General features: G+C 70.3%; 50 protein-coding genes (2 of these 50 cut by a window edge). 8 read left to right on the top strand and 42 right to left on the bottom strand.

Going from position 1 to position 57484, the window contains the following annotated elements:
- Positions 1 to 188 carry the beginning of a MarR family winged helix-turn-helix transcriptional regulator gene (locus tag ACIG5F_RS12435; protein WP_396517708.1) on the bottom strand. It extends 325 nt beyond the left edge of the window, so the window shows 188 of its 513 coding nt (coding positions 1-188); the start codon lies at positions 186 to 188; its stop codon lies beyond the left edge, outside the window.
- 41 nt (positions 189 to 229) lie between these two features.
- Between ACIG5F_RS12435 and ACIG5F_RS12430 the strand changes: the two genes are divergently transcribed.
- A complete protein-coding gene (locus ACIG5F_RS12430; RefSeq protein ID WP_396517707.1) occupies positions 230 to 1117 on the top strand; it encodes an EamA family transporter in 888 nt (295 codons plus the stop codon).
- Here ACIG5F_RS12430 and ACIG5F_RS12425 read toward each other — a convergent pair.
- The 10 genes from ACIG5F_RS12425 to ACIG5F_RS12380 all read right to left on the bottom strand — a co-directional run bounded on the left by ACIG5F_RS12425 (position 1080) and on the right by ACIG5F_RS12380 (position 14981).
- Positions 1080 to 1856, bottom strand: coding sequence for a class I SAM-dependent methyltransferase (locus ACIG5F_RS12425; protein ID WP_396517706.1), 777 nt, complete (start codon positions 1854 to 1856; stop codon positions 1080 to 1082). The genes ACIG5F_RS12430 and ACIG5F_RS12425 overlap by 38 nt on opposite strands.
- Positions 1849 to 2586, bottom strand: coding sequence for a trypsin-like serine peptidase (locus ACIG5F_RS12420; protein WP_396517705.1), 738 nt, complete (start codon positions 2584 to 2586; stop codon positions 1849 to 1851). The genes ACIG5F_RS12425 and ACIG5F_RS12420 overlap by 8 nt, the downstream gene beginning before the upstream one ends.
- A 111-nt stretch (positions 2587 to 2697) precedes the next feature.
- Positions 2698 to 4245 carry an ABC transporter substrate-binding protein gene (locus ACIG5F_RS12415; protein ID WP_396517704.1) on the bottom strand — a complete coding sequence of 516 codons (1548 nt, stop codon included), beginning with the start codon at positions 4243 to 4245 and terminating at the stop codon, positions 2698 to 2700.
- Complete coding sequence (locus ACIG5F_RS12410) at positions 4242 to 7472, bottom strand: EAL domain-containing protein (RefSeq protein WP_396517703.1); 3231 nt, start codon at positions 7470 to 7472, stop codon at positions 4242 to 4244. The genes ACIG5F_RS12415 and ACIG5F_RS12410 overlap by 4 nt, the downstream gene beginning before the upstream one ends.
- A gap of 380 nt (positions 7473 to 7852) precedes the next feature.
- On the bottom strand, positions 7853 to 8611 hold the full coding sequence (locus tag ACIG5F_RS12405; RefSeq protein WP_396517702.1) for an HU family DNA-binding protein: 759 nt from the start codon (positions 8609 to 8611) through the stop codon (positions 7853 to 7855).
- A gap of 135 nt (positions 8612 to 8746) precedes the next feature.
- A complete protein-coding gene (locus ACIG5F_RS12400) occupies positions 8747 to 10204 on the bottom strand; it encodes a purine-cytosine permease family protein (RefSeq protein ID WP_396517701.1) in 1458 nt (485 codons plus the stop codon).
- A 63-nt stretch (positions 10205 to 10267) separates the two neighbouring features.
- The gene (locus ACIG5F_RS12395; RefSeq protein ID WP_396517700.1) at positions 10268 to 10975 is read right to left on the bottom strand and encodes an enoyl-CoA hydratase/isomerase family protein; all 708 of its coding nucleotides are present in this window, start codon (positions 10973 to 10975) and stop codon (positions 10268 to 10270) included.
- Positions 10972 to 12141, bottom strand: a complete 1170-nt coding sequence (locus ACIG5F_RS12390) for an acyl-CoA dehydrogenase family protein (RefSeq protein ID WP_396517699.1) — start codon at positions 12139 to 12141, stop codon at positions 10972 to 10974. The genes ACIG5F_RS12395 and ACIG5F_RS12390 overlap by 4 nt, the downstream gene beginning before the upstream one ends.
- Before the next feature lie 12 nt (positions 12142 to 12153).
- The gene (locus tag ACIG5F_RS12385; RefSeq protein ID WP_396517698.1) at positions 12154 to 14187 is read right to left on the bottom strand and encodes an acetate--CoA ligase family protein; all 2034 of its coding nucleotides are present in this window, start codon (positions 14185 to 14187) and stop codon (positions 12154 to 12156) included.
- Positions 14184 to 14981 carry an SDR family oxidoreductase gene (locus ACIG5F_RS12380; RefSeq protein ID WP_396517697.1) on the bottom strand — a complete coding sequence of 266 codons (798 nt, stop codon included), beginning with the start codon at positions 14979 to 14981 and terminating at the stop codon, positions 14184 to 14186. The genes ACIG5F_RS12385 and ACIG5F_RS12380 overlap by 4 nt, the downstream gene beginning before the upstream one ends.
- Positions 14982 to 15106: 125 nt before the next feature.
- Here ACIG5F_RS12380 and ACIG5F_RS12375 point away from each other — a divergent pair, with 125 nt between their 5' ends.
- Positions 15107 to 15712 (top strand): TetR/AcrR family transcriptional regulator, encoded by a 606-nt coding sequence (locus ACIG5F_RS12375; protein WP_396517696.1) that lies wholly within the window; start codon positions 15107 to 15109, stop codon positions 15710 to 15712.
- Here the strand turns inward: ACIG5F_RS12375 and ACIG5F_RS12370 are convergent.
- Complete coding sequence (locus tag ACIG5F_RS12370) at positions 15690 to 16796, bottom strand: sensor histidine kinase (protein WP_396517695.1); 1107 nt, start codon at positions 16794 to 16796, stop codon at positions 15690 to 15692. The two genes, ACIG5F_RS12375 and ACIG5F_RS12370, sit on opposite strands and share 23 nt — an antisense overlap.
- 38 nt (positions 16797 to 16834) lie before the next feature.
- The gene (locus tag ACIG5F_RS12365; protein ID WP_396517694.1) at positions 16835 to 17488 is read right to left on the bottom strand and encodes a response regulator transcription factor; all 654 of its coding nucleotides are present in this window, start codon (positions 17486 to 17488) and stop codon (positions 16835 to 16837) included.
- Between the two features lie 118 nt (positions 17489 to 17606).
- Between ACIG5F_RS12365 and ACIG5F_RS12360 the strand changes: the two genes are divergently transcribed.
- On the top strand, positions 17607 to 18383 hold the full coding sequence (locus tag ACIG5F_RS12360) for a hypothetical protein (protein WP_396517692.1): 777 nt from the start codon (positions 17607 to 17609) through the stop codon (positions 18381 to 18383).
- Positions 18384 to 18679: 296 nt separating this feature from the next.
- On the opposite strand, the gene ACIG5F_RS12355 is transcribed toward ACIG5F_RS12360, so the two are convergent.
- The 21 genes from ACIG5F_RS12355 to ACIG5F_RS12255 all read right to left on the bottom strand — a co-directional run bounded on the left by ACIG5F_RS12355 (position 18680) and on the right by ACIG5F_RS12255 (position 47050).
- Positions 18680 to 20017, bottom strand: coding sequence for a DUF6519 domain-containing protein (locus tag ACIG5F_RS12355; RefSeq protein ID WP_396517691.1), 1338 nt, complete (start codon positions 20015 to 20017; stop codon positions 18680 to 18682).
- A 9-nt stretch (positions 20018 to 20026) separates the two neighbouring features.
- Complete coding sequence (locus tag ACIG5F_RS12350) at positions 20027 to 22177, bottom strand: hypothetical protein (RefSeq protein ID WP_396517690.1); 2151 nt, start codon at positions 22175 to 22177, stop codon at positions 20027 to 20029.
- Positions 22174 to 25935 carry a putative baseplate assembly protein gene (locus tag ACIG5F_RS12345; RefSeq protein ID WP_396517689.1) on the bottom strand — a complete coding sequence of 1254 codons (3762 nt, stop codon included), beginning with the start codon at positions 25933 to 25935 and terminating at the stop codon, positions 22174 to 22176. The genes ACIG5F_RS12350 and ACIG5F_RS12345 overlap by 4 nt, the downstream gene beginning before the upstream one ends.
- Positions 25932 to 28979 carry a putative baseplate assembly protein gene (locus ACIG5F_RS12340; protein WP_396517688.1) on the bottom strand — a complete coding sequence of 1016 codons (3048 nt, stop codon included), beginning with the start codon at positions 28977 to 28979 and terminating at the stop codon, positions 25932 to 25934. The genes ACIG5F_RS12345 and ACIG5F_RS12340 overlap by 4 nt, the downstream gene beginning before the upstream one ends.
- Positions 28976 to 29401 carry a GPW/gp25 family protein gene (locus ACIG5F_RS12335; RefSeq protein WP_396517687.1) on the bottom strand — a complete coding sequence of 142 codons (426 nt, stop codon included), beginning with the start codon at positions 29399 to 29401 and terminating at the stop codon, positions 28976 to 28978. The genes ACIG5F_RS12340 and ACIG5F_RS12335 overlap by 4 nt, the downstream gene beginning before the upstream one ends.
- On the bottom strand, positions 29398 to 29730 hold the full coding sequence (locus tag ACIG5F_RS12330; protein WP_396517685.1) for a hypothetical protein: 333 nt from the start codon (positions 29728 to 29730) through the stop codon (positions 29398 to 29400). The genes ACIG5F_RS12335 and ACIG5F_RS12330 overlap by 4 nt, the downstream gene beginning before the upstream one ends.
- Positions 29731 to 29739: 9 nt before the next feature.
- Positions 29740 to 30252 carry a phage baseplate assembly protein V gene (locus ACIG5F_RS12325; protein ID WP_396517684.1) on the bottom strand — a complete coding sequence of 171 codons (513 nt, stop codon included), beginning with the start codon at positions 30250 to 30252 and terminating at the stop codon, positions 29740 to 29742.
- Positions 30253 to 30260: 8 nt separating this feature from the next.
- Positions 30261 to 31391 carry a hypothetical protein gene (locus ACIG5F_RS12320; RefSeq protein WP_396517683.1) on the bottom strand — a complete coding sequence of 377 codons (1131 nt, stop codon included), beginning with the start codon at positions 31389 to 31391 and terminating at the stop codon, positions 30261 to 30263.
- On the bottom strand, positions 31391 to 31711 hold the full coding sequence (locus ACIG5F_RS12315) for a LysM domain-containing protein (protein WP_396517682.1): 321 nt from the start codon (positions 31709 to 31711) through the stop codon (positions 31391 to 31393). The genes ACIG5F_RS12320 and ACIG5F_RS12315 overlap by 1 nt, the downstream gene beginning before the upstream one ends.
- A 12-nt stretch (positions 31712 to 31723) precedes the next feature.
- Complete coding sequence (locus tag ACIG5F_RS12310; protein WP_396517681.1) at positions 31724 to 32314, bottom strand: hypothetical protein; 591 nt, start codon at positions 32312 to 32314, stop codon at positions 31724 to 31726.
- Positions 32315 to 32429: 115 nt separating this feature from the next.
- Positions 32430 to 33017 (bottom strand): hypothetical protein, encoded by a 588-nt coding sequence (locus ACIG5F_RS12305; RefSeq protein WP_396517680.1) that lies wholly within the window; start codon positions 33015 to 33017, stop codon positions 32430 to 32432.
- Positions 33018 to 33037: 20 nt separating this feature from the next.
- A complete protein-coding gene (locus ACIG5F_RS12300) occupies positions 33038 to 38881 on the bottom strand; it encodes a DUF4157 domain-containing protein (protein ID WP_396517679.1) in 5844 nt (1947 codons plus the stop codon).
- Positions 38878 to 39153, bottom strand: a complete 276-nt coding sequence (locus ACIG5F_RS12295) for a hypothetical protein (protein WP_396517678.1) — start codon at positions 39151 to 39153, stop codon at positions 38878 to 38880. The genes ACIG5F_RS12300 and ACIG5F_RS12295 overlap by 4 nt, the downstream gene beginning before the upstream one ends.
- Entirely contained in the window at positions 39144 to 40979 is a 1836-nt protein-coding gene (locus ACIG5F_RS12290; RefSeq protein WP_396517677.1) for an ATP-binding protein, read from the bottom strand. The genes ACIG5F_RS12295 and ACIG5F_RS12290 overlap by 10 nt, the downstream gene beginning before the upstream one ends.
- A complete protein-coding gene (locus tag ACIG5F_RS12285; RefSeq protein WP_396517676.1) occupies positions 40980 to 42206 on the bottom strand; it encodes a DUF4255 domain-containing protein in 1227 nt (408 codons plus the stop codon).
- Positions 42203 to 42415 (bottom strand): hypothetical protein, encoded by a 213-nt coding sequence (locus tag ACIG5F_RS12280; protein ID WP_396517675.1) that lies wholly within the window; start codon positions 42413 to 42415, stop codon positions 42203 to 42205. The genes ACIG5F_RS12285 and ACIG5F_RS12280 overlap by 4 nt, the downstream gene beginning before the upstream one ends.
- Before the next feature lie 418 nt (positions 42416 to 42833).
- Positions 42834 to 43538, bottom strand: a complete 705-nt coding sequence (locus ACIG5F_RS12275; protein WP_396517674.1) for a hypothetical protein — start codon at positions 43536 to 43538, stop codon at positions 42834 to 42836.
- A gap of 3 nt (positions 43539 to 43541) precedes the next feature.
- The gene (locus tag ACIG5F_RS12270) at positions 43542 to 44051 is read right to left on the bottom strand and encodes a phage tail protein (RefSeq protein ID WP_396517673.1); all 510 of its coding nucleotides are present in this window, start codon (positions 44049 to 44051) and stop codon (positions 43542 to 43544) included.
- A gap of 27 nt (positions 44052 to 44078) precedes the next feature.
- Positions 44079 to 45878 carry a phage tail sheath C-terminal domain-containing protein gene (locus ACIG5F_RS12265; protein WP_396517672.1) on the bottom strand — a complete coding sequence of 600 codons (1800 nt, stop codon included), beginning with the start codon at positions 45876 to 45878 and terminating at the stop codon, positions 44079 to 44081.
- A 96-nt stretch (positions 45879 to 45974) separates the two neighbouring features.
- A complete protein-coding gene (locus ACIG5F_RS12260; RefSeq protein WP_396517671.1) occupies positions 45975 to 46166 on the bottom strand; it encodes a hypothetical protein in 192 nt (63 codons plus the stop codon).
- Positions 46167 to 46270: 104 nt separating this feature from the next.
- Positions 46271 to 47050 (bottom strand): BTAD domain-containing putative transcriptional regulator, encoded by a 780-nt coding sequence (locus ACIG5F_RS12255; RefSeq protein ID WP_396517669.1) that lies wholly within the window; start codon positions 47048 to 47050, stop codon positions 46271 to 46273.
- A 570-nt stretch (positions 47051 to 47620) separates the two neighbouring features.
- On the opposite strand from ACIG5F_RS12255, the gene ACIG5F_RS12250 reads away from it, so the two are divergent.
- Positions 47621 to 48721: a DUF222 domain-containing protein gene (locus tag ACIG5F_RS12250; protein WP_396517668.1), complete on the top strand. Its 1101-nt coding sequence runs from the start codon at positions 47621 to 47623 to the stop codon at positions 48719 to 48721.
- Between the two features lie 383 nt (positions 48722 to 49104).
- On the opposite strand, the gene ACIG5F_RS12245 is transcribed toward ACIG5F_RS12250, so the two are convergent.
- The gene (locus ACIG5F_RS12245; RefSeq protein ID WP_396517667.1) at positions 49105 to 50082 is read right to left on the bottom strand and encodes a LacI family DNA-binding transcriptional regulator; all 978 of its coding nucleotides are present in this window, start codon (positions 50080 to 50082) and stop codon (positions 49105 to 49107) included.
- Between the two features lie 104 nt (positions 50083 to 50186).
- On the opposite strand from ACIG5F_RS12245, the gene ACIG5F_RS12240 reads away from it, so the two are divergent.
- Genes ACIG5F_RS12240 through ACIG5F_RS12230 form a run of 3 tightly spaced genes read left to right on the top strand, consistent with a single transcriptional unit; the run spans position 50187 to position 53349 of the window.
- Entirely contained in the window at positions 50187 to 51140 is a 954-nt protein-coding gene (locus ACIG5F_RS12240) for an alpha/beta hydrolase (RefSeq protein WP_396517666.1), read from the top strand.
- 13 nt (positions 51141 to 51153) lie between these two features.
- The gene (locus tag ACIG5F_RS12235; protein ID WP_396517665.1) at positions 51154 to 52104 is read left to right on the top strand and encodes an alpha/beta hydrolase; all 951 of its coding nucleotides are present in this window, start codon (positions 51154 to 51156) and stop codon (positions 52102 to 52104) included.
- Between the two features lie 9 nt (positions 52105 to 52113).
- The gene (locus tag ACIG5F_RS12230; RefSeq protein ID WP_396517663.1) at positions 52114 to 53349 is read left to right on the top strand and encodes an MFS transporter; all 1236 of its coding nucleotides are present in this window, start codon (positions 52114 to 52116) and stop codon (positions 53347 to 53349) included.
- 139 nt (positions 53350 to 53488) lie between these two features.
- Here ACIG5F_RS12230 and ACIG5F_RS12225 read toward each other — a convergent pair whose 3' ends face one another.
- The 7 genes from ACIG5F_RS12225 to ACIG5F_RS12195 are packed head-to-tail and all read right to left on the bottom strand — an operon-like array spanning position 53489 to position 57282.
- Positions 53489 to 53674 carry a hypothetical protein gene (locus tag ACIG5F_RS12225; protein WP_396517662.1) on the bottom strand — a complete coding sequence of 62 codons (186 nt, stop codon included), beginning with the start codon at positions 53672 to 53674 and terminating at the stop codon, positions 53489 to 53491.
- A gap of 13 nt (positions 53675 to 53687) precedes the next feature.
- On the bottom strand, positions 53688 to 54302 hold the full coding sequence (locus ACIG5F_RS12220; protein ID WP_396517661.1) for an NADPH-dependent FMN reductase: 615 nt from the start codon (positions 54300 to 54302) through the stop codon (positions 53688 to 53690).
- 13 nt (positions 54303 to 54315) lie between these two features.
- Entirely contained in the window at positions 54316 to 54717 is a 402-nt protein-coding gene (locus tag ACIG5F_RS12215) for a heme-binding protein (RefSeq protein ID WP_396517660.1), read from the bottom strand.
- A 10-nt stretch (positions 54718 to 54727) separates the two neighbouring features.
- Positions 54728 to 55147, bottom strand: coding sequence for a hypothetical protein (locus ACIG5F_RS12210; RefSeq protein WP_396517659.1), 420 nt, complete (start codon positions 55145 to 55147; stop codon positions 54728 to 54730).
- Positions 55144 to 55746 (bottom strand): cupin domain-containing protein, encoded by a 603-nt coding sequence (locus ACIG5F_RS12205; protein WP_396517658.1) that lies wholly within the window; start codon positions 55744 to 55746, stop codon positions 55144 to 55146. Before ACIG5F_RS12205 ends, ACIG5F_RS12210 begins: the two co-directional genes overlap by 4 nt.
- An 11-nt stretch (positions 55747 to 55757) precedes the next feature.
- The gene (locus ACIG5F_RS12200) at positions 55758 to 56519 is read right to left on the bottom strand and encodes an alpha/beta fold hydrolase (protein ID WP_396517657.1); all 762 of its coding nucleotides are present in this window, start codon (positions 56517 to 56519) and stop codon (positions 55758 to 55760) included.
- Positions 56520 to 56532: 13 nt separating this feature from the next.
- Positions 56533 to 57282 carry a GntR family transcriptional regulator gene (locus ACIG5F_RS12195; protein WP_396517656.1) on the bottom strand — a complete coding sequence of 250 codons (750 nt, stop codon included), beginning with the start codon at positions 57280 to 57282 and terminating at the stop codon, positions 56533 to 56535.
- A gap of 87 nt (positions 57283 to 57369) precedes the next feature.
- On the opposite strand from ACIG5F_RS12195, the gene ACIG5F_RS12190 reads away from it, so the two are divergent.
- Positions 57370 to 57484: the beginning of an SDR family NAD(P)-dependent oxidoreductase gene (locus tag ACIG5F_RS12190; RefSeq protein ID WP_396517655.1), read on the top strand. 659 nt of this gene lie beyond the right edge of the window; 115 of the gene's 774 nt are visible here — the first part of the coding sequence; its start codon is at positions 57370 to 57372; its stop codon lies off the right edge, out of view.

Genomic DNA, 57484 nt, shown 5'->3' with positions numbered 1-57484 from the left:
ACGTCGAACTCGCCCTCGGACAGCCCGAAGCGCTGGTAGACGGCATCCAGCTGGTCGGACAGCAGCACACCGACCCGGTGCAGGCGGCCGATCACGCCCTGCGGGGACACGTCCAGGTCGGGGCGCTCCCGCCGCCACTCGGCCTGGATGCGGGCGACGTGGTCCAACGGCTCCGTCGGTTCGGTCACACCGCCATAATAGCTTCCACGGAAGGTATAAAGTAGCTTCCGTGGAAGCTACTGTGAAGTGGAGCCTGGTGACGGCGATCGCCCCCGTGGCCTGGGGGACGAACTACTTCGTGACCCACGAGCAGCTGCCGGCCGGCTATCCCCTGTACGGGGCGGTGCTGCGGGCGCTGCCGGCGGGCCTGATCCTGCTCGCGGTGGCCCGCCGGACGCCGAAGGGCAGCTGGTGGTGGAAGTCGCTGGTGCTGGGCCTGCTGAACACCAGCGTCTTCTTCACCCTGGTCTACGTGGCGGCGCAGGCCCTGCCGACCAGCCTGGCGTCGATGATCATGGCGACCTCGCCGGTGGTGCTGATGCTGTTGGCCTGGCTGGTCAACGCCGAGCGGCCGGGCACGCCGGCGCTGGTCGGCGCGGTGATAGGCATCGGCGGGGCGGCCCTGATGCTGCTGACGGCGGCGGTGCGGGTGGACCTGATCGGCGTGCTGGCCTCGATCGCGGCGATGCTGCTGTCCTCGACGGGCTACATCCTGGCCAAGCGCTGGGCCGGCGAGGTCGATGTGCTGGCCTCGACGTCATGGCAGCTGACCTGGGGCGGCCTGCTGCTCCTGCCGGCCGCAGTGTTGGTCGAGGGCGCGCCGCCGGCGCTCACCTTCAACGCGGCCCTCGGCTTCGGCTACGTCACGGTCGTGGCGACGGCGCTCGCCTTCGCGGCCTGGTTCGCCGGCCTCAAGCACCTGCCGGCCGGCACCGTGGGGCTGATCGGGCTGCTCAACCCGGTGACCGGCGTGCTGCTCGGCACGCTGGTCGCGGGCGACGGCCTGACCGGGCAGCAGGTGGCGGGCATCGCGCTGGTGCTGATCGGTCTGCTGCTGGGGCAGCCGCTGCTGAGCAGGGTCAGGCTCGCCGGCCTACAAGATGGAAGACGCGGCTGAGCTGACGGTAGGGATCGCGCCGGGCGGCCTCGAGTTCGACGGCGGCGACCTGCTCGCGGTCACCAAGGTCCACCTCGACGCCGCCGAAGCCGAGCCAGTCGATGAACAGCCAGACTCCGTACCACTGCACGGGATCCACGCCCCGAGCGCGCAGGAGGGAGCCGATTTCCTCGACGGTGTCGGCTCTTCCCCGCACGCCGAGCACACCGATGCCGGTGCGGGAATCGAACGCCGCCAGGGCATCGGCCCAGCGCTGCTCCATGGCCGGTTGCACGGCCATCGCATGAGCGTTGGCGGTCATGATCGAGACGATGCCGCCGGTGTCGACACACCGGCACAGCTGGTCGACCAGCGGCGTCGGATCGTCGAGGTAGCCGAGAACTCCGTGACACAGCACGGCATCGAAGCGCCGACCGCCGACGGCGTCCGAAGCCCGCACACCGTCGGCCGGCATGAAGCTCACCCGCCGCTGGGCCGCCGGCGACAGCTTTTCCCACCGCTGCCGGGCTTTGGCCAGCATCGCCTCGGAGGGATCCAGCACCGTCACGTCATAACCGGCCTCGGCCAACGGAAACGACTGGTGCCCGGCTCCCCCACCGACGTCCAGCACGGTCCCCGACGGCGGCAGATGCTCCAGAAGCTGGTGGTGCAGCACATAAGTGCGCACATACCCCTTCACCGAGGCGTAGGCATCGTCGGCGAACTTGTCGGCCAGCTGGGCGAAGGGGTCGTCAGCCATGCTTCGCCTGGTCGTAGGCGGCGGTGAACTCGGCCCGGAACAGGGAGCTGTAGTCGACGTACGGCGTCGGGCCGCCCTCCTGGTAGCCGCCCATCACGCCGATCACGCGGTCGGTGCCGGTCGGGATGAACGGCCCGCCGCTGGTGCCGTCGCCCATGCTGACCGACGGGCAGTCGACCTTCAGGTACGTCTGGCCTTGATACGCCCAGCGGTTGGCGGTGCCACGACACGAGGAGAGGCTGCCGCCGACGGCGTTGTAGCCGGCGACGGTGGCCGGGGTGTCGTGAGCGTCGATCACCGGGGTCAGGGCGCCGGTGCGGCCCTGGACGTCGCCGTCGACGATCAGAAAGGCGTAATCGTACGGATTGGTGCGATCCTCCCCCGCCGGGGCGGGATGGGTGCTGCGCCACTGGATGTACTGCGGCGGCACGATGATCTTCACGACCCGCCAGCGGCCGTAGGTGTTGCTGGCGGCGCCGTTGTTGAAGGCCGGCAGGAACCACACCGCCGTCCGGGCAGGGTCGGTGTCCCACACGCAGTGCGCGGCGGTCAGCACCACGTTGTGCCGCGGGCTGGCGACCACGCTGGCCGAGCAGTAGTGCCCGATTCCCAACGGGTTGGGCGCGATCACGCCGATCGGCGTCGACCAACTGCGCGCCGCGCCGCTCGCCGTCGCCGAGCACACCGCCACCAGCGCCAACGCCGCCAGCACCGTCAACAACCGTCTCATGAAGCGCTTCCCCCTCAGATCCGAAGGGGATCTTATGACGAGAACCACCAACCTGCACGTGACCAATTCACCAAAGTCAGAACGCCGTCCGCCGCGCCTCGTCCACGGGCGTCAGACGAAGGAGATGGTGCGGAACTGGAAGGACGACAGCGGCAGGCCGCGGTCCGGCACGAAACCCGTGACCTTGCTGCTGTAGGCGTCGACCTGGTTCTTGAAGCCCCACACGATGTAGCCGCCGTGGTCGTACTCCAGCTGCTGCGCGTCCTGGAGCAGCCGGGTGCGGCGGGCGGTGTCCAGCTCGGCCCGGGCGCTGCAGATCAGGGAGTTGAAGGTGGGGTCGTTCCAGTGGCATTCGTTGTACGGCGCGTTGGGCAGCGAACCCTGCGCCGCCTGCGGCAGGTAGCCGCGGGTGAACCAGTAGTCCTGGGCGAAGGACCAGCCCAGGTACTGCTTGCCGTAGAAGGTGCCGCTGTCCACGGTCCGCACCCGCACGTCGACCCCGGCCCCCTTGGCCTGCTGGGCGAACAGCTGCGCGGCGGCCACCGCGCCGTCGCCGACGGCCCCGGAGGTGACGAGCTCGATCTGGAGGTCGGCCTGCCCGGCGCCGCGCAGCAGGGACCGGGCCTGGGCCAGATCCTGTTCCCGTTGCGGGAGCTGCTTGGCGTAGCTGACGTCGAAGGGCGCGTAGAGGTCGTTGCCGACGCGGCCCTGCCCGTTCCAGGCCTGGCTGATCATCTCCTCCCGGTCCACGACCAGCCGCAAGGCCTGGCGCACCCGGGGATCGGCCAGCGGCGCGGTGTCGACCCGCATGGTGAACGGCGTCCAGTTGCCGGTCTCGGACACCAGCACGTTGGCCCCGGCCGCCTTCACGGTGGCGACCCGCTCGGCCGGCAGGTTGTCGATGGCCTCGACCTCGCCGGCCAGCAGCGCCTCCAGCTGGGCCTCGGAGTCGGCGAAGTCGATGATCGTCAGCTCGTCCACGTACGGCTGGTCGCCGCGCCAGTAGCTGGTGAAGCGGGGGAAGGAGCTGCGGTCGCCGGGCGTGAACGTGCCGAACCGGAACGGCCCGGTGCCCACCGGGTTGGCCGGGTCGAAGCCGACCGGCACGATCGTGTTGTAGTACTCGGCCAGCTCGTCCTGGAACAGCGCGTACGGCGAGGTGAGCGGGATCCGCAGGGTCCGCGCGTCCAGCTTGCGCACACCGGCGAAGTCGATGATCCCCAGCGCCGGGGCCCCGTTGGCCTTGGTGTCGACGATGCGCCGGAACGAGAAGACCACGTCGTCCACGTCGAGGCGCTTGCCGTTGTGGAACTCCACGCCCTCGCGCAGCCGCAGCGTCCAGGTGCTGCCGTGGTCGGTCGCCTCGATCGACTCGGCCAGCACCGGCTGCACGGTGTAGGAGACGTCGTGTGCGAACAGCGGCTCGTACAGGTTGGACACCCGGGCCTGGTCCGGATAGGTCGGCGGGTGGTGCGGGTCCAGCCCGTCGGCCGTGCTGCCGCCGGCGATGCCCACCCGCAGCACGCCGCCGTGCTTGCTGGGCCCGAGCGCGGCGGCGCTGACCGCGCGGGTGTCCCGGTCGGTGGAGCAGCCGGCCGCGACCGCGCCGAGGCCCAGCAGCGCCCCGGCGCGCAGCAGGTCCCGCCGCGAGAGGGTCACGACACCGGCGCCGCGGTCAGCACGATGGCCGTCGACCCGGGCGGGCCGGCCTTGGGCCGCCCCAGCAGGTAGCCCTGGGCCTGGTCGCAGCCCAGGTCGCGGAGCAGCTCGAACTGGGCCAGCTCCTCCACGCCCTCGGCGATGGTGGTCAGCCCCAGCGCCTGCCCGAGCCGGATCACCGCGGTGACGATCTCCCGGTCGGACGGGTCGGTGACCAGGCCGGCGACGAAGGAGCGGTCGATCTTGACGAAGCTGACCGGGAACCGCTTGAGATAGGTCAGCGAGGAGTAGCCGGTGCCGAAGTCGTCGATGCCCATCTCCACGCCCAGCTCGCGGATCCGCTGCAACTGCCGCAGCGTCGAGGCGTCGGCCTCCATCAGCACGGTCTCGGTCAGCTCCAGGGTCAGGCCGGCCGGCTCCAGGTCGGCGTCGGCCAGCGCCCGCTCCACCGTGGCGGCCAGGTCGGGTCGGTTGACCTGCCGGGCCGACAGGTTCACCGCCGTCCGCAGCCCGGCCGGGGCCGCGCCGCTGTCCCGCCACCGGGTCAGCTCGCGGCAGGCCTGCTCCAGCACGGAGGTGCCGATCGGCACGATCAGACCGCTGTCCTCGGCGACCTGGATGAAGGTGTCCGGCGCGAGGAGCCCGCGGTCGGGATCGTCCAGGCGCACCAATGACTCCACCGCCACCGTGGCCCCGGTGCCGATGTCGATGACCGGCTGGAAGTGCAGCACGAAGCGGTCGTCGCGCAGGCCCTGGCGCAGCGCCGAGGCGATCGCCACCCGGTCCACGGCCCGGGCCTGCAGGCCGGCGTCGAAGATCTCGCACCGGTTCTTGCCGCGGGTCTTGGCCCCGTACATCGCGGCGTCGGCGTCGCGCAGCAGGTCCTCCGGCGTCGGCGCGCTGCCGTTGGCCAGGGCGATGCCGACGCTGGCCGTGACCACGACCTCGAAGGTGCCGATGGCCACCGGCTCGGACAGCACGCCGGCCAGCCGCTCGGAGATCTCCACGACGTTCTGCTCGCCGGCCAGGTCCTGGCACAGCACCACGAACTCGTCGCCGCCGAGCCGGGCCACCGTGTCCAGCGGACGGATGTTGGCCTGCAACCGGCGGCCGATCTCGCGCAGCACCTCGTCGCCGACGTCGTGCCCGAGGCTGTCGTTGACGTCCTTGAAGCCGTCCAGGTCGATGAACAGCACGGCGGTCAGCTCGGGATGCCGGTCGGCGCGGGCCAGCACCTGGCGCAGCCGGTCCATCAGCAGGGTCCGGTTGGGCAGCCCGGTCAGCGGGTCGTGCAGGGCCTGCCGGACCAGCCGGGCCTCGGCCTCCCGCCGCTCGGTCACGTCCTCGACCTGCGTGACGAAGTACGGCGACTGGCCGTCCTCCGAGTACACGGTGGAGACGGTCACCCAGGCCCACACCACCCGGCCGTCGGGCCGCAGGTAGCGCTTCTCCAGCCGGTGCGGCGCGCTGTAGCCGTCGGTCGCCTCGACCACCGCGGCCAGGCTGGCCGACAGGTCGTCGGGGTGGGTCACGTCGCAGACCCGCAGCGCCAGCAGCTCCTGCTCGGAACGGTCCAGCATCTCACACAGGGCCCGGTTGACCTGCGTGAACCGGGACTCGGCGTCGACAAGGCACATGCCGATGGAGGCGTGGTCGAAGGCCTTCTGGAACCGCTCCTTGGCCTCGCGCAGCGCGGCCTCGGCGTCCCGCTGGGCGGTCACGTCGAGGCCGGTGGCGATCACGTGCGTGACGTTGCCGTGCTCGTCCACCAGCGCGGTGTTGGACCAGGAGATCCGCCGCTGCTCGCCGGACTTGGTCAGCCACGGGCACTCGAAGTCGCTGGGGAAGTCCGAGGCGATCAGATTGTCGAACTGGGCCTGGATGCATGGCCGGTCCTCGGGCAGCAGGAACAGCTCCCAGCACAGCTGCCCGGCCACATCGGCGGCGGCGTATCCCGTGGTCAGCTCGCACGCCCGGTTGAACCGGACGATGCGTCCGGAACTGTCGGCGACCAGCACCAGGCTGCCGGCGGTGTCCAGCACCGCGTCCACGAAGTCGCGCTCGGAACGCAGCGTCCGCTCGGCCCGCTGTTGCACCTCCACCATGTGTTGCAGCCTCTCGGCCATCTCGTTGAAGGCCGTGGCCATCACGCCGATCTCGTCCCGGCTGCGCACCCGCGCCCGGCCGTTCAGGTCGCCGCCGGCCAGCGAGGCCGCGACCCGGGAGACCGTGCCGACATCGGTGGTGATGCGGCGCGACTGCCAGACGGTCAGCAGCACGGTCACCGCGAGCACGGCCAGCACCGCGGCCAGGGTCAGCTCGCGGTTCAGCGAGTCCATGTCGATGCGGGACTGGAGGATCACGGCTTCGCGCTGGGACAAGCCCGTGGACAGCGCCGACACCGCGCCCAGCGCCTGGTCGACGGCGGCGCGCAGGGTCGGCTGGGCCAGCGCGATCTGGTTGGCCTGCACGAAGTCCCGGGTGACCATCGTGCCGAGATTGGCCACGTTCAGGTAGGTCGTGGTCAGCAGCGGGCCCAGCGCGTTCTGCACGGCCCGGGCCTGCGGGCTGCCGCCGCCGTCCTGGAACGTGGTGAACAGGTCCTCCTGCAACCCGTCGGCGTCGGCGGTCATCGAGGCCACCGTGGCCGCGACGCCGGTCCGGTCGGCCAGCGTGATCCGGCTGTGGTCGTCGGCCAGCAGCCTGTCCACGGTGTCGCCGAGCGACCGGGTGTGGTCGACGATCGCCGGCGTGCGCACGGCCAGCGCGTCGGCGATGTGATACGGGCTCAGTTCCGGGTCGAGCACCAGGTTCGAGGTGACGCCCACGTAGGAGATCAGCGTCTTGATATTGCTGACCATCAGGGAATGGAAGGCGTCGTCGGTTCCCGGATCGTGCCGGCCGGCCTCCCAGGTGTGCCAGTTCCGGGTCAGCGTGGCCGGCAGGACGCTGGCGTTGAGGTGCGCGCCGGTGGTCTGCAACTCGACGCCGACGCGGCCGTCGACCTCGGTCAGCGCGGCGAAGTCGTTGTCCACGCGCATCTGGGCGGCGTGCACCTGCTCGGTGCTGGCCTGCCCGGCGGCCGACAGGTGGTCAAGCGTGCGGTCCGAGGTCACGTCAAGCAGCAGCGCCTCCAGCGGGCGCAGATAGTCCAGGCCGCGCAGCTCGTTCTGGCTGAACTCGATGCGCTGGCCGTTGTTGACCATCAGCAGGTACGTCGAGGTCACCAGGGGTAAAGAGAACGCCAGTCCGATGATCGCGAGTCTGTGCCAGACACGCCGACGCCACCAGGTCGGGCGGGGACGGCGCGTGCCGGGACCCATCGTCACAGGTTCAACACCCCATCGGCTTCCTGTCAGTGGCGCCGTTCACCTTAAGGTTCGACGGATTCGAGGCGGAAGCACTTGGCCTAACGCGTTCGCCGGGCGGTAGGAACATCCGAGGGATCATAACGCTGCGCAGCCGCCGGGAAACACCTCGCCACGGGCGGTCACAGTACACCGGGGCAAAACTGCAAGTTGACGTTCGCAAGTGGACGTCGGGAGCGTTCACGGAAATCGGCGGCGGGGCCGATCGGCCCTGGTCGACCGGCCCCGCCGCCGTCCGGTCACTTCTTGGCGCTCCTCTTGGCGGCGGGCTTCGCCTTCTTCGCGGTCGCCGCCTTCTTGACCGTTGCCACCTTCTTGGTGGCCGGCCGGGTCGCCTTAGCGGTTGCCTTAACCGCCGCCGGCCGGGTCGCCTTGGCCGTCTTTCCCGACGCCGGGCGAGTCGCCTTCGCGGTCTTTGCCGCGGTCGCCTTTGCCGCAGTCGCCTTTGCCGCCGGGCGAGTTGCCTTCGCGGTGGTCTTGGCGGCGGTCGTGCGAGTCGCCGCCGCGGCCTTGGCCGGGGCCTTCGCGGCAGTGCGCTTCGCGGCGGTGGCCTTCGCGGCCGGCCGAGTCGTCCTGGCCGGGGCCTTCGCCGCCGCCCGCGTGGTCGTTGTCCGCTTCCCCGCCGCCGCCCGGGTCGAGGCCGCGGCGCGCGTGGCCCTGGCCGCCGGTTTCGCGGCCGGCGTGGCCGCCGGCATCGCCGCCGGGGCACGGCCGAGCTTGCGGGAACCGTCGACCACTTCCTTGAACAGCGTGCCGGCCCGGAAGCTCGGCACGTTCGTGCGCTTGAGCCGCAACTGCTGCCCGGTCCGGGGATTGCGGGCCGTGCGCGCCGCCCTGGCCCGTTTCTCGAACACACCGAAGCCCGTGAGCATGACATTCTCGCCCTTGTCGACGTTGCGGACGATGATGTCGAACATGCCGTCGACGGCCTGGGCCGCCATCTTCTTGTCCATGCCCAGTCGCAGGCCGAGCATCTCGATCAGCTGTCCCTTGTTCATTTCCTGCCCTTCCGTGCGGGACTTCAATCCGCAAGCACGGTAAGCAGAAAAAACGCCGACTCGCACGCATGTGGCGGCCAAATGCGTTGCGAATCGGCGGATTTCACTCCTTCGAGGGACAGTCCGATGTGGATTTCAGGCGTCCGGATCCAGTCCCGCGTCGGCGATCGCGACCCGTTCCCGTTCCGCGGTGAGATCCAGCGAACGGCACAGCACCAGGTACAGACCGGCAGCCACGAGCAGCCCGATCGGCATGGAGATATCGGCCCCGCCGAGCATTCGCGCCACCGGCCCCTCCAGGTCCCCGACCACCGCGAACGGCATCATGACGGCGAAGCCGACACCGTAGGCGACCAGGCCGCGCCAGCTCCAGCGGCCGTAGATGCCGCGCGGGTTGAAGATCTCGCGGATCGAGTAGTGGCCGCGCCGCACCACGTAGAAGTCGACCAGGTTGATCGCCGTCCACGGCGTGAACAGGTAGCCGAGCACGGCCAGGAAGTGCTCGAAGTCCTCCAGGAAGGTGTCGTTGGAGGAGAAGGCGATCGCGGTGGAGAGCACCCCGACCACCACCAGCGCGTACACCCGCTTCGCCGTGGTGGGCCGGAACCGCTTGACCGAGTCCACACAGGACAGCAGGGTCAGGCTGCCGCCGTAGAAGTTGAGGGTGCCGATGGTGATCAGCGGCAGCACCGATCCCAGCAGCAGCGTCAGGCCGAAGCCCGGGAACACCTCGTCCCCGGCCGACAGCACCGCGTTCACGGTGTCGGCCTTGGGGAACAGGCCCGCGGCGGCGGTGCCGACCAGCATCATCCACGCCCCGCCGACACCGGCCCCGAGATAGGTCCACCAGAACGAGGCCCGCACGCCGACGTCGCGCGGCAGGTAGCGGGAGTAGTCGGAGACGTAGATCGACCACGACAGCTGGTAGACGGCGGCGGTGAAGAACTGCACCAGGAACGGGGCCAGCGCGAACTGTCCGAGGTCGAACTGCTCGGCGCTGAACGGGTGCACGACCGCCAGCCCGATGGTGAACACCACCAGCAGCACCACCATCAGGTACGTCAGCCAGCGCGAGGCCTTGTGGATGAAGTCGTAGCCCACCACGGCCAGCACCACGCCGATCACCGCGTAGCCGATGTAGCTGACCGGGGCCGGCAGGTTCACCAGGTGTTTCATGGTGCTGCCGACCAGGATCTGGTTGAAGCCGGTGTACCCGACGTAGGTCACCAGCGCGACCACCCACACCAACAACGCGCCCATGAAGCCGAACTGGGGCCGCGACTGCACCATCTGCGGCAGGCCCAGCTGCGGCCCCTGGGTGGAGTGGAAGGCCATGAAGAAGGTGCCGAAGGCGTTGCCAAGCACGACCGCGATCGCGGTCCAGACCAGGTTGCCGCCCAGGGTGACGCCGATGATGCCGGTGGCGATGGTGGCCAGGTGGGCGTCCCCGGCGAACCACACCGGGAACAGGTGCCACACCTTGCCGTGCCGCTCGGCTATGGGCACGTAGTCGATGGACCGCGACTCGATGCCCAGCGGCCGCCGGGGCTGGTGGGACTGGGACTCGGTCAGGGTGGGTGGATTGGCCGCCATGCCATCTCTCCTCGCCAAAGCCGCGGAAGGCGTGCGTCCCCCAGTTTTTCGCGGACGCCCCGCTCAGCCGATGCGGTTGAGGGTGGCGTACGCGAGTTGTTCGAGCAATAGCGCGGTTTCCCGGGACGCGTCGGTCGCCGCTGTGATCACCTGTTTTGCCACCGAGACGGCCAGCGGCGGCTGGGCCGCCAGCTCGCCGGCGATCTCCAGCGCCGTGGACAGATGACTGCCGGCCGGCGTGGTCTCGGTGACCAGTCCCCAGGAATGTGCCTCCGTCACGGACATCCGACGGCAACGCAGCACCAGGTCCCGGGTGCGGGCCGGGCCGACCGCGCGGACCAGCCTGGTCACGCCGCCCGAGCTGGGCAGGATGCCCATGCCCACCTCCGGCAGGCCGAACACCGCCGTCTCGTCGGCCACCCGCAGGTCGGCGGCCAGCGCGAGTTCGAAGCCGCCGCCCAGGCAGTAGCCGGCGATGGCGGCGATCGTGGGTTGCGGCAGCGCCGCCACCGCCTCGTACACCGCGCCGCTCTCCCGGTAGTACTCGGCGATGGCCTCCGGGGTCATCTCCGTCAGCTCGGACGTGTCAGCCCCGGCGGAGAACACCCTGTCGCCGCCGGTGATCACGACCGCCCGGCTGTCCCTGACCGAGCGCACGGCCTCCAACAGCCGCGACTCCAGGTGCGTGGACAGGGCGTTGAGCTTGGCCTCACGGCGCAGGGTCAGCACGGCGACGTCGCCGTGCCGGGAGACCTCGACGTCGCCGATCACCGGGCGTCGGCGAAGGACAGCAGGCTCGACAGCCCGCGCTTGGTCACCTCGTTGGCGATCACCAGCCGCTGGATCTCCGAGGTGCCCTCCCAGATCCGGTCCACCCGCAGCTCCCGCCACAGCCGCTCGACCGGGTAGTCGCGGATGTAGCCGCGGCCGCCGAAGATCTGCACCGCCCGGTCGGCGACCCGGTTGGAGGCCTCGGACGCGGCCAGCTTCACGGTGGCCGCCTTGGCGTGCAACAGCTTCCGGTTGCTGCCGGGCTGGTCGAACTCCCAGGCCACCTGGTGGGTCAGGGCCCGGTTGGTGGTGATGTCCACGACCGAGTCGGCGATCATGCCCTGGATCAGCTGCCGCTCGATCAGCGGCTGCCCGCCCTGGATCCGCTGCGCGGCCCACTCCACGGCCAGCGTCAGCGCCCGCTCGGCCGCGCCGATGGTGCGCGCGCCGATCATCAGCCGTTCCTCGGTGAACCAGTCGCGGGTCAGCTCGTAACCGTTGCCGATGCCGCCGAGCACCGCGTCCGCGCCGACCTTCACGTCCTCGAACAGGAATTCCGGGTGCTCGTAGACGAAGGTGTGGGTGTAGCGGGGGGTGCGCTTGACCGAAACCCCGGGCAGGTCCTTGTCCACCAGGAACAACGTCGGCTGCTGGTCGACCAGGGCCAGCACGATGAGGAAGTCGGCGGCGTCGCCGACGGTGACGAACCACTTCTCGCCGTTGATGCGGTAGCCGTCGCCGTCCGGGGTGGCGGTGGTCTCGATGCCGGCCGGGTCGGACCCCGCGCCCGGCTCGGTGATGGCCACCGCGTCCCGGCGCTGCCCCAGGATGTCCGGCGCCAGGTAGCGCTCCCGCTGCCGCGGTGTGCAGGCCCGCAGGCAGTTGGCTGGCCGCCACACCGTGTCCCACAAGGCGTTGGTGAGCTTGCCCAGCTCGTCCTGCACCACCACCTGCTCCAGGATGGACAGGCCCGCGCCGCCCCACTCCTCCGGCATGTTGATCGCCTGGAGGCCGCTGGCCAGCACGTCCTGCCGGATCGCGTCCAGGGCCGCCGGGGTCAGGCCGTTGGCGGCCTCGCACGCGTCCTCGTGCTGCATGATCTTGGCGGTCAGGTCGGCGGCGCGCTGCTTCAGCTCGGCCAGCCTCGGGGTGTAGGCGAACTCCACGGTCCTTCTCCTTCAGTTCTGGGCGAGCACGATCCTGGCGTCCAGGCCGAGGCAGCCGCCCGGCGTCGCCAGCAGCGGGTTGACTTCGAGTTCGGCGATCTCGGGATGGGCCGCGCCGATCTCGCCGATCGCCGCCACCGCTCGGGCCGCCGCGGCCAGGTCGACCGGTTCACGGCCGCGGGCTCCGTGCAGCAGCGGGGCCGCCTTCAGGCCTCGCAGCAGGGTTTCCGCCTCGGCCGGCGTGACCGGGGCCAGCGCGAACGCCACGTCCTTGAGGACCTCGGCGAACACGCCGCCCAGACCGACCATCAGCACCGGGCCGAACCGGGAATCCCGACGGGTCCCGACGATGAGCTCCACTCCCCCGCCGGCCATCTGCTCCACGCAGTACTCGGTGACTCCCAGCCGGTGGGTCATGTCGTTGTGCGCGACCCGCAGTTCGTCCGGAGTGGACAGTCCAATCGCGACACCACCGGCATCGGACTTGTGCAGCAGCCCCGTGGCCTTCAGCACCACCGGGTAGCCGATCTCCTCCGCCGCCGTGAGAACGTCGGTGGTGAGCCGGGCGTCCGGGAAGCCGATGCCACCGGCCTTGAGCAATTCCCTTGCCGCCCAATAGTCCGCGGCCTCGATGGGCGCCGCCGGCGGTGGGAGCTCCTTCGCCGCCGGCCGATGCTCGGCGTGGTCGGCCAGCATGCCCAGGGTGCGGGCGGCATCGTCGACCACGCGGAACACGCCGATGCCGTTGCGGCGCAACTCGTCGGCGGCCGCGCTGTCCGAGCACATCGTGTGCAGGGCCAGGGGTTTGCCGTGCCGGTGCACGTGTTCGGCCATCACGGTGGCGGTGGCGATCTCGCGGGCGGCCAGCTCAGGGCCGTAGTCGCCGTAGCCGCCGAAGTAGCCGGTGACCAGCACCGAGTCGATGTCGGGATCGGCCAGCGCCAGGTCGATCACCCGGCCGAACGAGGTGATGTCCTGCTCGCCGGCCCCGGCCAGGTCCACCGGGTTGGCCACGCCGGCCGACGGCGGCAGCTCCGCCTTCAGCGCCGCCACCAGCGACGGCCGGAACTCGTTGACGGCCAAGCCGTTCGCGTCGGCGATGTCGCTGGCCGTGGACGCGTGCCCGCCGCCGTCGGCGATCACCGCCACCCGGCGGGCCGGTTTCGAGCCGTGCCGATGCAGGGCGGCGACCAGGTCGGCCATCTCCCGGGGGCTGTGCACCCGGTCCACGCCCGCGGCCCGACAGGCGGCGTCGATCACGTCGTTGTCGCTGGTCAACGCGCCGGTGTGGGACATCGCGGCCCGGTTGGAGGCCGCGCTGCGGCCGACCGTCAGCAGCACAACGGGTTTGCCCGCGGCGACGGCCTCCCCCGCGGCGGCGACGAAGTCCCGGCCGTCCTGGAAGTCCTCGCAGTAGGCGGCGATCACCTCCGTGCCCGGGTGGTGGGCGTAGGCCCGGATCAGGTCGGCCGCGCCGAGGTCGGCCTGGTTGCCCAGGGAGGCGAAGCGGGAGAACCCCAGGCCGCGGTCGGCCAGGAACTTGCTCAGCTCCAACGCCATGTTGCCGCTCTGCGAGACCAGCCCGACCGGCCCGCACGGCAGCGGATTGGACACCAGGAACAGGTCGCTGGTGGTGTCCAGCACGCCCAGGCAGTTGGGGCCGAGCAGCACCGCCCCGGCGGCGCGGATCCGTTGCGCCACCGCGGTCTGCGTGGCCCGGCCCTCGGCCCCGAGCTCGGCGAAGCCCGAGGTGATGGCCACGATGGCGGTGGCCCCGGCGGCCAGCGCGTCGTCCACCGCCTCGTCGAAACCCCTGGCCGGCACGGTGATCACCACCAGGTCGACCGGCTCGGGCAGGTCGGCCAGCCGCTTGAAGGTGGGCCGGCCCAGCACCGGCTCGCCGCGCCGGTTGACCAGGTAGAGCGGCCGGCGCTCGCCCATCCGCAGCGCCTGCACGCTGATCCAGTTGCCGTACTTGGTCTCGTCGTTGCTGGCGCCGAGAATCGCCACCGAGCGCGGGGTGAACAGGGTGTCCAGGTTCCTCACGGGGACGCCACCTCCGGTGCGGGGTATCCGGCGCCCCAGGCGTCGGCGCCGCCGTCGACCACGATCGTGGTGCCCGTGACGTAGGCCCCGCCAGGGGAGACGAGGAACGAGATCAGACCGGAGACGTCCTCGGGTGTGCCGAGCCGGCCCAGCGGCACGGCCTGGGCCCATTTCCGCCGGTCGGCCTCGGTGTAGTTCTCGTCCAGCGCCTCGGTGGCGATGGTGCCGGGCGCGACGCACAGCGAGCGGATGCCGTACCGGCTCCACTCCAGCGCCAGGCCCGAGGCCAGGTTCTCCAGCGCGGCGCGGGCGGCGCTGGCGTGCACCATGCCCGGGATGCCGCGGCGGGGCGAGAAGGCGATGAAGACGATCACGCCTTCGCGGCGGGGGATCATCGACCGGACCGCGACCTCGCGGGTCATGGTCCAGGTGGCGTCGACCGCGAGCCGGTGCACCGCCCGCCAGCCGCCGGCGCTGATGTCCTCGGCCGGGGCGGCGAACTGGCCGCCGGCGTTGTTGACCAGCACGTCGATCCGGCCGTACGCCTCGATCGCGGCGTCGACCACCGGGGTGACGTCCTCGCGGATGTCGGCCACCTTGACCAGGCACTGCCCGCCGGCCCGCACGATCTCCTCGCGCACCGAGTCGAGCGGCTCGGGCCGCCGGCCGCAGATCACCACCCGCGCCCCGCCGGCGGCCAGGTCCAGCGCGGTCGCCCGGCCCAGGCCGGTGCCGCCGCCGCTGACCACCGCCACCTTGCCCGCGTGCACGTCCGGCCGGAGCACCCCGGTCACCCGCCACCTCCGCAACTAGGATCAGACTCGGCGAGGATCTGACTGACGCGTCAGTCAGATTCATTAAACGGGCCGTGTCAAGAGCTAGGGGTGTACCTGACTCGCGCGTCAGTTAAGCTGGGGTGATGACTCGTGCCGAGGAGGACCGCCGCGTCGCGATCCTCGACGCCACCTGGCGGCTGATCGCCGAGCGCGGCTACCACGCCGTCCGGATCGCCGACATCGCCAAGGTCTGCGGCACCAGCACCGGCACCGTGCACTACTACTTCCCCGGCAAGCACGATGTGCTGACCGAGGCCCTCAAGTACTGCGTGGAGCAGGCTTTCGAGCGGCAGAGCCGCGAGCTGCGGCCGATCGACGACGCCTACCAGCGGCTGCTGAAGCTGATCGACATGCAGCTGCCCAAGGTCGGCCCGGTCCGCGACGAGTGGTCGGTGTGGTTGCAGTACTGGGCCGAGTCGGCCATCCGCCCCGAACTTCGGCCCGTGCACAACGAGTTCTACGCCCGCTGGCGGGACGCCGTGGTGCGTATCGTGCGCCGTGGCCTGCGTCAGGGCGTGTTCCGCGATGTCGACGCCGACCAGGTCGCCCTGCGGCTGACCGCGTTGACCGACGGGCTGGCCATCCAGGTCCTCACCGGCGCCCCGGAAGTCACCGTCACGGTCATGCGCGAACTGCTGGTCGACTTCGCCCGCCGGGAACTCGTGGTCAGCGCGTCGGCTGAAGCGTGACGTCCACCCTCAGGCCGCCACCAGGAATCGGGCAGGCCGTCAGCCGGCCGCCGTGCGCCGCCGTTATCGCGGCCACAATGGACAGTCCGAGCCCGTGCCCGTCCCGCGTTCGGCGTCGGCCGTCGAGCCGGCGGAACGGCTGCACCAACTCGGCGATCTGATCCGGCCGGATCACCGGGCCGCTGTTGACCACGCACAACGTCGGCCAGCCGTCGGGTGTTCCCGTCCGGACGTCCACCCATCCGCCGGGAAGGTTGTGCCGCACCGCGTTGTCGACCAGGTTGGCCACCAACCTCTCCAGCAGCCTCGGATCCCCCGACACCGTGGCCGGCGCGAGATTCGCGTCCACCCGCACATCCCCTTGCGGCACAGTCACCTCCTTGGCCAACGCCGCCAGATCGACCGGCCGCCGCGCCTCGATCCCCCGCTGGCTCCTGGCCAGCATCAGCAACGCCTCGATCAGCCTCTCCTGGTGCTGGCTGTTGGCCAGCAGCCGCCGATGCGTGTCCTGCAACGACTCCACCGTGGGCTCCGGGTCGGCCAGCGACACCTCGATCAACGTGCGCTCGAACGTCAACGGCGTCCTCAGCTCGTGCGACGCGTTGGCCACGAACAGCCGCTGCGCCTTGAACGCCGTCTCCAGCCTCGCCAGCAACCCGTCGAACGTGTCCGCCAGATCCTTCAGCTCATCCGACGGCCCCGCCACCGCCAGCCGCTCGTGCAGATTGTCCTCCGACAGATGGCGGACCCGGTGGCTCATCGTCCTCAATGGACTGAGCACTCTCCCCGCCACCACCCACCCCAGCAGCAGCGACACCGCCGCCATGATCCCCAGCCCCACTCCCGACCACAACAACAGCCCGCCAAGCACATCCGCCCGCTGGTCCGCCAACTTCTCCGTCATCAGCATCGACCCCGCACCCGGTGTCCCGGCCATCACCGTCGGTCCCGCCGTCGAACTGGTGAGCGCATAGATCATCGCCAGCAGAAACGCCCCCGTGACCACAAACAGTCCACTGTAGAGCGCAGTGAGCCGGACCCGGACACTCCGCCGCCCCACCCGCCACCATTCGACCAGTCTCATCCCCGACACCACCACACCGTGCCATCGCTCGACCGGGCTCATATCCGGTATCCCCCGCGCGGCACCGTCTCGATCACCGGGGGATCGCCCAGCTTCTGCCGCAGGCGGCTGACCGTGACCTTCACCGTCTGCGTGAACGGGTCGGCCGCCTCATCCCAGCCGCGCTCCAGCAGCCGCTCCGGCGACACCACCGCGCCGCCGGCCGACAGCAGCAGCTCCAGCACAGTGAACTCCTTGGGGGACAACGACAATCGCCGGCCGGCTCGGGTCACGGTCCGCAGGGCCGGGTCGAGGCGTAGGTCGCCGTGGGTCAGCACCGGCGGCACCGGCGGCTGCGACCGCCGGGCCAGCGCGCGGATCCGGGCCACCAGCTCGGCGAAGGCGAAGGGCTTGGGCAGGTAGTCGTCCGCGCCCATGCTCAGGCCCTGCACCCGGTTCTCGATCGTGCCCGCCGCGGTCAGCATCAGGACCCGGCTGTGCGTGCCCTGCCCGATCAGCCGCCGGCACACCTCGTCGCCGTGCACCACCGGCAGGTCCCGGTCCAGCACCACCACGTCGTAGCCGTTGTCCCAGGTCCGCAGCAGCGCCTGCGCCCCGTCGAACACGACATCCACCGCCATGCCCTCGCGGCGCAGGCCGGCCGCCACGGTCTCGGCCAGCTCCTCGTGGTCGTCCACCACCAGCACGCGCATGCGCCCCAGTCTGGCCCGGGCCTTGTGGTGCCGCGGTAACAGCGCTTGTTCCCGTGCGGCAACCGTCTTCCCGCTTCACTGCTTCCGACCCGTTCACCAACCTGAAGGAGGACTCGCGATGAGGTCGACGCTTGGCCGCTTGGGCCGCCTGGCCGCGCTACCCGCCGCCGTGGTCTCCATGGCCCTGCTCGCCGCGCCGGCGTTCGCCGCCGCCTCGACGCCCACCCCGCCGCCGCCCCAGTGCACGATCACCACGCACCCCGACACTGACGCCACCACGCACCCCGCCCCGGGCAAGCCCGGCAAGTGTGTGATCTGCGTGATCACCGATCCCGGCGGCGGCACCGGCCCGGTCACCGGCGGCGGAGCCTCAGGCGGCGGCGCGTCGGGCGGGGGTAGCGCGTCGGGCGGGGGTAGCGCCCCCGGCGGCGGCGCGTCCGGCGGGGGTAGCGCGTCCGGCGGGGGTAGCGCCCCCGGCGGCGGCGCGTCCGGCGGGGGTAGCGCGTCCGGCGGGGGTAGCGCCCCCGGCGGCGGCGCGTCCGGCGGCGGCGCCACCGGCCCGACCGAGCAGGGCGGCACCACCCAGGGCGGCACCACGGGCGGCGGTCAGGGCGGCGTCATCACCGGCAAGCCCGGCGAGTGCCCCGTCTGCCCGCTGCCGCCGGGCGGGCCTGCGAACACCGGTCCCGGCCAGGGGGCGGGATCGGTGAGCACGCAGCCCGGCAAGGGCAAGGAGTGCGTCATCTGCATCATCATCAAGCCCGGCACTCCCGACGACCCCACCACCCAGTCCGGCCCCACCACCCAGTCCGGCCCCACCACCCAGTCCGGCCCGACCCCGGTGCCCGGCGACCCGGCCAAGTGCGAGGTCCACCCCGTGCCGGCCACGAAGTAACGTCAGATCCTGCGGGCCCCACCTCCCGCAGCACAACCCCGGTGATCCCCGGCCTCTCGCCGGGGATCACCGCTATCTCCACACCCACCGCCCCCAACGGCCACCCCACACCCACCGCCCGTTCCCACACCCACCAGTAATTCCCACACGCACCAGCCCACCCGCGCCCTCCACCCACCCCACCCATGCCGTCCCCTCCCCAAGATCAAGGGACCTTTCCTCTCGCCCAACGCCAGTAAGGGCCCCTTCATGACACCCAAACGCCAGAAACGGCCCGTTCACTGCGCCGCTGTGTGTCACGCGGTGGGCAGGTGCTGGAAGGTCCGGCGCAGCTGGGTGATGCCGGAGTCGCTGGTGATCCACGCCAGCGGCGCGTACCGCACGACCGGCCCGGCGGGCGGCAGCAGCAGGGGTCGGCCGGCGGTGTCGCGGGGCCATTCGACGTCGGCGGTGAGCGTACGGGCGGGGATGAGCCAGTAGTCGCCGGTACGGTAGCTGCCGCCGGCCTGGAACCAGACCTGGACACCGTCCTCCAGGTTGAGCCACGCCCCCTCGGTCACCGGCACGGCGCCATCACTAAGGCCCGGTCCCTGCTGATCCCACCGGCGCAGCAACGGATGCCGGGCGGCGATCCCGCCGATGAGCGGCTCCGAGTCCAGCAGCACCCGACCACCGGCCGGGTCGAGTTCGGTGACCCGCAACAACGGAGCGGCGACACCACGGGCGGTGGTGGCGTCGTCGACGGCCTCGACCCAGTCGCCGACCTCGATCGCCAGCTTGTCGTCCCGGCCCAGCGACGACAGGGAAACCCAGCGCCCGTCCACGGCGGTGATCGGGAAGACGATGGAGCCGTTGTCCCGCGACCACTTGAACGTCGCCGACTCGCCGGCGCCATGGATCTCCACCCGGTACAGCTGGTTCTCCGGCCCCCGGTACGCGGCGTCGGGCGCGAGCAGGCACGGGTCGTCGTCGGTGCCGGCCGGCTTCTCCACCTGCGCCGCAAGATGGCTCTTCACGGCGGTCTGGTCCTCGACCCACTGGTCGAACTGCTGCTCCGGATTGCTGCGCTGCGAGGAAACCTTGAGCGGCAACGGCAACGCCTGCCAGGTGACCTGGCTACGGGCCGCGGTGTCGGGCAGGGCCACGCCCAGCGCCGACTCCCGGATGAGCGGATCCTGCACCGCCGTCACGAGTTGCTCAACCACCCGCAGGTAGACCAGGAACGGGAAGCCCGGCAGCTTGTCGTCGGCGTTCTCCTGGTCCAGATAGGCGAACGGCTGGTTCCAGTAGCCGATGGCCTGGGTGTCCAAGGTGGACTGATCATCGCCGACGGCCTGGAATACGGGCGCGGGCGTGGAGTCGACCAGCACACCGTCCACATAGTACCGACCAGGGGTGATGGCCAGGTCGGCCGGCTGTTTGCCGTCCGGGCTGGGCACATAGGCGACGGTGAAGCCGTCGGCCGGGCCGCCGTGCGGGCCGATGACGTCGGCGGCGGTGGTGCGGGCCAGGTGCAGCTCGATCGCGGCCTGCTCGTTGGCGTCGGCGTCGAGCTGCACCCGGCCCTGCTGGGACAGCACGGCGGAGTAGTGGGCCGCCGGCCGGAAGGTCGCTCGCGAGAAGTCTGCCTTCATGGTGCGCTCCTAGGACACGGTGACAACGGCGGCTTCCGAGCCGGCCGGGGTGAATTCGGTGAGCCGGGCGGCCAGGTTGTCGGCCCGCTGCGGCTGGAACAGGTCGTGCCACACGCCCATCTCCGACCCATCCTCGGCGCCCCGGGCGATCTCCACTGGGCAGTGGGCCGACAGCTGCGCGTAGCCGGGCGTGCCGTAGCGGGTGCTGGTGAACCGGGGCCGCACCCGGGCCACCACCAGGTCCCGCTGGCCCGGCGCGGCTGCGACGGCCAGGTCGGGCTGGCAGTGGTAACGCCGAGGCGTGCGGGAGCCAGTTGGCACGTAACAGAAGCGCACGCAGCCTTCGCCCCGACGGGCCACGTTGAGACAGCCGTCGAAGATCGAGTTCTCGGCGGTGCCGACCGCGTGGGTGAACACCTCGCCGATCACCGTGGACCGGTGCACGTTCAGAATCGCGTTGGCGTGCCGGCAATCCGGCGCGGACAGCGCCTCCCGTCCGGGATCGGTGGCGTCCAGCACGCTGTCGACGAGGTGGATCGGCAGCGGGTCGGCGCAGACCTCGTTCGTGATCACGAGAATGGTGCCGATGATGCTGCGTTCCACCTGCACGCAGGCGGTGGTCCCCTCCAGCACCAGACTCGGCTCCTCGGGATGGCTGGGCTCGCAGTGCGGCTCCAGCGACCAGCCCGGCACCAGCGTGCAGTGCCGGATCGTCACCGCGCCGACCGGTCCGGTGACGCTGACGCCCCGGCCGGCGATCAGCAGCCCGTCCAGCACGATCCGGCCGGCCGGGCGACGGTCGCCGTCGGCCGGCGGATTTCCCCTGATCTGCAAGGAATCCGGCCGGTTGCTGTACCAGTCGAGCAGCCGCAGCACCGGCCGCACTCCGTCGGCCGCCCGCACCTCCAGCCGGTCGTCCGGCTCCAGCACGAACTCCAACTGCTCCTGGTACGCCCCGCTGTCGGTGATCTCGATGATCGCCTCGGAGCCGCCGTCGCTCTTCCACCGCTCGTACGCGGTGGTGATCCGCTCGAAGTCCTGCCCCGGCCCCACGCGGTAGACCGGCGGGCCGGCGGTCACGGTGCGCGGGTACTCGCCGCCGCCCATGTCGTCGGAGAAGGCGTAGTGGTAGGTCACCCACACGCCCCGGCGCGGCGCGTGCCGGGCCCCGAACACGATCCGGCCCAGCACCGGGTCCACCACGATCTGGTGCCGTTTCGGCCGGTACGCCCAGCCGGACAGATCGGCGACCACGAAGTCGGCGGCCGGGATCGGATCGCTGCCCGGGCCCCGCCAGACCGTGAAACTCTTGCCCGGCCCGTAGAAGTCGGCGAACCGGTCGGCCAGCGCGCGACGGCGGATGAACAGCGGCAGGTTCTCCTCGGTGGCCGGACGGCCGGCCGTCGGCACCGGTTTGGTCACCAGCGGAACATCGTTGCCGAGAATGGAGAACGTGTACTGGTTGCGGGCCCGGTCCACGCAGTAGGCCGGCGCGTGGGTCACCGAGTACGGCTTCAGCCGCCAGATGAACAGGCCGACATTCTGTAGTGCGTAACGACCTTGCCGCCGGCGGGAGCCGATGCCCGGCGCCTCGGGGCCGTGCGCCAACGGGTCGAACGCCGTGCCGGCGAGATCGAGCAGATCACCCCGGCGCAGATCCACCAACCGGCCTCCGGCGGCCAGGCCGCGTCGACGAACCGCCGCCGCGCCGCCGGCGTACAGTCGAACCGGTTGTGTGCTCGACAAAAGCGGCAGGAACTCCACCGCGCGGGCCGGCCACTCGGCCACCGACGCGGCCGCCTCCTCCAGCAACGGCAACGTTCCCTTGCGGCGGCGATTCCCGACGGTGTCGGCGACATCTCGCCGCGGCGCGAGGCGGGCGGCCAACCGGGCCACGGCCTCGGCGGTGGCGGTGCCGCGCGCGCTCAACGCCTCCTGGTAGCCGCCGAGCAGCCGGTAGCCGACCAGGTCGCCCAGGTACGGCACGGCCCAGTCCTGGCACGTCTCGATGAACCAGTTGTCGTACAGCTGCTCGATGTCGCCCTGCACCAGGTCGACCTGCTCGGTGATCACCGCGAGCAGCGCCCGCAGCGGCTCGCCGGCGTCGACGTCCCGGGCGCGGACGAACCGGGGCAGCAGCTCGTAGAGCCGTTCCGTCACGGCCGGACCTCCTTGAGTGTCAACGTGTCCGGCACGTCCGGCGACAGCAGCGCCAGCTGGGCCGGGCGAATGCCGCGGAACACCACCACACTCCGCCCCTGCGGCAAGGGATCGGCGCTGGTCAGGTCCGGATTGAGCCGGAACAGCTCGGCCACCGTGATCCCGTTGGATGCCGCGATCTGGGTCAGCGTCTCGGTGCCCGCCCGCACCGTGTACCGGGTCTCGTCGAACCGGGCCAGCCGGGAAGGGACAACGGCCTGCGGCGTGGTCAGCCTTTCGGCCAGCGCGTCCAGGTCAGCCGGCGTCAGACTTCCTTCCACACCGGCGAAAACGTCGATGTCGACATAGTCCACGCCGGCCACCGACTGCGCCGCCGCCATCGCCTCGGACAGGTACGCCGGCTGGCCCAGCTCCCGCCGGTCGAAGCCGAGCCGGTCCAGCAGCGCCGCCCGCACCGCCGGCTCCACCAGCCGCCAGGTGTAGGCCGGAGCCACCTTGATGTTGACCGCCAACACCAGCAGCACCAGTTCCCGCACCGCGACCCGCACCGGCAGCTGCGGATCGCCGAAGTCCCCGAGGGAGGACCTCAACGTGGTGACGATGTCGGACGTGTCGGTCAGCGGAATATCGTCCACTCCGGCCACGGTCACGTGCACGACCTGCCGCGACCCGTCGGTGAGCCGCCGCGCGCTGGCCCGCCCGATGCCGGCGCGGGCGCGGGCGAAGTCCTCGTAGTCCGGCACGGACACCAGCCGGTCCAATGCCGTGACCGACAACGGAATCGTCCGCCGGGCCTGCTCCGGGCCGTCCGCGTCGGCGCCGCCGGTGGCCGGCAACGGGTTGTTCACGCCCGACACCCACAGCGGCCGGGTGACCAGCTGGCTGATCTTGCCGGCGGGCACGTTGGCCGCCTTGCCCACGCCGACCCGGTAGGCGGCCCGCACGTTCTGCGTGCCGGTGGTCAGCCGGGCCCCGTGAACACCGTCGCCGAAGGTCACCGACACCGCGCCGGCCGCGTCCACCGCCGTGGTGTAGACCCGTTCGGCCGGTCCGCGTCCGGCCAGACTGTCCACTTCGGACCAGAGCACGCCGTCCACCCGGACCTCCAGCGTGCTGGCTGCGCCCAGCGGATTGTCCGCGGCCAGCCAGGTCACCGGGCTCTGGAACAGTTTGAACGTCTGGTTGGCCTTGCTGGCGTCACCGCTGCCGATCGGCTCGTCCCGGGAGGCCCCATTGGTCGCCGGGCCGACGTTGGCGTACAGGTGCACGGTGTCGCGCTTGTACCGGTAGGCGAGGTCGGCGGCCAACGTGATCCTCGTGTGCACGGTGTCGCCCGGCAGGCTCTTGTCCACGAACTGCTCGACCTCGGCGATCATCGTCAGCTCGGTGCCGATCACCCCTGGTGTGCCGGGGATGTCGGTCCGCTCACCGCTGACGATCAACCGCCGCCCCGCGGTCAACCCCTGGTACAGCTGCCCGAGCTCGATCTGCTTGCCCTGCACGTCCTCGGTGACCGGCTCGGTGGCCAGCGTCAGCGGCACACCCCGGGTGTAGACCGTGGTGTCCCGGATGTCGGTCAGCATGGTGTCGTGCTCGTCGAGCCACTCGGCGGCCAGCGAGAGCTCGGTGACCTTGCCGGTGATGCCGAAGTCCGACCGGGAGATCACCCGGCTGTCCTGCACGCGGGTGATCACCGGCTTTCTCGGCCGCTCGATCACGACCCAGCTGCCCGGGCCGATCCCGTCGTACACCGCGTCCAGGGCGAGCAGGTTGCGTGACAGTGTGGGCAGCGAGCTGCTCATGGACAGCTCGACGAACGCCGATGTGGTGCCCGACTCGGCGACCCGCCGCCCGCTGAGCTGGAGCTCCGCCTGCGACTTGTCCGAGGAATCGCCCTCGAACAGCCGGAACGAGACCGGGCCGACGCCATCCTTGGTGACCGCGACATCGACGGCATGCTTATCGTCCACAATGGACGCCGTCACCGTGCGCCCGAACAGGTTGGCGTCGAAGGCGAGCTTCACCCCGATGAGATCGCCGGGGGCGGGGGCCGCATCGTTCTCGGCCACCGGAATATCCGGCTCAACCTCCCGCGAGATGGTGACCCTGCCCGGGCCGACATCGGCATGGCCCGGGGTGGCGTCGCTCGGCACAGGTGCTCTTGCCACCGAGGACCGGCCGGTCTCGGTCCACGTGAACGTGACCAGCGTCGGCTTCCCGGCCTCGTCATAGGAGATCTGGAAGGTCAGCTGCTGGGTGCCCAGCAGCGGCCAGTCCTCGGTGCCGGTCGGCCGGCCGTTGGCGTCGAAAGTCGGTCGGAGCGGGGCGGTCGCCCCGAACGGCGTGGCCACCGTGCGCATCAGCTGGAGACTCTGAAGTTCAAGGGGGGCAGTGAGATCGACGTTGCGCCAGGCCGGGTAGAGGGTGTCGCGCAGGCGCGGGTCCAGCGCGGCCAGCAGCTGCACCGCCGCGTCCGAACCCTGTGTGAACACGTCCTTCGGATCCCGGCCGAGATCGATCGGGGACGGCGGCAGTTGCGCCGGCGGGGTCCGGAGGGCCCCAAGCAGCGCCCCCAGCCCAACCGCCGCCGAGCTGTCCGGGGCCAGGGCGGCGAACAGGGACGGTTCCTCCTCCTGCTGCGGGGGTTCCAGCTCCGCGACCGTCGCCCGCCACTTGACCAGCTGATCCTCCAACGTGTTCTGGAGGAAGTCGTGGACGTTGGCGTACTGCTCGGCCAGCGCCTCGGTCTCGTGCAGCCGCTCGATCGCCTCGTCCAGGCGTTGCCCGAACTCGGTCGGCGTCGTGACGGTCGGCTCGGACTCGGCCAGCGGCGCCTTCGACCGTGGCGGCAGGTCGCCGTCCAGCACCACCAGCACCTCGTCGACGTACCGCCGGACGATGCGGCTGCGGGCATAGGTGTTGTCCTGCAACCAATCGGCCAGCTTGTCGTGGTACGCGTCGACCAGGTCCTGGAAGTCCGGCTGAGCCGCGCCGGGCAGGCCGACCGTGGTGATGCCGGTGGCCTGGTCGATCTCCACGTGCGGCACGGTCTGGCTGAGCTGCCGCCCGGTCTCGGTGCCGAACACGAACAGCAGCCGGTCGCCGAGCTTGATGTCGTTGGCCGTGCCGGCGACGTGGATCTGCCCGCCCTGGCCGAGCCGGCCGAGCTCCACCGGATACGGCCGGCGCAGCCGCACCTGGAGGTCGTTCCACGACCAGCGGGCCGGCAGGTCCTCGCCGATCTCGAACGGCTGGGCCTGCTCGCCCTGCGCCGGAATGCTCTGCGCCCGCGTGCCTTTCGGCACCACCACCGCGGTGTCTGGCCCGGAGGCCGGGTCCTTGTCGATGGTGTAGGCCAGGAAGGTGCCGGCCGACACACCCGGTCGCGGCCGGTGGCCGACAAGGTTTCCCAGCAGCCGCAAGGATTCCTGCTGGGTGGCCGTGCGCAGGTAGCCCTCGTTGGCGATCCGCTCGGTGTAGAAGGTCAGCAGGTCGCCGACGACCGCCCAGCCGTCCAGCAGCGCGATGGAGGCGTCGTCGGTCGTGCGCACGGTGAGCCCGGCCAGCGCCGGGTAGGCCGGGCTGGACAGCCGGGCCAGCATCGACTCCAGGAACTCGCCGTGCGTGCCGACGCGGACGGCCAGTTCGGCCAGCCCCGGCGGGTTGTTGATCGTCAGCGGCGTCTCGACCTGCACGCCCTGGCAGGCGCCGCCGCATCCGCAGCCGCAGTCCCCCGTGGTCATCGGCGTTGTGCTCATCGGCCACCTCCCGCCACGATCGCCAACCGGCCGTTCTCCGGCCGGTCGCGGTCGTCGTCCAGTTGCGCGATCTCCAGCGGCCCGATCGCCAGCACGCCATCCCGGAGTTCGTCGGCGGCCGGCCGGAACAGCCGCTTGAGCCGGGTCACCTGCACGCTCTGCACACCGGCCACGGCCCCGGCAGCGGTGACGATCCGGCTGACCCGCACCGGGTCGCCGAAGGTCAGCGAGTCGGGGGCGAACATCCGCCGCAGGGTCAGGCGCACCGCCTGCGAGACGTGCGCCCGCTGGTAGCCGGCGGACACACACAACGTCACCTCGAGGTCCAACGGCACCAGAACTGCCGGCAGCACAACGAGTTCATGCCCGATCCGGCGGTACGCCGCCAGCCGCGCGGCCACGGTGTCGATCAACGCCGGGCTGACCTCGTCGGTGCCCAAGGCATCGATGGCGACGTGGGCTTCCTCGCCGGCGCCGGTCCAGCGGATCTCCGCCGCCGCGCGCTGCACGCCCGGCACCTGGCCGGCCAGGTCGGCGTAGTCGGTGGCGGTGACCGCCCGCAGCCGGGTTCGGTGCAGCGCCAGCGGGGCCAGCTGGCGGACCTGATCCAGCGGCTCGGGGTCGGTTCCTCCCCTGGCCGGCAAGGGGTTTCGCACCGCGATGACGCCGTCGCCATCGGGCGCGCCGCAGCACAGGACGAGGTGCCCGATCGCCTCCGCGCCCACATTGCCGGGCAGGCCGTTGCCGACGCGGTAGCGCAGGCTCAGGTCACCGCCGGCGGGCGGCGGCTGGCCGTGCTGGCCGTCGCCGAACCGGATCTCCAGCTCGCCGTTGTCGTTCAGCTCGCCGACGAAGTTCCGGTCCCGCGGGCCGCTGGCCAGCAAATCCCTGCTGGGCAGCCACATGTCACCGTAGTCGTCGGTGATCTCCAACACTGGCAGGGCTTCCCGCGACTCCTGGACCGTGGCCGCGCTGGCCGGGCCGGCCAGCTGCGGCGCGCTGCTGTCCAGCTCCGCCGCCGCTTTGGCGCCCCACATCTGGGAAATCTCCCACACGACATCGTCGCCAAGCACCTCCCCGGAGCGGGCCCGGTCGGCCAGCACGGTCAGCCGCGTCAGCTTGGCCGCCAGGAACTCGGTGAACCGGGCGATCAGGATCCGCAGCGCCGGGCCGGGATACTGCCGCAGGTTGTACTTGACCAGCGTGGCCGACCCGAACAGCCGGGTCAGCTCCTCGATCTCCGCCGCCGTGAGCTTGTGGCCGCCGGCCACCTCGCGCCACAGGTGATTCAGCCGGTCCAGGACGCGATCCGGCAACGTGGCCAGCACTCGGGACTGGCTCAGCGACACCCAGGCCGGGCTCGGGAACGGCGCCCGCTGGGTGATCGGCGCGTAGTGCGGCCGCGGCCGGAACCGCTGCTTCAGCTGGGGATACGTGATCTGGGCCAGCAACGCCTCCACTGCGGCGGCCTGTTCGGCCGCCGTCAGGTCGGCGCTGAGCTTCGAGCGGTCGACGGCGTCCTGGCCGAGCAGCGGCACGAGTCGTTCGATCTGCTCGGCGCTGGCCGGCGTGCCCGAGCGGGTTTGCACCAGCAAGCCCTGGATGAACAGGACGGTCGGGTCGTTGTCCGGCCGGTCCGGGCAGCCCAGCGCGGGCGGATCACAGGACGGCGGCTGCACCTGGGCCGGCGGCACCGTGATCACCTCGGGCGCACCGCCGCAGTAGGTGATGTCACGGCCGTGATCGGTGAGCACGACATTGCCGCGAGCCACACTGACATCGGTCAGCACCTCGCAGTCCGGGCCACCCCGGGCCGACAGGCACACCGGGAACGTCAACGCGTCCTCGTCGGCCCAGGTCACGTCGAGCAGCGGCTGCTCGAACAGCTTGTCCTCAATGGACTTGACCTTGGTGATGCGGACCGCCTGGCGGTGCGTCGGATCGGCGTCGGCGACGGCGCCCGTCTTCGGCCCTCGCACCTCCTCGATCAGCAGCACGTCGCCCGGGCACAGCTGCAACGGCGCGTCGTGATCGTCGGTCAACACCGCCGAGGTCGATCCCTTGGGCAGGAAGCACTCCTGCTCGCCCCAGGTCCAGAAGCTGATCGCGTTGTGCTGCGGCCACAGCCGCAGCGGCCGGTCGGGCAGCGGCTCGAACACCTGGATCCCGGCCGTGGGCGGCAGTTCCTCCAGCTGCTCGTCGTCGATCACGGTGGCGACATCCGGCCGCTGCGCCGGATCCAGCCGGCTCAGGTCGATCGCGGCGAACCGGTAGTCGCCGGGCTGAAGCTCGACCGCGCGTTCGGTGGACAGCGTGACCCAGGCCCGGGCGTTGCAGCCGTCGTGCATAGCGTAGTCGATCAGCCGTACGTGCCGGCGTACCGACTGCCGCCGCCGCGCAGTGTCCAAATAGGCCTCAGTGGCCACCGCATCCTGTTGGTAGCTCAGCTGATCGCCGATGTAGGCGAACAACTCCAGAACCGCCAGCCCCAGATCCGGCTCGTGCCGCTCAACCCACTGCGGGATGGTCAACGTCATCCGGTCCAGCAGCAGGCGGCGCAGCGTCCCGTAATCCCTTGCCAGGTAGTCGATCGGCGGGGCCGGGTGCCGCGGCGGCGCGAGCGGTTCCTCTTCGGCACAGTCGAAATCGGTCGGGCAGGCCAGCCGGAAGGAGAATTCCGCGCTGGTGTAGCGCGGGTCGAAGCCGTGGTAGGGCCGGGTTCCCGGGCGGCCGAAGGCATCCTGCTCGACCACGTTCAGCGTGTAGCGGGAGCTGTCCCCCGGCTCGTTGATCGTGACGTGCAGCTTGTCGTCCAGGTCCGGCTCCTCGGCCGCCTCCAGCTCCACCTGGGTCGCGTAGAGGCCGGTGATCCGCCGGCCGCCGTCGATGCGGATGTTGTGCGGCCGCAGGTTCTCCGGCGCGTGGCCGAGAAAGGTGACGGTCAGCAGCGTGCCGCTGTCGTCCACCTCGACCTCGTCGATGCCGTTGAGCCGCGCCGCCCTGACCTGGGGCCGACGCGTGTCGGTCCCGCACTTCACTGTCACGGTGTTCCCCCTTGGCCGAACACGTCCGTGCGCTGGCTGCCGGTGGGCAGCACCACGTAGGACAGGTGCACGCTGAGCTGGCCGTCCTGGCTGACGACATCCAGTCGCTGCACCGTGATCACGTCGCCCAGCCAGCGCTGGAGCGCGGCCTGCACGGACAACTGCAACGTGGACGCCAGCTCCGGGCTGTTCGGCTCGAACACCAGGTCCAGCAGACCGCAGCCGAAGTCCGGCAGCATCACCCGCTCCCCCGGGCTGGTGAACAGCAGCAGCTCGATCATCTGCCGGACGTGGTCGTCGTAGCCGGCGCCGGCGGTCCGGCCGTGACTGTCCACTTGGAATGGAAAGGCGATGTCGGTGCGGGCCGGCAGGCTCGACTGCGCCGGCAGCACCACGAGTTGGTCAGTCCGCTGGGCCCTCACTGCCCCACCGTCCTCTGCTGGATCACCGACACCACCGGCGCGCCCTGCGGGATGTGCTCGGCGCTCAGGCACAGTCCGGTGGAGCCCTGGGTGAGCACCTGCGAGCCGTTGACCCGGATGCGGGCGCTCGGCGTGATCCACTGCACGGTCACGCAGGGCTGGGGCTTGTTGCCGACGAAGAAGGGGCAGCCGGTGATGGTGGTCAGGTCGGCGACGGTCCAGATCACCTGGCCGGTGACCGTGCCGCGGGTCTGCGACGGCTGGAAGACGGCCCGGCCCCCGTGCGGGCACATGACGGTCGCGTTGAGATGCATCAGATTTCCCGGCATGGCGCTCCTTCAGGTCACCGCGAGGGCTTGCTTGTTGATCGACACGGTCGGGCCGGTCAGCTCGATGGACGCGCCCTTGCCGTTGTCGATGGTGATGCCGAGATCGCTGACCACGATCGACGCGCCGGTGAGTGTCTTGAGCGTGATCCCCGGCCCGCCCGGCAGGTCGGACATGACCAGGGTGTGGCCGCCCGGGGTCTGCACCACGATGTTGGGCTGGGCCGGGTTGCCCAGCAGCGCGTCCGTGGGCACCTCCGCCTGCGAGCCGTACCAGCAGCCGACCCAGATCGGGTAGCTCAGGTCGCCCTGCTCGAACTCCACCCACACGCCCGATCCGATCGGCGGCACCACGTACACGCCCATCTGCGCGCCGGCCACCGGGTAGCAGGGCATCGCCCAGCTCGACGGCGTGGAGCCGAGCACGTCCGGAACCCGGACCAGGATGCGGCCCTGGCGCATCGGGTCCACATTGGTCACCACGGTCCCCCGGTACTTGCCGAGGTAGCGGCCGGCTTCGGGCATCGGTCCCCCTAGGGAATCACGTTCGGTGTCAACGAGATCAGGCCCTCGCGGGCCAGCGTGAAGTTCTGCGTGTACGACCCGGGCTTGAGGTTGTGGGTCACGCTCTTGACGTAGTACAGGCCGTCGTAGGTGATGCCCGCGCCGCGCACGCCCACCAGTTCCCGGGGCCGCAGCACGTGTCCGTACCGCACCACGTCCAGCTGCCCCGATCCGCTCACCGCGTCCGAGGTCTCCACCGCCTTGGCGATGCTCTCGGCCAGCGCCGTCGGCGCGTCCTTCTTGGCTGTGTCGTCGATGACCGTCTTCTTCAGCGCCGGGGCCGGCCGCAGGGCCAGCGGCGGCCGCAGCACGCTCACCTCCGGCACCGGCAGCAGCACATCCGTCTTGGTGATCGGGATCTGGATGCGCACGCTGGGCTGTTCCCGTGCCGTGCCGTCGAAGCCGAAGGACATCTGCTCCACTGTGGACAGATGGTCCATGTTCACGTTGATCGCCGGCTGCGGCACGCCCAGCCGCACCTCCGGCCCCCAGTAGGCCTTGCTCATGCCCGGCGCCGGCCCCGGATCGAGGTAGAAGGTGTACCCGTTGTCCTTGGCCAGCTTGGTGATGTAGTCCAGGTCGCTGCCCTTCTGGGTCTCCATGCGCTCGGTCGGCGCCGGCGCCTGCGGGATCAGCTCCGGGATGACCAGCGGCACGATGCCCCACTGGGCGTACTGGGCGATGATCGCCAGGCAGCGGGCCGCCGGGCCCATCGCCGGGTAGAGGATGCCGGTGTGGTCCTCCAGGCTCATCAGCACCGTGAGGTCCTCGCCCGTGACCGTCAGCGTCGACTGGCCCGGCACGCCCGCGATCCCCACCTCCTGGCGGGTGATCACCCCGTCCATCAGCACGTTCGGCGTGCCCGCCACCGTCGCGACCAGCACCACCCTCGTCTGCGGGTCGAACGCCCCCGCCGGCAGCAGCGCCTGCTGGATGATGCCGTTCTTCGTCAGGTCGAAGGCCAGCTGGAAGCCGCTGCGCTGCCCCGCCGTCACCGTCACCTGCGCCGACAACAGCGCGTCGGTCACCGGCTGCGGGGTCGGGGCCACGATCTGGCGGCCCATCAGCAGCGTCAGGTGGATCGGTCCGATGTCCCCCATCAGCCCGGCACGCCTTCCGGCAGCGTGATGTTCAGCCGCCTACCCGGCGTGTCCGTCAGCTCTCGCGGGTCCACCACCGGGTTCGCGTCCGCCAGCCGCCACCACTGCTCCGCGTCCCCGAACTGCCGGAACGCCAGCACATCGGCCCGGTCCCCCGCCCGCACCTCGTATGTTCCGATCACCGCGAACGTCTCCGGATCCGGCAGCAGCCTTGGCCGCAGATACGGCACCCCTGCGTGCTCCAGCTGATCCGACGCGAAGTACCGGCTCGTGCGCGGATACTTCGACGGCGCCGCAATCGCGTCCAGCGGACTGCTCATCGCTTGCCTCCCCTAGATCCCCGTGATCCCCAACGCGTCCAGTCGCCCCGCCGCCGCCGTTCCCGCCAGCTGCTCCTTCTGCGCCAGATGCGCCAGATACAGGTCCGCCCCCCGATGCCCCGTGGGCAGGTCGCTGGAGGACAACACCCTCAGCCCGATCCCCACCGTCGCCATGATCGGATTCAGCTCCACGTCGAACGCCGTCTCCGTGATGGTCAGTTCGGTCAGCCGCACCGGCAGCACCCGCTTGCTGCCCCAGACGAACAACGTCAGCGGCGCCTCCACCGGCGTGATCTCCAACGTCCCCACGCTCGCCAGCGCCTGATTCCCCCTGATCCTCGCCGCCGGCGGATTGATCAGCATCTCCAACGCCGCCAACTGCGGATGAATCCCGTTCGGCGCCGACACCTCGAACTGGTCCGTGGCATCCACATCCGCCTCGAACTTGATCGTCTCCACCGCCGGCCCCGTCAGCCGCAGCGCCTCCGTCCGATCCCCCTGCTGCTCATCCCCCGCCGCCTTCGGCGCCAGACTCCGCTGCAACGTGTCCGGATTGAACTGCATCACGATCACCCGCTGCGGCGTCCCCCGCACCGGATCCACAATCACCAACCCCGACCTGATCGGCTTGGGAATGTCGGTGTAGCCAATCGCGCTGGTCACGCCTCACGCACCTCCCCGCGGTGCAGGCGAACCGGACCGAAGGTCTCCATGCCGCTCACTGCCTCTTTCTGATCTGGTCCGCCATGAATTGGGCCTGCGCACGGAGATCCTCGTCGGGATCCGACTCGGCCACCCCGTCCAGGAAGGGAATGAATTCCGGCCAGTACGGAAACAACGTCGCCCACAGGGCCGCCTCACGAAGGCGAACGTCCGAGCTTCGCCCCAACTCCTCGACCTTCGCGATAAATCCCGGATCGGGTTCGTTGGGGGCAGCGAGCCCAAGCCTCCGTAGCAGCAAGGCTTTGGCTTCCACACCGTCCTCTCGATCCAACTGATCCAGCACATCCTCGTAGGAGATCGGCTCGAAGTACCGAGTCACAAGATCGTCGAACCTCTGAACGTCGGCGAACTCATCGCCGGTCACCTGCACAATGGCTGTTTCGGCCGGCGGATACTCGAGATAGTGCAGATACAGCCGCGGAGCTATCCGCCACGTCACCTCGCGCGTCACTCCCTCCGACGGCGCGGCCGTGATCTCACGAACCTTCTCGAAGCCCGCCGATTCGGCGAGCTCGACGACCTCCTCCTCGGCCGCCGACTCCTGCAACACACGTCGTCGCCCTTGAATATCGCCCCAGCTCATCGCCGGCACCTGCCCTCTCGTCATAAGCCCGTCGTCCCCTTCTTCTGTGGTGTCCAGAGCCTGGGAACTCGGGTCACCAGGTCAGGGTCGGCGTTGAGGATCTCATCCACGAGAGCGCGCAGTCGAGCGAGCGCCTGCTCCCTGTTTGCTTCATCGACGAAAATGTCATCAAAGGCGACGGCACGCGATGCCCACAAGGTAAATCTGTCAAGGTAACCGGTCGGCGTCTCCACGCTCGGTCTGATCTCGTCCAGGGTCGGCGCACGGAGTCCCCGGCTCTCAGCCCACTTCTGCTCCACGCCGTGCACCTGGTTGTACACGCTGTTGGTCGGCGCACGGAGCAGCCTCGCGATCTCCGGTGACTCCAGCATGTCCGGCGTCGGGGCGTTCCCCTGCCCCCATAGCAGTCCGGACGCCTTGTTCACCCTCATGGCCGCGCCGACTGACCGGTTCGGCACCATGAGGCCTCGGGAGTGGATCTCCCGCACCCGCGCAACGGCCTCCTCATCCGAGCCGGCCTGCGTCGCCCACTGCAATTCGGCCTTGGAGAGCAGAGTCATGACGCTGGACCTTTTCGACTCGACCAGCTCACGCAGGATCCGCTCGAAGGCGACGTCGGACATGTCGGGGGTGATCCCGCCGCGCCCGCCGCTGAGCCTCAAGGCCTGGTCGAGTTGCTTGCGGACCTCGCTGGCATCCGCGCCCTTCAGCAACACGTCCTGGTAGCGTCCGCCCTGACCACCGGGCGGCACCAGGAATCCGCCCGGGTCGGCCCGCCAGCCAGGCTGGAATCGGAACGTCAGATCCGCGCCCGTCAAGTCGATCACGCCGTGCTTCTTGTCCGACTTCCGCTCATTGATGAAGCCATGGACGTCGGACGCCTGCTGTGCGAGGGGAACATCCTGGCGCAGCGGGAACACTGGTGGCGCAGGCCTGGTTGCCGGACCCGTTCCCTGAGGTCCGCCAGGCGGCTGTGGAGGCTTCTGTTCCGTTCCTTGCGGCGACGCTTTCCTGGCAAGCTTCTCGGCTTCCTTCTTCATCTCCTCGGCCAGCAGCATCTTGCGCAGCACCAACGCGTTCCCGGCCGGCTTGCTCGGGTTGATCGTGGCGGTGATCTGGACGTTGTCCCCGCCCGTCAGCTCGAGACTGGACAATCGGTACCAGACCCGCATCGCGGCCAGCGCGGCCCGCAGGATCACCCCGCGAACGCCGCGCGCCAACAACGCCTTGAGCTTCGGCTGGATGCGCGCTACCGCCTTGGCGAGGCGCTCCTCCGGCGAGACCGGCTTCGACTTGCCCTTGAGCTTGTCGACGATCTTCTGCTTGGCCTTCTGGTAGGTCTGCTTGATCTTCTTGCCGGCGTTGAGGAGGGTCTTGCCGAGTTTGGTCTTGGCGAGCTTGGAGCCGAGGGACTTGATGCCGCCCTTGACCTTGTTCCAGCCCTTTTTGGCTGCACCGAGGACCTTCGTGGCTCCGCGGCGGGCGAGGGAGCCGGCTTTGGAGGCGCCCTTCTTGGCGAAGGAGAGGGCGGCCTTGCCGGCGCGTTTGGCGCCGTTGAAGGCCTTGCCGGCGGCCTGGCGGACCTTGGTGGCGCCGCGGGCGAGGGCCTTCATGATCTTGTCGGCGATGCCTTTGAGCTTGCTGGCGACGCCCTTGGCGGCGGAGGCGAGCTTGGAGATGAGGAAGTTGGCGATGAAGTCGAGCAGGGCGACGGCGCCGGCGGCGACGGTTTGGGCGAACAGGCAGGCCGCGGCCACGCCGCCGGCGCGGACGGCCTTGAGGAACGACAGGAGCTTGGAGAGGGCGCCGAGGATCTTGGAGATGGCGCCCCACGCGGCCTGGATGGTCTGGATGATCGCGAGGATGGCGCCGGCGCCGGGGATGAGGGCGGCGACGACCTTCTCCAGCACCAGCTGGACGATCATCATGGGCAGGGCCTTGAGCACGGCGTTCCAGACCATGGAGGCGATCTGCCCGATCTTGAGGCAGCCCTTGATCAGGACGTTGAACACCAGCTTGCCGAGGCCGACGACCTCCTCGACCTTGTCGTTGAACCACTTCTTGACGGCGCTGATGATGGCCCCGAACAAGAAATCGCGAACGCCGTCGCGGATGGCGGCCCCGAGATTGCTGAGCCAGCGGCCGGGGTTGAGGGCGATGTCCTTGATGATCGCGGCCAGCTCGCCGAGGATGGCGATGGCCTGCTGCACGAAGGCGATCGCGGCGTTGACGGCGTCCCGCACGAACTTGACGGCGGCGAGCAGCCCGGCCTGGAGGACGTCGAGCAGCTTGGACAACACGGCGCCGAGGGCGTCGAGTAATTTGTTGACGGCGTTCTTGAGACCGTCGGCGATCTGGTTGACCTTGGCGATGGCGGCGTCGCGCAGGCCCTCGATGGCCTTGCGGAACTTGTCCCGCAGCCCGGGAAACGCGGCCAGCAGGGTGTCGCCGAGGGCGATCAGGGCGGTGGCCAGGGTGTTGATCAGGCCGACGACGGCCTTGCGGGCGAACTCGATGGCGTCGTTGACGAACTTCTTGAAGCCGTCGATGACCCCCTGGATCGCGGCGCGGGCGGCGTTGAAGATGTCGGTGATGGCCGAGACGATGGCGTCGAACGCCTGCTTGATCTTGGACGCGACCCAGCTGAAGAAGCCGCCGTCGTCGTTCTTCTTCTCGTCCTTCTTCTTGCGGGCGTCCTGCTCGGCCTTGGCCCGCTTGTCGTCGATGTCCTTGTTGTCGCTGTCCTTGCGGTCCTGGACGTCCTTGTTGGTGTCGGTGTGCTGCTGGTCGATCTGCTTGGCCGCCTCACCGTGCTTGTCGGCGGCCTGGGTGTTGGAGTCGGTGACGGCCTGGTCCTGCTCGGCCCGCCACTGGTCCCGCTGGGCCGAAGCCTGGGTGGCGACGTCGGCCCGCTGATCGGCCTGCTCCTGGCTGCTCTGCTTGATCGCGTCGTCGATCTGGGCCTGGTTCTGCTGGTGCTCCTGGACGGCCTGGTCGTCATGGCCCTTCTGCTCGGTGGCCATCTGCCCGGCGCCCTGCCCGAAGGCGGCCTGGATCTGCGGACCCCGTTCCTGCTGGGCCACGGCGGAAATCGCGGCCTTGTCGGCGCCGCCGGCCGCGGCCCCCGGACCAGGGCCGGGTCCGCCGGCCGCGGGGGCGCCGCCGCCACCGGCGGGCACCTTGCCGGTCAGGGTCTGGGGCGGCACGTTGGGGTAGACGTGGTCCTCGCCGAGCGGCTGGGCGGCGTCCTGCCGGCCGACCTCGGCGACCTTGCCGGTGGTGTCGTTGAGGTTCTTGGCCTGCTGGTCGGTCAGCGCCGGATCGGTGTCGCCCTTGAGCTCGAACTGGGGCGCGGGACCGACGGTGGCGTTGAGGGCCGGGTCGGTGGTCGGGATGTTGTCGACGGCGTGTTCGAGGTGGGCGCTCTCCTCGGGGCTGAGCTTGCCCTGCGCGTCCCCGGCGACGGTGGGCGCGGCCGCGCCGGCGGTCGCCGACGGTCCACTGTGGACGTCCTTGTTCTCGGCCTGCGGCTGCTTGCCCTGCTCGGGTGGCTTGGCTTCGTCGACCCGGGGGATCTCGGCGGCCACCGGCGGGGCCTCGGGCGGCTTGCCGCTCAGCGTCTCCGGCGCGCCCGAGGGACGGTCGGCGGCGGGCGGCGCGGACTGCAACTCGGTGCGGTCCTTGCCGACCGACGTGCTCACGGACGAGTCGACCTGGCCCAGCGAATCCACCATGTCGGCCGGCTGCTGGGTGCTGACCGAGGCGAGCGCGGCCCGCGGCTCCTGGGCCGACACGTCGGGGGCGGCCGCTTGCGGTGGCTCGGCGGCAGCCGCGCCACCGCCGCCACCTCCACCGCCGCAGCCGCCGCCACCCTGTTCAGGGGCGGCCGACTGCTCGGGCGCGCCGGCACAACCACCGCCACCGGCTTCCAGCGAGGCGTCTTCGGCCGGCGCGCCGCCGGGCGCCTGCTCCTGGTCAGGTCCTTGCGCACCCGGCCCCTCCGGAACAGGCCCGGCGCCGGCCGGTTCCGGCCCGGAGGCGGAGAGCTCGGTGGGTTCCTCGCCGACGGGTTCCTCGGCGGACGTCGTCCGCTGAGCCGGAACCCGGGCCGCGGTGGCCATGGTCCGGGCCGGTGCCACGGGTTCCGGCTGTGGCGGTGTGACGGGTTCACGCTCGATGGCGTCCTCGTCGACCTGCCCGGCCGCCGGCTGGATCTCCGCCGATTCCCGCTGCTCCTGGACCTGCTCGGCCCGATACTCCTCGGTGCGGGCCTTGGGGTCCACGGCCGGCTCGGGCGGCGTCGGGAACGACGGCGGCTCGGGCGGTGGCGGCGGCGAGCCGTCGGCGGGCAGCGTCAGCTTGTCGGCGGTCGGCACGGCGGAGACGTCCAGGTCCGACTTGGGCAGCCCATCGTCGGGCTGCTCCTCCGCAGCCGGAGCGGGCGCAGGCGCCGGGGGCTCCGGCTCCTCCGCGACCTCGGCGGTGGGGGCGGCCTCCAGCCCGATCGGATCCTCGCCGGGTTCGCTGTCCTCCTTGGGCTTCTCTCCCGGACGCTCCACCACACCGTGCTTGGCCAACGGACTTTCGGGTCCGGCCACGGCCGTGTCGATGGCGGCGTCGTCGGCCACGCCCGGCGCACCGCCGGCATCCGCCCCGGCGCCACCGGGTCCACCGACGGCCGCACCACCGACGCCGGCGGCCGGGGCCGCGGGCGCCTGCCCGGCCTGGAGGGCCTGCTGCTCCCCCTGCTGGGCGTCGGCGTCCTTCTTGTCCGCCTCCTGCTTGTCCTTGTCCCCCTTGGACTTGTCCTTCTCGTCCTTGTCCTGCTGCTTGTCCTGGTCCTTCTTGTCGTCGCCGTCCTTGGCGTCCTTGTCCTTGGCTTCCTCGTCCTTCTTCTTGCCGTCCGCGTCCTTCTTCCGGTCGGCGTCGGACTTGTCCTTGTCCTGCTTGTCCTTGTCCTCCTGGCGTTTGCGCTCGTCCTCGGACCGGGAGGCGTCGTCCTCGGCCGCCTTCTCCTTGTCCTGGTCGGACTTCTCGTCGGACTTGCGGTCGCCCTCGGCGGTCTGCTCGTCAGGATCGGGCTCGGTCTTCGGATCCTCGACGGTGGCCGGCTGGTCCACCGGGGCGACGTCCGGCGGGGCGTCGCTGTTCTCGTCCGAGCGGACGAGGTCGACGATCTGTTGGTACTGCGGCGAAGGCAGCCGCACCTTCAGCGTCTCGAAGACGGTCTGCTGGAGCTCCGGCGTGAGCCGGCCGATCTGCAACCGGACCCGACCGGACGTGTCGGCCGGGTCGCCGCGCAGGCTGCGCAGCACGCCGGCGACGATCCGGTCCACGATCGAAGCCGGGTCCAGCCGCTCGGCCCGCTGCTGGCCGGCGTTCACTCGGGTGTAGCGCAGGAGGGAGGCCTGTTGCTGGGCCCGCCTTTCGACGTCGTTTCGCCGACCCTGGGCGGTCTCCTCGGCCTCCACCTCGACCGGCTCGCCCGGCTGGCTGAGCACGCCGTCAGTGCGGCCGAGCCGGAGCGGGCCGGGCGCGGTCGGCACCTGCACGGTGTGCAGCAGCTCGTGGGCCAGCAGCAGACGGCCCTGGGCGGTTTCGGGATGGAACGCGTTCTCGGCGAAGAACACGTCCTGCCCGACGGTCACGGCATCGGCGCCGATGAGCTCGGTGAGCACGGCCGCGTCCCGATCGGTGTGGATGCGGACGCGGCTGAAGTCGTGCCCCAGCCGGGATTCCAGCTCCCGACGCAGCCCGGCGTCCAGCGGCTGCCCGGCCCCGGACACGATGTCCTTGACCTCCGGCCGCTTGCGCACCGGTGGCCGCTTGGCCGGCTTCTTGACCGCGGTCACCTTGGGGCTCATGGCGCGCCGTCCAAGGTCGCGTGCACGGTCCGGGCCAGCTGGACGCCGATCCGTCGGGACGACATGCCGGGCGTGGGCGCGGAACCGGCGACCGCGATGTCCACCGAGTCGTCCATAGTGGACTCGAAGAAGCCGCCGAGCGGACCGGCCAGCAGCCGGGTCAGCTCGCGCCGGAAGGACGCTGCGACCAGATCGCGGTCGGCAGCGGGGAAACCGTCGAGCACCAGCTCGCCGATCTCCACTACCACCCGACGCGGCCCGGTCACACCCATCCGTCCACCTCGCCCGAGGACAGCGACCGCTCCAACTTCAGGTACTCGGTCCGCGACGCCGCGAGCAGATGGCTCATCCGCAGCGGGGCCTGCTCATCGGCGGCCAGGAACGCGGCCGACAGGGCGATGTTGCGGATGCTGCCGCCGGCCACGGTCAGCTGGGCCAGGCGGTCGACGTCGATGCGCTCGACCGGGGTGGCCGACGGGATGACCCGCCGCCAGATCTGGGCGCGTTCGACGACCGTGGGGAACGGGAAGTCCACCACGAACCGGATCCGCCGCAGAAAGGCGCTGTCCAGGGCCTTTTTCATGTTGGTGGTGAGCACGGCCAGCCCGCGGTAGGACTCCATCCGCATCAGCAGGTAGCTGACTTCCAGGTTGGCGTAGCGGTCGTGGCTGTCCCGGACCTCGCTGCGCTTGCCGAACAGCGCGTCGGCCTCGTCGAACAGCAGGACCGACCCGCCGCGCTCGGCGGCGTCGAACACCCGGCGCAGGTTCTTCTCGGTCTCCCCGATGTACTTGCTGACCACCTGGGACAGGTCGATCACGAACAGGTCCAGCCCGAGCCGGCCGGCGATCACCTCGGCGGCCAGGGTCTTGCCGGTGCCGCTGCCGCCGGCGAACAGCGCCGTGACGCCGAGCCCGCGGCGCAGCACGGACTCGAATCCCCAGTCCTGGTAGACGGTTCCGCGTCGCCGCACGTGCGCGACGATCTCGTCCAAGGTCGAGAGTTGCGCGTCGGGCAGCACGAGATCCTCGGGTGTGGCCCGGGGTTCGATCCGCCGGCCCAGCTCCTCCAGCGCCGTCCGCGCCTCGGTCAACCCGGCCCGCCAGGCCAGATCGGCGGCGTCCTCGCCGGCGGCGCCGCTGCGGCGGACGGTCTCGCCGGCACGACGGATCACGTGGGCTGGCAAGGAGAACTGGGCGACCAGGCGCTTGAGCTCTCCGTCGGCCACGGTCGCGACGCCGTTCAGGGCCTTCGACCACAGCTCACGCTGCTCGTGCTGGGTCGGCGCGGCGACGGTGAACTGGGGGCGAAGCCCGGTCACCGCGTCGTCCGAGCTCACGACCACCGGCACGTTCAACCTGGCGACAAAGGAATCCAGCGCATGGCGGCGCTCGCCGTCGAACTCGATGGCCAGCGCGGCCGGCAGCAGCACGGCCTCGCGCTCCCACAGCCGGCACAGCGCGTCCCGCTCAGCCGGATCGGACGGCACATCATGGCCATCCATTGTGTACAGATCGAGGCCTTGGGCGGCGAGAGCCGCGGTCTCCCACCTGGTCTGCCGGTCACCACCGACCAGGTCCACATGTGGACTTCCGCCGCCGCGCCAGGCAGCGGCCACCTGGTCGGCGACGGCGACCTGGGAGGCCGGCAGGTCGTCGGGCCGCGGGGCCCGCTGCACGATTCCCCGCAGCCGCGGATCCAAACCCGGTGCGCCGGCGAGAAAGTGCAGGATTCGTTCGTCGATGCGCAGCCGGGCCGTGGTCAGTGATCCGGTGTCGGCAACGTCGATCAAACTCCAGCGGCGCAGGGGGCCGTCCGGGGTCAGCGCGCTCCAGTGCGGCTCCCGCAAAGTGGCCAGGGCCAAGGAAAATGTGGGAGACCCGAATCGGTCGGCGGCGGTGGGTTCGATCTCGACGGCAGCAGTGAGCACGAGCAGGTCCCGCTCGAACGGCGTGAGTCCGAAGCAGGCGCACACCGTCGTCAACGCCGAATCCCCGTCGTCAACGGCAGGCGGGTCCTGACCGTCGAGCCGGGCGAGCACGTCGGCCACGGCCGAGCTCAAGGCCCGGCCGTGCGGCGTCTCCTTGCCCAAGCTCACTCAGGCCCCCAACCGTGCCGACGGCGTCCGCAGGTCGTCCGCGGTACGGCTGCGCACGCCGTCAACCTGCACGCGCACCAGATAAACGGCAGGCCGGACACCGGCAACGGCCACCGTGACCGTGTGATCATCCGGTCGCAGCCCCAGCGGCACCGGGGCCGGGAACTGGTAGCTCGCCGCGTTCCGCCCAGCCGGCGGATCGAGTTCGTCCAGCAGCAGCACGACCCGTTGGTCGTCCAGCACCGGCAGGTCCAGGTGCACGGTGACGAGATTGCCGACCACCTGCACGGGCTCGATCACGCTCGGCTGCCGGGTCACCGCGACGGCGTTGGACTCGAACGCCTTGCGTACCGTTCCGTCCGGAAAGGACAGATCCTGCACCACCGACACCGGGTAGATGCCGGGCGGCAGCTCCGCCCCGGTCTCCGGGAACCGGAACACCACCTGGTCCTCACGGGTGCTCTGCGGCGCCACGTCCAGGTCGCCGATCCGCACGGTGTCGCCGTCGCCGCTGAGTTGCCGGCCCTGCAACAGAATCTCACTGCCCCGAGGAACCGGGCCCTCCACCGGGGTCTGGGTGCTGCCGGCCGGCCGGGACAACGCCCGGTCCAGCACCGGTCGGCCGCCGGCCACGGCCCGCACGTTCCGGCGCAGCACCGGCTTGCCGGCGGCGGGCACGCCCTCGCCGTCGAGCAGCACCAGAGTTCCCTGGTACATCACGGAAAGCGCGTACGGCACCTGGATCAGCATCGTCCACAGCTTGTACAGGTCGTCGACGTCCAGCTTGGTCGGCGTGAGCCGCACCTTCTGCGGTGAGCTGGCCAGGTCGGCCCCGACCAGCGGCGGCCGGACCGCCGCCGCGTCGAGGTCCTCCTCCAGCAGCACCGGGCTGGTGTGCAGGCTGCGCACCACCGAGCCCAGCAGCTTCTGGGGCTGCAACTCGGTTTCGTCGCCGTAGAAACTGATCAGGTAGTGCAGGTCGATGGCCGCCTGCGGCTTGGTCAGCAGGGTGCCGTCGGAGCTGCGGGTCGGCGCGTCGAAGTTGCGGACCGAGGGATTGGGCACCACCTCGTACATGAAGACGGTGATCGTCGGCTCGGCCGGCGGCTCGGTGAACGGCTTCTGCGCCAGCACCCGCACGGCGAAGCCGACATCGGCGGTGACGCGGCGGCTGACGAACTGCCGCAGCGCCTCGGTGGCCTGGGCGACGGCCAGATAGTTGCTCACGAGCCCTCCCCGGCCAGGTATTTCTCCAGCGGCACGGCCGGCGCCACCCGACCGCTCGACCGCGGCTGACGGGCCGCCGGCGCGGCGGCCCTCACCTCGACCCGCCCGATGCTGACGTGCACAACCCGCTCCGGCTCCGGCGCGGCGACCCGCCGGGCCGGCACGACCGCCGCCTTGGCCACCGCGGTCCACGCCCGAATCGGGTGCACGACCGCGGGTGCCGGCTGGGGCGCAACGGGGGTAGCCCCAGCCGGCTCGGGCGGTTGGATCGGGGCGGCCGCCGACGGGACCGGGGCTGGTGTCGTGACCGGAACCAGCAGCGGCGGCTGAGCCACTTCAAGTCGTTCCAGCACATGGTGAACCGACGAATCCACTGTGGTCAGATGGCGTTCAACCAACGTCAACTGGTGTGATTCCCGTTCATGGACAAGGGTTTCCGTGTGCCGTTCGACAACCCCAGGAGGTGTGATCGGTGGGGCCGATGCCGCCGGTCGTGCCGACGAAGCCGCAATGGGCTCGGCTTCCGGCACAGCGACTGCCCGCTCGAACGGATGCGCCAGCCGGGGCATGGCCCGAGGCGCCGACGAGGGCAGCCCGGCCGAGCGCGCCGCCAACCGGTGGAAGAAGTCAGGCATGGCCGCACAACTCCAGGTAGTAGCGACGGCGTGCGGGGCTCAGCGCCAGCACGTCGGGCTCGCGCCAGCCGTAGCTGGACGCCAGCAGATGCACGTCCAACAGCGTCGCCCGGGCCCAGGAATCCAGTTCCGCCCACAGGAAGCCGGCGATGTCGAGCTCGGCCCCGGTGGACTCGCCGCACTCCGGGCACACCACGTCCAGCTCGACATCGGCCCGCGGATCGGCCTCGGCCACCGCCTGCCCGGCGCCGGCCGCCACCGCCGCCGGCAGATCGTCCACAGTGGCCGGTCGGCCACCTCGGCTGATCTCCAGCGCGCATGCCGACAGCAGCGCACGGCCAGCGCCGCGTGCGCCCAGCAGGTCGCCGGAGGTCGGCATCCGCATCACCACCGTCCACTCCCCCTCGGTCACCGCAACCGTTTCCGTTGCCGGCAAAGCCATCCCGGACACGGCCGTGGCGTCGAACTCGAACTCCAGCTCCTCGCCGCAGCCCCGGCACGCCACCCGCACCGGCATCGCCGCCCCGAACAGCGCGGCCCGCAGCCCGAACAGGTCCGCGTCCCGCTGGCCGACCACGACGTCGAGCAGCTCCTCGGCCGTGGCAGCCGGGCGCGCGGCCGCGTGCAGCAGGACCGCGCGCCCGGCCGGGTCCACGGACAGCCCCGACTCCCAGAGCGCCAACAGCTCAGCCGTCACCGGCTACGCCGGGAAGGTGATCGACGGCTCTTCCGGCTCGGGCACGTCGGGGTCGACCTCCCAGCCCTCGCTCTCCAGCTTCAGGCTCTGGATGGCCACCGCGTTGGCGTTGGCGTCCAGCTCGCCGACGATCTGGTACTCGCTGGGCCAGGCCCGGTACACCTTGTAGGCCTTGGCCACCTGGCCGGCCTCGTTGAGCAGCTGGATCACGATGTCCTTGCGGAAGTCCCGCAGCGAGGACTCCGCACCCCGGCCGCCGTTGACCAGGAACACCTTGTTGGCCCACCGGTCGAACTCCGGGTCGTGGGTCACCCCGCGCTCCAGGGTGATCGCGTCGAACTCGGTGCGGCCCGCGGACTTGCGGACCGAGCTGGAGTCGCCGCCGTTGCGGTGCTTGACCACCTCGGTGGTGCGCTTCATCGGGCTGATCTTGCTGACCCCGGCCACCACCCTGCCGTCCCACAGCACCAGGAACTTGAAGTTCTTGTACGGGTCGAAACGCTGTGCGTTCACGGAGAACTGCGCCATCGCGGAAATCCCCTAGACGTCGATCTGGCCGGTGATCTGCTCGATCTGGATGACGACGAACTCCGCCGGCTTGAGCGGCGCGAACCCGACGACGATGTTGACCACGCCGCGGTTGATGTCGTCCTGGGTGGTGGTCGTCTTGTCCACCTTCACGAAGTACGCCTCGCGGGCCGAGGTCCCCTGGAACGCGCCCTGGAGGAACAGGGTGTGCAGGAACGCCCCGACGTTGAGCCGGATCTGGCCCCACAGCGGCTCGTCATTGGGCTCGAACACCACCCACTTGGTGCCCCGGTAGAGGCTCTCTTCCAGGAACAGCGCCAGCCGCCGGACCGGGATGTACTTCCACTGCGAGGTCAGCTGGTCGGCGCCGGCCAGCGTGCGCGCGCCCCACACCACCGGCCCGATCACCGGGAAGCTGCGCAGCGCGTTGAGCCCCAACGGGTTGATCAGACCGTTCTCCGGATCGGTCATCGGCACGGTCAGCGCCCGCGTCCCCGACAGCACCGCCTCGGTGCCGGCCGGGGCCTTCCACACGCCGCGGGCGGTGTCGGTGCCGGCGTAGATGCCGGCGATGGCCCCGGACGGCGGGAACGAGCGCAGTTGGCCGGTCAGCGGATCGGTCTGGACGATCTGCGGGAAGTACAGCGCGGCGTGGTCGCTGCGGACCGAGTCGAACCCGGCCAGCCCGGAACGGGCCTTGTCCAGGTCGGTCCAGGCCGAGGGCGCGTCCACGATGAAGAAGGCCCGCCGGTCCTCGCACAGCCGGATCGCCTGCGCGATCACGGGGATCGGATCGCCGCTCAGCGTGGCCAGTTCGGGGATGACCAGCAGGTTCAGGTCCGGCACGTCGGCCAGCGCGTACAGGCCGGTCTTGTCCACGGCGCTGCCGATCAGGTCCGAGGCCTGCGGCGGCGTGCCGTCCGCGCCGTCGGCCAGCGGGATCGACGCGGCCGCCGAGTTGACCTGGAGCTTGAGGGTGCTGGCGGCGTCACCGATCAGCGTAAGGGTGGAGTCCGGGTTGCCCGACACCGTGTGCAGGCGGTTGCCGACCACGGTCACCGTGGCGGCGGAGAAGCCGCGGTCGCCGGGGTCGGCGGAACGGAGTTTGCGTTCCAGCAGCACGGCGAGCTCGGCGATGCTCTGCGGCTTGGCCTCGCCGGCGGAATAGAGCGTGATCACCTTGCGGTTCGCGGAGCCGCCGGTGGGGGTCACCGTCGCCTCGAACGTCTTGTCGGTGACGTCCGCCGGCACGCCGGTGATCGCGTCGGAGATGGTGCCGGAGATGGTCGGCTCGGTCGGGTCGGCGGCGGCCTTCACGCTGACCACGGACGACGCCGCGTTGACCGTGTTCTCCAGTGTGTCCAGGGAAACCCCGCGGTAGGACTCGCGGACCCGTCCGCCCAGGTCGAACACCCGCAGGGTGAACTGGTTGGCGGTGGCGCCGGGATCGACCGCGACCCGCAGCGAATCGCCGGCCTCGCCCGGCTCGAGAGCGGTCACCGTGAACGAGTCGCCGTTGTCGACCTTGGCCGTGGCCGACTTCGCGCCCGGCGACAGCCGCACCACCACCGCGATCTGCCCGCCGTTGAGGAAGAACTGCTGCACGCTGTAGCTCAGCGGGCTGGCCTGCGACAGGCCGCCGAACCGGCGCTGGAAGTCGGCGAAGCTGGTGAGGGTCACCGGCGTGCTCACCGGACCCATCGTGGTGTAGCCGACGAATGCGGTCACGGAGGTCGAGACCCCCGTGATGGTGCGCACCGAGCTGCTCAGTTCCTCGATGTACACACCCGGATAGGTGGGCGTGACTGGCATGGCACCTCCGTTGCGAGGAGGTCGCCGGCGAACGCGCTCGACGGCGCGGCGGCTATCCCCCGTTTGCTGGTCCTTCAACACCTTTCGCGAACTGCTTCACGACGAGCCGCTCTCCAGCCAGCCCCGCAGCACGCGGATCATGGCCTCCCAGTCGCCGAACCGGCCCCGGACCCGCCCGCTCGTGTCGACCAGCTCGCCGTGTGACAGCCGGCCGCTGCCGTCCAGCACCAGGCGCAGGACCACCACACTGTGGCGGCGTTGCCCGAGGCTGTCACCGTCCGGCGTCACAGGGCCCTCGAACAGTTGTTGTCACCGCACAGTTGTAGCGGCGGCGGCTCAGCCGGCACTGAGCCCGCGGGGTGCGCCCCGATCAGATTTCGATGAGGTTGCGCTCAGATCGTGCCGGGGGCGGTGCGCACCTGGTCGTACAGTGCCTCGGTGAGCGGCTCCGGCCGCGCGTCGAACTCGGACTCCAGCATGCGTTCACACGTCCGATACTGCCGAAACGCCTGCGCCCGCTGGCCGAAGCGAACATAGCAGCGCATCACCAGGCGGTGCGCGTCCTCCCGGCACGGATCGTGGCGCAGCAGAAGGAGGGAGTAGCGCAGCGCGTTGCTGTAGTCCTTCTCCCGGAAGTAGTGGTCGGCGACCTGCCCCAGCAGCGACAGATACACGGCCCGCAGGCGTTCCCGCTCCACCAGCGCGCGCACGCCGTCCACCGCGCACAGATCCCCTTGGTACATGGAGATCGCGTGCAGCGCGCACTGCACCGCGGCGGGGACGTCGCCGTGCCGGAACCCCCGCTCCGCCCGGTCGACCAGCGTGTCGAACTCGCCGATGTCCACCGCCACACCGGCTTCGGTGTTCAGCTGGTATCCGCCATCCGTGTACACGACGGGCGCGGCGCCGGCGAGCGCGTCACCGAACGACTTGCGGGTCGCGTGCACGAGACTGTTCAATGCCTGCGTGGCGTGCGAGGTGTCCGACTCCGGCCACACCGCCTCCAGCAGCCATTCCCTTGGCGCGCGGTAGTGTTCCTGTAGTGCCAGGTGACACAGCAGCGCCTCCGTCTTGCCACCCGGGCGCACCGTCACCGGAGCCCCGGCCTTCACCACTCGAAACCTGCCCAGCAGGCAGATCGTCACGGGCGAGGAAGCCCCCGCGATCTTCACGCCTCCGCCCCCTCACGGATTGCACGTGCGCGTACCGCAGAAAAGCAGCGCGCGAATCCCGCAAGGTGTCGCAGCGCGCGGCCCCAGTTGCCAACGACGCTACCACTCGGGCGTGACCCGATTCGGCAAGTTCGGGCAGGATTGCCTCGAAGAGCGCAAACCCTTCGTCACGAACAGGTGAGTGCCGGTCGCCGCCGGTCGGAATGGTCGAGGCCGTCTCCCACGATCAAGTGGAGCGCCTGGGCGATCTTCTGCGCGGCGTGGGATACGAGACGCCGCGATGGTCATCGGCTTTCCGCCACCGATGGCGTTCGCCCCGGCGGGCGGGGTCTTGGGCGGCGATGACCTCCAGGGCGACAGTGTCCACTATGGACTGTTGGATGATCGGCCGGGCGGAGATGGCGGACCCGCCGCTGTCGATCTTGCCTGCTTCCGGTTGCCACCCCGATACCCTTCCTTCCGCTCGCCCACCTCAGCCGCTCTCCCCTTACCCGTTTTCCCTTGTCCAACAAGGGTTTTCACCCGTTCGTGGCGCGAGTTCGATCTTGCGGGGCGGGTAGAATCGCTGGTATGGAAGCAAAACTCGCTCGTCTGATCGAACTGGAACGGCTCATTCGTCGTCTCAAGGCCGAGTGGTTGCGGTTGGTCGACGAGCTCAACGTCGACGAGTGGGCCGCGCGGGATTTGGCCATGGCGTTGCAGTTGTCGCAGAGCAACAGCGAGTCTCAGGTGAGGTTCGCCTCCCGTCTGGCCACCGTGTTCCCGGAGGTGCTGGACGCGATGGAGGCTGGGGTGATCAGTGAGTGGTCCGCCCATGGTTTGGTTGATCCCACCGAGAACTACCCGGATGACATCGCGCGGACGGCTGTGCTGAAGACGTTGGAGACGGCGGAGGGGCGGTGTTGTCAGCAGCTTCGGCGGTCGGTGCAGGGGCGGTTGCAGCGGGCGGATCCGGCTGGGTTTGCCCGGCGGTGCGCGCAGCGGCGTCGAGGGCGGGATGTCGTCGTGTATGACACCGAGGACGGTATGGCGGTGTTGAAGTCGGAGCTGCCGGTGGAGGTCGCCAGGGCGATGTACGCCAAGATCGATCACTTGGCTCGTCAGGAGGCGAAGAACGGCCGGTCGATGGATGCGGTGCGGGCGGATGTGTTGGCGTCGTTGGTGTTGCAGGAGCCCCAGAGTGCTGGGTCGAAGACGTTGATCCAGGTGACGGTGCCGATCACGGCGTTGTTGGGGGTGGATGAGCGGCCGGGGCAGTTGGACACGGGGCAGGTGATTCCGGCGGAGGTGGTGCGGGATCTGATGGCGGAGCCGGGGACGGTGTTTCACCGGTTGTTGACTGATCCTGCTGGTCGGTTGGTGGAGTACAGCCCGGGGGTCTATCGGCCGACGGCGGAGGTGGATCGGTTCATCCGGGCCCGGCATCGGACGTGTGTGATGCCGTGTTGTTCGCATCCGTCGCGGTCGTGCGATATCGATCATGCGGTGGCGTGGCCGGAGGGGAAGAGCACGGGGACAAATCTGGGGCCGTTGGATCGGCGGCATCACCGCTATAAGCACGCCACTGACGCGAAGATCTCGATCACTGATGATGGGACGACGACGATTGATACTCGGTGGGGGCAGAGGTATGTGACGCGGCCGGAGCCGGTGGAGGAGCCGCCGTTCTGACGTGGGGTCGGGGTTGATTTGGGGGCGGCGGGGCGCAGACGTGTTGCTGCGAAGGCTGGTGGGTTGGGGACGCCGCTGCCGCGGCTACGACGGCCGGATCTGTGTCAGAGATTGCAGGGGCCGTCGCAGCCTTGCCACCCGAGACCGTGGTCACCCTAGGTGGGTGGCTGGGTTGGGTGGTGGCGTTTGATGGTCCGGTGGCGGTTTGGGCTGTGGCCGGGTGGGGTGTCAGTTGCGTTATTTGACGGGTTGGGTGGTGGCGTTTGGTGGTCGGGCGGCGGTTGGGGGGTGGTTGGGGAGGGGTGTCAGCTGCGTTGTTTGGTGGGTTGGGTGGTTGCGTTTGGTGGTTTGGGGGTGGTTGGGGAGGGGGTCAGCGCGTGTTTTTAGGTGGTGTTGCGGATGATGAGTTGGGGGGAGAGAAGGGTGCGGACTGATGCCTGGGTCGGGGACTCGATCAGTGCGCGGAGGGCCTGGGCGGCGTGACGGCCGGACTCGGCGAAAGGTTGGCGGACGGTGGTGAGGGCGAGGCCCTCGGCCAGGGGGCCGTCGTCGATGCCGGTGATGGCCACGTCGGTGGGGACAGTGGCGCCGGAAGCGCGGAGGCCGGCCAGGAAGCCGGCGGCCAGGAGGTCGTGGTGGCAGACGATGGCGGTGGGACGGGAAGCCAGGGCCAGGAACTCGGGGGCGAAGGCGCGGGCGGTGGCCAGGTCGCTGACGGGGAGGTCGAACTCCTCCAAGGGGATGTCGCCCAGGGCGCGGTGCATGCCGACACGGCGGAGCATGCCGGGCGAGACGTAGGCCTCGGAGCGCTGGATCTCGTGCAGGTAGCCGATGCGACGGTGGCCGCGCTCCAGGAGATGGGCGGCTAGGAGGTAGCCGGCCTGCTCGTCGTCGAAAGTGACGCTGGTGAAGGCGGGATGCGAGGAATCGACGAGCACGGTGGGAGGGCCCCAGCGATGAAGGCGGTCAGCGCCCTCGTCGGAGAGGGGGATGCCCATGATGATCAGGCCGTCGGCATCGCCGCGAATGGGCAGGGCGGACAGGAGAGGGGAGCCGGCGGCGGCGACGGAGGGGGCGTCATGGACGACCACCTCGACGTCGTCGGGGCCGAAGGTGTCGAGAATGCCGATGAGACGGGTGCGGTAGGACTCGTAGCTGCTGAACGGGGCGACGACGGCGATGCGGCCGGTGCGGCGCTTGGCCCGGGCGGACGGGGTCGCGCCGGGGCGGTAGCCGAGCTCGCCGGCCACCCTGATGATCCGCTCCCGGGTCCGCTCGCTCACCCGATCCGGATGGTTCAGCGCGAGCGACACGGTCGAGATGCTGACCCCGGCGGTCTCGGCCACCTGGTAGATCGTCACGTCCGAACTCCCCACACGATCACCTTATCCGCTCCGGGCGGGCGTTGACGGTCGCGCGGACGAAGTTTAAAGTACTTTTTCGAAGCACTTCGATCGGAGGCTCGATGACGACCTCGGCCGCGCGGACCCGGCTGGAGCCGGCAGTGCTGGAGTGGCTGGAGGCAGCCGAGGAGCTCATGGCGGGCCTGCCCGACCTGCGGTCGCCGGACTGGACACGCCGGCGCAAGGCGGCGGGAGAGCTGGCGGACGAGCTGGCCAGGAGGTTCACCCGGCCGGGGCCGGCGGAGTGCGAGGTCGAGGACTTCCAGGCCTACGGCGGCCTCACGATGCGGCGCTATCGAAGGCCCGGGGGCGAGATCCGGGCGGCGCATCTGTCGATCCACGGCGGCGGCTTCGCGCACGGCAGCGTGTACGAGGAAATCAACGATCGGCTGCTGCGGCAGCGGGCCATGGACAGCGGCGTGGACATCTTCACCGTCGACTATCGGCTGGCGCCGGAGCATCCGTACCCGGCCGCGCTCAACGACTGCGTCGACATGATGGTCTGGCTGATCGACCATTCCCACGAGCTGCGGATCGACATGGACCGCATCGGCGTGGGCGGCAGCTCGGCCGGCGGCAACCTGGCGGCGCTGGTCGCCGCCAGGGCTCGAAACACGGTCCACCACCAGGTGTTGGAGGTGCCGGCGGCCAGCCTCGACATCAGCCGGGACGCCTCGTACCGGGAATTCGGGGAACTGGAGCCGTTCGGGGACCTCAGCGAGCTCCGCGCGGCCTACCTGGCCGAGGGGATTCCGGCGGACGAGTGGACCGCGCCCGACCAGGTGGACCGGCTCGAAGGCCTGGCGCCGGCGCTGGTGATCACCGCCGAATGCGACCCGCTGCGTGACTGCGGACAGGCCTATGCCGCAAGGATGGCCGAGGCCGGCGTGGACGTGCAGACCTGGTGCGGACCAGGCCAGACGCACGGCTCCCCCGGCGTGACCCGAACCTCGGTGATCGCACGGGAGTGGCAGGACCGGGTCAGCGACTACCTCCGCACGATCACCGCCGCCTGAAGGAGAACGAACCGTGCCCGTCGATCCCATGCTGCTCGCGGCCGTCCTCGGCACCGGCGTTACGCCGCCGGCCGAGTCGAAAGACCCGGTAGAGCAGAGGAAACTGGCCTTCGAGTACGAGCAGGCGGTGTTTCCGACGCTCGGCGTCCCCGGGCCGGAGGCGCCGACGGAGGACCACATCGTCGCGGTCGATGGATATCCGGACGTGCTGGTGCGCCTGTACTACCCGAGCGAACCCGTTGCCGGGCAAGCGCTTCCGGTGTGCCTGTTCTTCTTCGGCGGCTCGTGGCGGCAAGGTGGCCTGCACCATCCGAGTGTGGGCTCCCTGTGCGCGCTGCGGGCGGTCCGGGCCAACGTGGTGATCGCGGCGGTTTCCTATGCGCTGGCGCCGGAACACCCGTACCCGACGGCGCTGGAACAGGGGTATGCGGCGCTGGGATGGCTGGTGCGCGAGGCGGAGTCCCTCGGCGTGGATCCGACGCGCATCGGGGTGTCGGGGCAGTCGGCGGGCGGCAACCTGGCGGCGGCGTTGACCCACCTCAACCGCGACCGCGCGAAGTACCCGCTGGCGTTGCAGATCCTTGAGGTTCCGGCCCTCGACCTGACGATGACACATGTCGACCGGGGCGCGGTGGAGTTCACCAAGGAGCAGTGGGCGGCCGTCCGGAAGACGGTCGAGGACTACGTGCCAAAGACCGAGGACATCTTCACACCAACGGTTTCACCGCTGATGGCCTTCGACTTCAGCGGACTGCCGCCGGCCTACATCTTCACCGCCGAGGCGGACGTGCTTCGGGGCGACGGCGAGGCGTACGCGACGGAGCTCGCCGCCGACGGCGTGCCGACATCCGTGCTGCGTCTGGGTGGCCTGCCACACGACGGCCTGGCCTACGAACGAGTCTCCAGCACCGCCCGAGTCGCGCAGGCCGCGATCGCGGACATCCTGCGCTCCCTACACACCTGAAGGACGACGATGTCCATCACCATGCCCCGGCAAAGACAGCAGGCGGCGTTCCTGCCGCTGTTCGTGCTCGCGTTCTTCGGCGGCTCGCTCGCCCTGTACTCGGCGGCGACCGTGAGCATCCCCTTGCGACTGTCCACACTGGACCCGGCTGACAAGACCCAGCTGCTCTCGCTGACGGTCGCGATCGGCGGGGTCGTGGTGATGCTGGTTACGGCCCCGCTGGGCCGGCTCAGCGACGCCAGCGCCTCCCGCTTCGGTATCCGCCGGCCGTTCATCCTGGGCGGCGCGATCGCCGGCACGGGTGGCATGCTGCTGCTGGCCCTGGCCACGAACGTGCCGACCGTCATCGTCGGCTGGGCCTTCACCCAGGCCGGCTTCGCCGCCGGCACGATGGCGCTCAACGCTCTGCTGGCCGACCAGGTCCCGACCCGGATCCGGGCCCGGGTGTCGGCGATGCTGGGCCTGGCCAACGCGATCGCGCCGTTCGTCGGCGGCAACCTGATCGGGGCGCTGCCGGTCGGTCCACTGTGGTGGTTCGGCGTGCCGGCGGTGATCGCGCTGGTCACCAGTGTCGCGCTGGTGTCGGTGCTCAAGGACATCGTGCGCACGGAACGGATCCGGGTGGACTGGCGCAGCCTGCTGCGCAGCTACTGGATCAACCCGGTGCGGCACCCCGACTTCGCCTGGGCCTGGCTGTGCCGCCTGCTGGTCACCATGTCGCTGGTGACGATCGTGATCTACCTGCTGTATTTCCTCACCGACCGGCTGGGGGTCGCGGCCGGCGACGCCGCCACCATGTCCGGCACGGTGCTGGGCGCCTACTTCGTCGGCAGCGTGCTGACCACGTTCGTGTTCGGGTGGCTGTCCGACCGGACCGGGCGGCGCAAGGCCATCGTGTGGTCCTCGGTGCTGCTGACCGCGGCCGGCCTGCTGATCAGCCTGTTCGCCCACGACATCAGCGTGTTCGTGGTCGGCATCGGCGTGGCCGGCATGGGGCAGGGCGCCTTCATCTCCGTGGACATGGCGATGATGACCGAGGTGCTGCCGGCCACCGCCGAGGCCGGGGCCGGGCTGGCAGTGGTCGCCCTGTCCTACCAGCTGCCCCAGCTGCTCGTCCCCGTGCTGGCCACTCCCCTGCTGGCCATCGGCAGCGCCGGCCCGAACTACTTCGCCCTGTTCCTCGGCGCGGTGGTGGCGGCGGTGCTCGGCGCGGTCGCGGTGCTGCCGATCAAGAGCGTGCGCTAGCCGGAAACGCGTGCCGACGGCCGGCGATCACGGCGGCGGCCGCGGCGATCAGCAACATCGGTGACGCCGTGAGCGCGAACAGAATTCCTACCACTGGCAGGGTCACGGTGTTTATCCGATCCGGTACCGGCTGACGGCCTCAGCATCCCAGACCAGGCCATTGCCGGGCCGGTCGGGCGGGGTCGCATGGCCGTCGACGATCGCTGGTCCGCAGGTCGATCAGCAGCAGCGGCGCGTTGGCCACGCTGGCGACGCTGGTGCCGAGCGTCCGGCGCATCGGCACCAGCACCAGCGTGGCTTCCACGGATTCGACAACGGTCTGCATGCACCCCAGTCTGTCAGTCCCGGATGTGCGCGAAGCGCGTCTCCCAATGCTTGGCGATCGACCGCGACAGCAGGCCGGCCATGTCGTGCGCGAGGACGTCGCCGAGGACCTTGAGCTGCACGCCGATGAGGTGCTCGGTCATCGGATCGTTGATGGCCCCGTCGGCGCCGAGCACGGCGTGCGCGGTGTTGACGACGATCTCCGGCTGCGGCACGACGATGTTGCCGAGGCCGTGCAGGATCTGGCTGGTCTCGGCCAACCCGCGAAAGCCCAGCGCCCGGCCGACGGTGGCGACCAGCAGGACCACGCCCTTGCCGGTCAGCGGCGGGTCCTTCATCGGCCGGGAGGCCCAGTCGATGGCGTTCTTGAGCACGCCGGAAATGGAGTGGTTGTACTCGGGCGCGGCGATGACCAGCCCGTCGGCGGCGCGGATCGCCGCGCGCAGGCGGGCGACCGCCGGCGGCGGCTCGTGGTTGTCGCGATCCTGGTCGTACAGCGGCAGTTCGCCCAGGCTGTCGCACCAGTCCCAGGTCATGTCCTCCGGCGCCAGCGCGGGCACGGCGCGCAGCAGGCGGGTGTTGAAGGAGTCCTGGCGGGAGGACCCGGAAATCGCCAGCAGACGAGGCATTGTCCAGTCTCCCTTACAGTGCCGCGATGCCGGCGCGGGCGATCTGCGCGTCCTGGCCCGGCAGCACTCCGCTGACCCCGACCGCGCCGAGGCAGTGGCCGTCCTTGATGATCGGCACGCCGCCCTCCAGCACGCCCTGCAGCGTCGGCGCGCTGAGGAACGCGACCCGGCCGCCGTTGATCTGGTCCTCGAAGGACTTGCTCTCCTGACGGACGAGCGCGGCGGTGTTGGCCTTGGCCGGGGCGATGTGCGCGGTGGCCGGCGCGGCCCCGTCGAGGCGGTTGAGGGCCAGCAGGTGGCCGCCGCCGTCGACGATCGCGATCGTCACGGCCCAGCCGTTACTGACCGCTTCGGCCTCGGCGGCCGCGGCCACCCGCAGCACATCGGAGCGTTCCAGGTAGGAACCGGTTTTCATGACACTGTCCTCACTGTGGGGTGAGCGCGAACGTCAGCGCGGGGGTCACGCCCTGCCGGCCGAGCCGGCACGTGCCGTCCGCGTCGACCAGCACCTCGTCGTCGTGGTCGACCACCACCAGCTCGCCGGCGGCATCGGGCCGGGTGTCGACCGACATCACCAGGATCAGGAACCGCACCCGCAGCTTGCCGCCGCCCTGATCCTCGATGGACACGTTGGACACGATGTGCCTTGACACGCGCCCGTTGTCACGGCGCTTCTGCGCCAGCGAGAGCAGCAGTTCGGTGACGGCCTCGCGGCCCTGCTGTCCGCGGAACTCCGCCTGCTCGGCCAGCAGGTCGCGGACCGGCTCGCCCCGGTCGACCCGGCCGAAGAACTCGTCGAGCAGCTCGGTCACCCGCACCCGGGTCTCGGTGTCCACAGTGGTCACGACGTCTCCTCTTCCGTGAAGCTCCGACGCCAGCCCAGTCGCTCCAGGTCCGGCATGTCCGACAACGTCTCGTGCACGACCCGGTTGATCTCGGCCAGGTCCGGGATGCCCACGTCCTCGACGGCCGGCGGCAGGGTCAGCGCCTCGGCCGGGCGGCCCATGAACCGGAACAGCGCGACATTGTCGTTCAGGCGCGGGAAATCCCCGCGGGCGGTGAGGGTGAACGACAGCATGCGGGTCAGCGGCGCGGTCGTCACGAACCAGTGGATGCGCCCGGCCGGCATGAACATCAGCGAGTTCTCGGTGGCCTCGAACGGCTCGCCCTCGACCCAGGCGGTGATGCCGCCTTCGATGATGAAGAACAGCTCGTGCTCGTAGTGGTGGATGTGCGGCGGCGGCCCGACGCCCTCGGGCAGATTGCCCTCCCACACACAGCACGAGTTCTCGACCGGCTCGCGATTGGCGTACACGGTGATCAGCTGGCCCTCGTACCACAGGGAGCTCTCCACCGAACGCCGCGAGACGAACGGCTTGAGCGGCTCGTAGTCGGCCAGGCCCCGTTTCTCACGTAAAGCGGTGGACTCCGCTGTCCAGTCCATCACAGGCTCCTTCAGGAGAGAAAGGCGTCGAGCGAGGCGGCCAGCAGCACCGGGGTCTCGTCGACCGCGTAGTGGCCGGCGTCGGCGATGGTCGCCAGCTCGCAGTTCGGGTACCAGGCCAGGAAGGTCGCCCGCATGAAGTCGGCGGTCACGTCCGGGTCGTTGGCGCCGACAATGGTCTTGACCGGGGTCGTCAGCCCCACGATCTCGTCGTGGAAGTCGTTGCCGCTCCAGGAGTCCAGGTAGCCGGCGAAGGCCTCGGGCGTGGACCGGCGCACCGAGTGCTCGACCATCCGGTCCAGCCACACGTCGTGGTAGCGCCGGCCGGTGCCGACGTCGATGATCGTCCGCCGGACCGCGGGATTGCCGATGGCGTCATGGAAGAAGGCCGCGGTGGCCTCGTCGAACGGGACGCCTGACGCCGGCACCGGCGAGATGCCGACCAGCTTGCGCACCCGGTCCGGGGCGTCGGCCAGAATCCGTTGCGACGCCTTGCCGCCCATCGAGTGGCCGACCAGCGAGAACGAGTCCCAGCCGAGCTCGTCGGCCAGCCACAGCACGTCCCGGGCCACCTCGTCCAGCGAATACTCGCCGGGCACGTCGATCGCCTCGCCGTAGCCGCGGACGTCCGGGAACACATACGTGAACCGGGATTCGTCGATCAGCGGCAGCAGGGAGTCGAAGGCGTGCCGGTCGCTCAGCCAGCCGTGCAGCGCCACCACACGCACCGGCCCGTGTCCGTGACTGCCGTGGGGCAGGATGGCTTTGTCCATCACACAACGCCCTTCATTGGGTGTCGAAGGTGACCGCGAACGTGAACCGGTCGCCCCGATAGTGGATCGACGCGACATCGACGACGCGACCCCGCACGCACCGGGTCACGCCGACGCAGTACAGCACCGGGCTGGTCAGCGGAATGTCCAACAGCAGAGCCACATCGGGCGAGGGCAGCCGCGCCTCGGCGGTGTCCTCGATCTGTCCGATCTGGACGCCGACCCGGTCGCGCAGCACCGCGGTCATCGGCATCCACCGCAGGTCGACGACGTCGATGCGCTCGGCGAGGTCGGCCACCACGTAGTTCTCGGCGTAGCTGGTCACCTCGCCCGCGTCCTTGCGCAGCCGACGGAACCGCACCACCTCGCCGTCGAAGTGCTCCTTGAACTCCGGCGGCGCCTCGGCCGGCTCGGCGCCGAGCACCACGACGTCGTCGCTCTTCTGCTGGGACACCACCGCGTCGACCGAGCCCAGCAGCCGCATGGGCCGGCTGCTGGTCCTCGGGTTGACGAAGGTGCCGGACCGGCGGCGACGGGTGATCAGCCCCTCGCTCTCCAGCTCGCGCAGGGCCTGCCGCATGGTCATCACGCTGACCCCGTAGTGCGCGGCCAGGTCCTCCTCGACCGGCAGCCGCGCCGGCCGGTCCATCGCGCCGGCCAGGATGCTGGCCCGCAGGTGCTGGGACACCTGGTACCACAGCGGCAGCTTGCGATTGACCGTGAACGGCGCCAGCCGCAGCGCCCCGGTCAGACCCTCCGCCATGTGCCCCGCCACCCTCTTCTCTAATCCTATGGAGGAACGTAGTATTCAACTCGTTCGGATGTCAACGGTCGGCCGAGAGGCGCGCTGATGGACACGGTGCGACAGGGCGGTTTGGGCACCTACGACCTGGCCGGCAAGGTGGCCGTGGTCGCGGGCGGCAGCGGGGCGATCGGCGGCGCCACGGCCCGCCGGCTCGCGGCCG

Source organism: Kutzneria sp. NPDC052558 (genome assembly GCF_044547355.1).
Lineage (GTDB): Bacteria > Actinomycetota > Actinomycetes > Mycobacteriales > Pseudonocardiaceae > Kutzneria.
Note: the sequence above shows the minus strand (reverse complement) of the source record. Positions and strands in the feature narration are given on the sequence as shown.

Excerpts from the sequence above, each read along its gene's own strand:
- ACIG5F_RS12250 (WP_396517668.1), top strand. The coding sequence starts at position 47,621 with ATGGAAGCAAAACTCGCTCGTCTGATCGAACTGGAACGGCTCATTCGT.
- ACIG5F_RS12215 (WP_396517660.1), bottom strand. The coding sequence starts at position 54,717 with ATGAAAACCGGTTCCTACCTGGAACGCTCCGATGTGCTGCGGGTGGCC.
- ACIG5F_RS12375 (WP_396517696.1), top strand. The coding sequence starts at position 15,107 with ATGACTCGTGCCGAGGAGGACCGCCGCGTCGCGATCCTCGACGCCACC.
- ACIG5F_RS12400 (WP_396517701.1), bottom strand. The coding sequence starts at position 10,204 with ATGGCGGCCAATCCACCCACCCTGACCGAGTCCCAGTCCCACCAGCCC.
- ACIG5F_RS12420 (WP_396517705.1), bottom strand. The coding sequence starts at position 2,586 with ATGAGACGGTTGTTGACGGTGCTGGCGGCGTTGGCGCTGGTGGCGGTG.
- ACIG5F_RS12305 (WP_396517680.1), bottom strand. The coding sequence starts at position 33,017 with ATGAGCTGGGGCGATATTCAAGGGCGACGACGTGTGTTGCAGGAGTCG.
- ACIG5F_RS12345 (WP_396517689.1), bottom strand. The coding sequence starts at position 25,935 with ATGAGCACAACGCCGATGACCACGGGGGACTGCGGCTGCGGATGCGGC.
- ACIG5F_RS12200 (WP_396517657.1), bottom strand. The coding sequence starts at position 56,519 with ATGGACAAAGCCATCCTGCCCCACGGCAGTCACGGACACGGGCCGGTG.
- ACIG5F_RS12325 (WP_396517684.1), bottom strand. The coding sequence starts at position 30,252 with ATGCCCGAAGCCGGCCGCTACCTCGGCAAGTACCGGGGGACCGTGGTG.
- ACIG5F_RS12405 (WP_396517702.1), bottom strand. The coding sequence starts at position 8,611 with ATGAACAAGGGACAGCTGATCGAGATGCTCGGCCTGCGACTGGGCATG.
- ACIG5F_RS12370 (WP_396517695.1), bottom strand. The coding sequence starts at position 16,796 with ATGAGACTGGTCGAATGGTGGCGGGTGGGGCGGCGGAGTGTCCGGGTC.
- ACIG5F_RS12360 (WP_396517692.1), top strand. The coding sequence starts at position 17,607 with ATGAGGTCGACGCTTGGCCGCTTGGGCCGCCTGGCCGCGCTACCCGCC.
- ACIG5F_RS12195 (WP_396517656.1), bottom strand. The coding sequence starts at position 57,282 with ATGGCGGAGGGTCTGACCGGGGCGCTGCGGCTGGCGCCGTTCACGGTC.
- ACIG5F_RS12365 (WP_396517694.1), bottom strand. The coding sequence starts at position 17,488 with ATGCGCGTGCTGGTGGTGGACGACCACGAGGAGCTGGCCGAGACCGTG.
- ACIG5F_RS12220 (WP_396517661.1), bottom strand. The coding sequence starts at position 54,302 with ATGCCTCGTCTGCTGGCGATTTCCGGGTCCTCCCGCCAGGACTCCTTC.
- ACIG5F_RS12230 (WP_396517663.1), top strand. The coding sequence starts at position 52,114 with ATGTCCATCACCATGCCCCGGCAAAGACAGCAGGCGGCGTTCCTGCCG.
- ACIG5F_RS12205 (WP_396517658.1), bottom strand. The coding sequence starts at position 55,746 with ATGGACTGGACAGCGGAGTCCACCGCTTTACGTGAGAAACGGGGCCTG.
- ACIG5F_RS12295 (WP_396517678.1), bottom strand. The coding sequence starts at position 39,153 with ATGGGTGTGACCGGGCCGCGTCGGGTGGTAGTGGAGATCGGCGAGCTG.
- ACIG5F_RS12425 (WP_396517706.1), bottom strand. The coding sequence starts at position 1,856 with ATGGCTGACGACCCCTTCGCCCAGCTGGCCGACAAGTTCGCCGACGAT.
- ACIG5F_RS12265 (WP_396517672.1), bottom strand. The coding sequence starts at position 45,878 with ATGCCAGTCACGCCCACCTATCCGGGTGTGTACATCGAGGAACTGAGC.
- ACIG5F_RS12240 (WP_396517666.1), top strand. The coding sequence starts at position 50,187 with ATGACGACCTCGGCCGCGCGGACCCGGCTGGAGCCGGCAGTGCTGGAG.
- ACIG5F_RS12330 (WP_396517685.1), bottom strand. The coding sequence starts at position 29,730 with ATGCCGGGAAATCTGATGCATCTCAACGCGACCGTCATGTGCCCGCAC.
- ACIG5F_RS12320 (WP_396517683.1), bottom strand. The coding sequence starts at position 31,391 with ATGGGGGACATCGGACCGATCCACCTGACGCTGCTGATGGGCCGCCAG.
- ACIG5F_RS12300 (WP_396517679.1), bottom strand. The coding sequence starts at position 38,881 with ATGAGCCCCAAGGTGACCGCGGTCAAGAAGCCGGCCAAGCGGCCACCG.
- ACIG5F_RS12355 (WP_396517691.1), bottom strand. The coding sequence starts at position 20,017 with ATGAAGGCAGACTTCTCGCGAGCGACCTTCCGGCCGGCGGCCCACTAC.
- ACIG5F_RS12225 (WP_396517662.1), bottom strand. The coding sequence starts at position 53,674 with ATGCAGACCGTTGTCGAATCCGTGGAAGCCACGCTGGTGCTGGTGCCG.
- ACIG5F_RS12315 (WP_396517682.1), bottom strand. The coding sequence starts at position 31,711 with ATGAGCAGTCCGCTGGACGCGATTGCGGCGCCGTCGAAGTATCCGCGC.